This window comes from Franzmannia qiaohouensis (assembly GCF_031451695.1).
In the GTDB taxonomy this organism is placed as follows: domain Bacteria; phylum Pseudomonadota; class Gammaproteobacteria; order Pseudomonadales; family Halomonadaceae; genus Franzmannia; species Franzmannia qiaohouensis.
Window position 1 is genome coordinate 56,820 of the sequence record NZ_JARWAM010000006.1, and the last position, 55,433, is coordinate 112,252.

Here is a 55,433-nt window from a genome sequence, read left to right on the forward strand (position 1 = left end):
ACAGCACGATCTCCTGGCGCACGATAACCGCGACCACGCCCAGCGCCGCACCCAGCGCCAGCGCGCCGACATCGCCCATGAAGACCTGGGCCGGGTAGGTGTTGAACCACAGGAACCCCAGCCCGGCACCGGCAATGGTCGCGCAGAACACCGCCAGCTCGCCGGCGCCGGGAATCATCGGAATCTGCAGGTAGTTGGCAAATACCGCATTGCCGCTGGCATAGGCGAATACCGCCAGGCCCATGGCCACCAGCACGGTGGGCATGATGGCCAGGCCGTCGAGGCCGTCGGTGAGGTTGACCGCATTGGAACTGCCGACGATCACGAAGTAGGTCAGCACGATGAAGAACACCCCCATCGGCACCACGATGTCCTTGAATAGCGGCACGATCAGGCTGGTCTCCACCGGGCTCGCCGCGGTGGTATAGAGCAGCACCGCGGCGGCCAGGCCGATCACCGACTGCCAGAGGTACTTCCAGCGCGCCGGCAGGCCGCGCGGGTTCTTCTCCACCACCTTGCGGTAGTCGTCGACCCAGCCAATCGCACCGAAGCCCAGCGTGACGCCGAGTACGATCCACACGTAGTGGTTGGCAAGGTCTCCCCACAGCAGGGTGCTCACGGCGATCGCCATCAGGATCATCGCCCCGCCCATGGTCGGCGTACCCGCCTTGGAAAGGTGCGACTGGGGGCCGTCGTCACGCACCGCCTGGCCGATCTGCCGCTCGACCAGGCGGCGGATCATCAGCGGTCCCAGCCACAGGCAGAGCAGCAGTGCGGTGATGGTCCCCAGGATCATGCGCAGGGTGAGGTAGTTGAAGACATTGAAGGCGCTCTGGAATTGCGCCAGAAAATTGGCCAGATAAAGCAGCATGTGTCGCGTTCACCTTGATGCATCAGCGCGCAGGGCGGCAATCACTCGTTCCATGCCGGCACTGCGCGAGCCCTTGACCAGCACGCTGGCCCCTGGCGGCAGATGGTTGAGGGCATGGCGCACCAGCGCCTCCCAGTCGTCGAAATGGCAGCCGGCAGCCCCGCAGGCCAGAGCGGCCTGGCGCGCGGCATCACCGGTGGTGCCGAGAAAATCGATCCCTTTCTCCTGCGCATAGCGTCCGACCTCGGCATGCAGCCGCGGCGACGCCTCGCCCAACTCGCCCATGACGCCCAACAGGCACCAGCGCGGTCCCGGCATGTCGGCCAACGCATCCAGTGCCGCTTTCACCGCGCCGGGGTTGGCATTATAGGTATCATCTATCAGCCGCGTGTCGCGCAGGCCCGCGACCACGGCCATGCGCCCCGCCATCGGCGCCGCTGCCGCGAGCCCAGTGACCACGGCATCACCGTCGAGCCCCATGGCCAGGGCCGCTGCTGCTGCTGCCAGCGCGTTGGCCACGCTATGACGGCCCAGCAGCGCAAGCGTCACGCGGCCCAGTTGTCGACCATCGAACGACAGCGTGAAAGCATAGCGCCCCAGCTCGTCACAGGCCAGCGCTCCGGCCGTGACCCGCGCCGCGGCATCGCTGAGACTGAAGTCAATCACCTCATGCTCGCCGGCCAGGCGTCGCCACAGCGGGTAGAAGCGGTCGTCACGGTTGAGCACCGCCACCCCACGCGGCCCGAGGCCGGCGAGGATCTCAGCCTTGGCCTGGGCAATCTGGCCCATGCCACCGAACTCGCCGACGTGGGCGCCGGTGACATTGGTGATCAGCGCCACGTCGGGCACCGCCAGCGCAGTGGTCCAGGCGATCTCGCCCAGATGGTTGGCGCCCAGCTCGACCACCGCATGGCGATGCTCGCCGCGCAGCTCGAGCAGGGTCAACGGCGCACCGATATCGTTGTTGAGGTTACCGCGGGTGGCCAGCGTCGCCCCCTGCTGGGCGAGTAGCCCGGCGAGCAGTTCCTTGACCGAGGTCTTGCCGCTATTGCCGGTAATCGCCGCCAGCTGCCGCCCACCGGCCTGCCCCCAGGCCCGCCGCCGCGCCAGCCCCAACAACCCCAGGGCGAGGCGACTATCGGGCACCACCAGCTGCGGCAGCGGATCGTCGAGGCGCTGCTCGACCACCGCCGCCGCCGCGCCGGCGGCACGCGCCTGGGCAATGAAATCGTGGCCATCGAAGCGCTCGCCGCGCAGCGCCACGAACAGCGCCCCCGCTGCCAGCGCCCGGGTGTCGGTGGTGATGGCGCCGAGCGCCAGCCCCGCTGGGTCCGGCGCCGCCACGCCGAGCGCCGCAGCCACCTCGCCGAGGGTATTGAGTCCCGCATTCATGGGCGTTCTCCGCGCCGTGCCAGCGCCGCTTCGGCCTCGGCCAGGTCGCTGAAGGCGTGGCGCACGCCGGCGATCTCCTGATAGGCCTCATGGCCCTTGCCGGCGATCAGCACGATGTCCTCGGGCTCGGCCGCGGCCAGCGTACGAGCAATCGCCTCGCGGCGGCCATCGATCTCCCACACGCTGTCGGCCTGGGGTGCGCTCAAGCCGGCGCGAATCGCCCCGCGAATCGCTGCCGGGTCTTCACTGCGCGGATTGTCGTCACTGATCACTACCCGCCCGGCCTGAGCCTCGGCGACCTGCCCCATCAGCGGCCGCTTGCCGGGATCGCGATCACCGCCGCAGCCGAACAGGCACCACAGGGTCGCCGTCTCTCCGAGGTGGGCGCGCAGCGCGCGCAGGGCATTGTCGAGGGCATCCGGCGTGTGCGCATAGTCGACCACCACGCTCGGCCCGCCGGGCGCCGCCAGGCGCTGCATGCGTCCGGGCACCGGCGCAAGCGCGGCGGCCGCCTCCAGCAGCGCGTCGAGATCCTCCCCCAGGCCGTAGAGCGTGGCCATCGCCAGCAGTACGTTATCGAGATTGAAGCGTCCCATCAGCGCCAGCTCCAGCACCCGCTCGCCCAGCGGCGTGGCGATCAGCGCACGCTGGCCGGACGCGTGGGGCAGCCACTCGACGACCCTCAGCGTGGTCGCCTCATCCTCGCCGCAGGCCAGCACCCGCACCCGCTCCGAGATCCCGGCCAGCATCAGCCGCGCCAGCGGATCGTCGGCGTTGACCACCGCCAGTTCGAGCTCGTCGCGCTTGAACAGCTGCGCCTTGGCCGCGGCATAGGCCGCCATGCTGGGGTGGTAGTCGAGGTGGTCGCGACTCAGGTTGGTGAACACCCCCGCCGCCAGCCGACAGCCGGCCAGGCGCCCCTGGTCGAGGGCGTGGGATGAAACCTCCATGGCCACCCGCGTGACGCCCTGGTCGCCGAGCTCGCCGAGTGCGGCCTGCAGCGCCAGCGGCCCGGGAGTGGTATGGCCGCTATCGGCCAGGCTACCGACGCGACCGGCGCCAAGGGTGCCGACCACGCCGCAGGGTCGCCCCAGCGCTTCGCTCAGTGCGGCAATGTAGTGGGTCACCGAACTCTTGCCGTTGGTACCGGTGACGCCGATCAGCTCCAGGTTCTCCGCTACGTTGAACAGCTCGCGCCCCAGCGCACCCAGCTGCGCCTTGAGCCCGGGCAGTCCGAGCACGCGCGGATCCACCGGCGGCGACTCGCCGTCGTCGAGATGATAGAGCACCGCCGCGACCCCAGCGGCCAGCGCCTGGGCCACGTAATCGCGGCCATCGACGTTGACCCCCGGCAGCGCCACGAACAGATCGCCGGCCGCCAGCCGGCGACTGTCGAGCTCGAGGCGCAGGTACTCGGTGGCGGGAAGGCGCGAGACCGCGGCGTCGGGCCAGCGTTCGCTCAGCGCCTGGGTCAGTCGTTGGCGATCGACCTGCATCTGATGTCCTTTCAGGGGGGGATGGGCTCGAGGTTCTGCCGGTCGACCTCGACCGGCTCGCTGCGCTGGTCCGGCGGCACGTCGAGCAGGCGCAGCGCATTGCCGACGACTCGCGAGAACACCGGTGCCGCTACCGCCCCGCCATAGTACTCGCCGCCGCGGGGGTGATCGATCATCACCACCGTGACGATACGCGGGTCGGAGACCGGCGCAATGCCGGCGAATACGCTGCGATAGGCGTCCTCGGCGTAGCCGCCGGCGGCGGTCTTGCGCACCGTGCCGGTCTTGCCGGCGACCCGGTAGCCGGGTACCGCCGCGCGCCGGCCGCCGGTGGTGGGCTGCACCGACTCTTCCATGATCCGCAGCAGATCATAGGCCACCCGCGGGTCGATGGCCGGGGTGCTGGTCGGCGGCTCGTCGAGCTTGAGCAGCGACGGCGACAGCCGCTCGCCCTGGTTGGCGATGGCGGTGTAGGCACTGGCCAGCTGCAGGGTCGACACCGACATGCCGTAACCATACGAGAGCGCCGCGCGCTGGCTGCGCGACCAGCGCGTCGGCGCCGGCAGGGTGCCGGTGGATTCGCCGGGGTAGCCGGTCTCGGGGCTCTGGCCGAGCCCCAATTGACGATACTTGTCGGGCACCGCGGTTTCGTCGAGCTCGAGGACGATGCGCGACATGCCGATATTCGACGACTTCTCGAGGATCTCGGCGAGGTCGAGTTCGCCATAGTTGCGGAAATCGCGAATCGTGAAGCGGTCGATGCGCATCCAGCCCGGCGCGGTGTCGATCACCGTGTCGCGGCTGTACTCGCCGCTCTCCAGCGCCGCGGCCATGGCCAATGGCTTCATCACCGACCCCGGCTCGAAGACGTCGACGATGGCCTGGTTACGCAGGCCGCGCGGGTCGATACCGGCACGGTTGTTGGGGTTGTAGGAGGGCTGGTTGGCCATCGCCAGCACCTCGCCGGTGCGCGCATCCATCATCACCAGGCTGCCGCCATCGGCGCCGTGCTCGGTCACCGCCGCCTTGAGCTCACGATAGGCCATGTACTGCAGGCGCTGGTCGATGGCCAGCGTCAGGTCGCCGCCGGGGCGCGCCTCGCGCAGCAGCTGCAGGTCGCGTACCAGTCGCCCGCGCCGGTCCTTGAGTACGCGCCGCTGCCCCGGGGTGCCGGCCAGATAGGGCTGATAGGCCAGCTCGAGCCCCTCCTGCCCCTGGTCGTCGACATTGGTCACGCCAAGCAGCTGGGCGGCCACCTCCCCGGCCGGGTAGTAACGCCGGTACTCGTTCTGCCCGTAGACCCCGGGTAGGCGCAGGTCGAGGACCCGCTGGGCGTCGTCCGGGGTCTGCATGCGCCGCAGGTACATGAACTCACGCTCACTGAAGCGCGCCAGGCGCTCGTTGAGCTGATCGAGGTCGGTACCCAGCGCCTGGGCCAGCATTAGCCGCTGGATGGTGTCTTCCGGCAGCTCCTGGGGATTGACCCACAGGCTTACCACCGGCGTGGAGATGGCCAGCGGCTCGCCGTTGCGATCGGTGATCATGCCGCGGTGGGCGGGGATGGTATCGGTGCGCAGGGTGCGGGCGTCGCCCTGCCCCTGCAGGAAGGGGCGATCGATCACGTGAAGGTTGACGATGCGCACCGCCAGCAGGCCCAGGCCGATCAGCACCAGCGCCACCATCAGCACATAGCGCCCGCCGCCCAGCGGCTGGGTGGGCGGCGGCCGGCGCGGCGTCACTGCATCCCGGGGGTCGGCTCTCATGGGCGAATGACCTCGACCTCGTTGACATCGGGCAGGCGCATGTCCAGGCGCTCGATGGCCAGGCGCTCGATGCGCGCCGGCGACGACCAGGCGCTCTCCTCGAGCAGCAGTTGCCCCCACTCGGTCTGCAGCTGATTCTGCTCACGCTCGAGCTGCTGCAGGCGGGCATACTGCACGCGAGTCAGGTGGCTGGAGGCGATCACCGCCATGGCGCTGGCCAGCGTGGCCACCACCAGTGCCGTCACAACTACCAGGTTCAGCCGTTGACGCCATCCCGACAGCCCGGCAAACCGCTTGCGTCGCTGACTCATCGCCTGCCCCTAGCTCCGCTTGCGCGCGGCGCGCAGTACGGCACTGCGCGCCCGGGGGTTGTCGTCGACCTCGTCGGCACTGGCGCGGCGTGCCTTGCCCAGCGCTTCGAGACGACGCTCCAACTGATCATCGCGGATCGGCATGCCGCGGGGCAAATGGCTATCGCCACGTACGTGATCGCGAATGAAACGCTTGACCCGCCGGTCCTCCAGCGAGTGAAAGCTGATCACTACCAGGTGCCCCCCGGGCGCCAGCGCCTCCAGCGCTGCCTCGAGCGCCGCATCGAGCTGCTCCAGCTCGCCGTTGACCTGGATACGCAGCGCCTGGAAGACCCGCGTGGCAGGATGCTTGTGCTTCTCCCAGGCCGGGTGGGCAGTCTTGACCACCTCGGCAAGGTCCGCGGTGCGGGTGAAGGGACGTTCGCCACGGCGGGCGATGATCGCCCGCGCCAGCCGCTTGGCGTAGCGCTCCTCGCCGTAGGCCTTGAACACGCCGGTCATCTCCGACTCGCCGGCACGCGCCAGGAACTGCGCCGCGCTCTCGCCCTGGTCGGGGTCCATGCGCATGTCCAGCGGCCCATCGCGCAGGAAGCTGAAGCCACGCTCGGGGTCGTCGAGCTGCGGCGACGAGACGCCGATATCGAGCAATATGCCGGCCAGCTTGCCGTGCACGCCGTGGGACTCGGCGATCTCGCCGAGTCGCGCAAACTCGCCGCGCTCGATGCTGAAACGCGGGTCGTCGATGCTGCCGGCGGCGGCCAGCGCCTCGGGATCACGGTCGATGGCGAGGAGACGGCCGCCGTCGCCGAGCCGCTCGAGGATCGCCCGCGAGTGGCCGCCGCGTCCGAAGGTACCGTCCAGATAAACGCCGTCGGGGTCGTGCAGCAGCGCCTCAACCGCACCGTCGAGCAGTACGCTCGAGTGTCGATAGGAGGACGGGGCCGCGGCATTCTCGGGTGAGGACATGAATTTCTCGATGCGGGAACTGCGGGTGGCCGAAAAAATCGCGGTCAGCGATGGGAATGGGAGGGAGCCAGCCGATAAGCCGGGTTCTGTCGTGGACAGCCATTCCTCTAGGCGCTGCGTTGCCACAGCGCTCAAGCAACCTACCCGGACCCAGCGCGGGCCACGCCATTGGGTCCCTATTTGGTCTTGCTCCGAGTGGGGTTTACCGTGCCACGCACTGTTACCAGGCGCGCGGTGCGCTCTTACCGCACCCTTTCACCCTTACCGGCCTCCCGAAGGAGACGTAGGCGGTCTACTCTCTGCTGCACTAGCCGTCGGCTCGCGCCGCCCAGGCGTTACCTGGCACTCTGCCCTATGGAGCCCGGACTTTCCTCCCCCACCCGCACTGCAAGCAGCGCGGCTGGCGGCGACTGTCTGGCCGACTCCCAAGCCGGGAAGAATAACAGCGCGCCAGCCCCCTCTCAAGCGGCCAGGAGAGAAACTCAGAGTGATCACAGCTGCTCATTGAGCGAGGCGCACCGGGGGCAGGCCGAAGAGGAGGTTTGCGCCATGGATGGCGCAAGGTAGCGCCCAGGGATGGGTTTACAGCGCCTCCTCGAAGGCCAGCTCCCGGATCAGCCCCGAGCGATGCCGATGCTCTGAAAAAAACTCAGCCGGCATCCTTGAGCGCCTGGGCTCGTGCATACCAGGATTTCTTGGCGCCGCCCAACACCCGCGTCGCCACCGAGGCGGCCTGCTTGACGCCGACCCCTTCGGCCAGCAGTGCAGCGAGCAGCTGATCGGCCTCGAGCAACGCCTGGTCGGTTTCCTCCCGCGGCGGCGCGCCGCCGATCATCACCACGAACTCACCGCGAGCCTGGTCCGGGTCCTCCTGCATGCGCGCCAGCAACATCTCGGCACTGCCGTCGAGGAAGGTTTCGAAAGTCTTGGTCAACTCACGCGCCAGCACCACGCGGCGCTCCCCCAGCACCGCTGCGAGGTCGGCGAGGGTGTCACGGATACGGTGCGGCGATTCATAGCAGACCAGCGTCTCGTCACGCCCTGCCAGCCCCTCGAGACGCGCCCGCCGGGCCGCCGACTTGGCCGGCAGAAAGCCGATAAAGGTAAAGCGATCGGTGGGCAGCCCCGCCGCACTGAGCCCCGCCACCAGCGCACAAGGGCCCGGCACCGGCACGATGCGATGGCCGGCGTCGCGCAGTTCGCGCACCAGCACGAAGCCCGGATCACAGATCAGCGGCGTGCCGGCGTCGCTGATCAAGGCCACGTCGTCGCCGGCCATCAGGCGCTCGGCCAGCTGCGCTACCCGCGCCGCTTCATTGTGCTCGTGCAGCGACAGCATCGGCCGCTCGAGGCCCAGGTGACGCAGCAGTCGCGCGCTGTGACGGGTATCCTCGGCGGCGATCACTGCCACCTCGCCGAGCAACCGTGCCGCCCGTGGGGAGAGGTCGTCAAGATTCCCAATCGGCGTGGCGACCACGTACAATGCCCCATACGCTGAGTCAGACATAACGGTTCCTCCGATAGGACCCAGACAAGGGAATAGGATTTATGGACAAATCGCCTCGCGGCCTGCTGCTTGCCGCCCTGCTGGCGCTGATGGTGGCGGGCTGTGCCGCGCCCACCGGGATGGTCGACAGGCTCACCGATCCCGAGCCCGAGACCCTGCTCGAACGCGCCGCCGACCAGCCCCCCGGGGAGGCTGCCGCCACGCGCCTCGAGGCGGCCGACATCCTAGCACGGCGCGGTGACGAGGCGCAGGCCTTCGAGGTCGCCGAGAGCCTCGATGACAGCCTGCTCGAGGACCCCCAGCGCGTGCAGTGGGCACTGCTGCTGTCGGGCCTGGCCTATGACCTGGAAGACGACTCCATGGTGCTGCAGGCAACCCAGATCCTCGACGAGGATATCCGCATGGAGAGCGATGACCGCAATGCCCTGCGCTATCGCCAAGGGCTCTCGCTGGGCCGCATCGGCGAGCCGTTGGCAGCCTCGCGCGCCCTGCTGCGGGTCCAGGCCGACACCGATAACCCGGTGCTCAACGATGACATCTGGCGCCAGCTGACCCGCCTCAATCGCCAGGAACTGGCAACGCTCAGCGAAGACCCGGACGCCCTCACCGCCGGGTGGCTCGAGGTCATCGACCTGCAGCGCCAGAGCGGTGGCGACATCACCCGCTTTCTCGACCGCCTCGGCGCATGGCGCGAGCGCAATCCCAACCACCCCGCTGCGCGGCGGCCGCCCAGCGAACTGACGGAACTGCGCGAGCTGCGCGATCAGGACGTGCGCCGCATCGCCGTGCTACTGCCCGAGTCTGGCCCGCTCGCCGATGTCGCCGAGCAGATTCGCCGCGGCCTGCGGGCCCGCCACATGGAAGCCGGCAACAACGGCGAGTCGACGCCGCAAATGACCTTCATCGACGCCAGCAGCGGCGATCTCCAGGCGCTTTACGCCGAGGCCAACATGGTCGGCGCCCAGGTGGTGATCGGCCCCCTCGACAAGGACCAGGTCACCGAGCTCGAGAACCGCGACAGCGTGCCGCTGCCGACCCTGGCGTTGAACTACGGCCACGGTGAGCGCAATAACGCCGAAGGCCTCTTTCAGTACGGCCTGTCGGCGGAAGACGAGGCGCGCCAGGCGGCACGCCGCGCCTACCTCGACGGCCACCGCCGCAGCGCCGTACTGGTGCCAGATAACGACTGGGGTGAGCGCGTCGGCAACGCCTTCCGCCAGGAGTGGGAGCGCCAGGGCGGCAGCGTCACCTCAGCGGTGCGCTATGAACCCGGCGGCTCTGTGGCGGGCGCCGTGCGCCCGCTGCTCAGCGTCAGCGGCGAGCGCGCCCAACTGGGCAACGTCGACATGCTGTTCCTGCTCGCACTGCCCAGCTACGCCCGCCAGGTACCGCCGATGCTGGACTACTACTACGCCAGCAACCTGCCCATCTATGCCACCTCGCACCTCTACGAGGGGCGTCCGCAGCCGCGCATCGACCATGACCTGGACGACGTGCAGTTTCCCGACATTCCCTGGCTGATCCCCAATGCCGCGGTGGGCGGCGAGAACGCCGTGCCCTTCTTCGGCAGCTACATGGCGCTGCGCGAGGATAACGACCCGGCGCTGTTCAAACTCAACGCCATGGGGGTAGACGCCTACGAACTGGCGCGCCGCCTGCCTCAGCTGCAGGCCATTTCCGGCAGCGAGATACAGGGTGCCACCGGCATACTGCGTGCCGAGAGTGACGGCCGCATCTACCGCGAGCTGCCCTGGGCCACCTTTGCCAACGGTGTCCCCCAGCTGCCGCTGGGCCTGATCCATCGCGACGACCTGATGGGCAACGGTGTTCCGCAACTACGCGACCCCGCTAGCGACAACGACAACGACAACGACAACGACAGCGACAACGACAGCGTCTTCGACGATGGCCGGGCCCGCTGACGCGCGCCAGCGCGGTGCGCAGATCGAGCGCAGCGTGGCCGACTGGCTGATCCAGCGCGGCCTCGTGCTGGTGGCCAGCAACCAGCACGCCAAGGGTGGCGAGCTGGACCTGGTAATGCGCGACGGCGAGATTCTGGTGTTTATCGAGGTCAAGCACCGCGCCGACTGCCGCCACGGCCATCCGCTGGAGTTCGTCACCGCCACCAAGCAGCGCCGCCTGATCCGGGCGGCGCGTTTTTATCTACAGCGCAACGGGCTATCATGTGCCTGCCGCTTCGACGTGGTGGCCGTGACCGGCCATGCCCCGGACCTCGACATCCAGTGGGTGAGAGGCGCCTTCGAAGCGTTCTGACAGACAAGGACCAGGAAGCCACCATGGATTTCCAGACACGCATACTCGAGCACTTCAACGCCAGCATCGACACCAAGACCTATGCCAGTGAGGTGCTGCCACCCTTCATCGAGGTGGCAAGCCAGATGATGGTGCAGTGCCTGGTCAACGAGGGCAAGATTCTGGCCTGCGGCAACGGCGGCAGCGCCGGCGACAGCCAGCACTTCTCCTCGGAACTGCTCAACCGCTTCGAGCGCGAGCGCCCCAGCCTGCCGGCTCTGGCGCTGACCACCGACACCTCGACGCTGACCTCGATCGCCAACGACTACAGCTATAACGAGGTGTTCTCCAAACAGATCCGCGCCCTCGGCCAACCGGGCGATGTGCTGCTGGCGATCTCCACCAGCGGCAACTCGGCCAATGTCATCCAGGCCATTCAAGCCGCCCACGACCGCGACATGACGGTGGTCGCTCTCACCGGCCGCGACGGCGGCAACATGGCCTCCCTGCTTGGCCAGGATGATTGCGAGATTCGCGTGCCGGCCACCTCGACCGCACGCATCCAGGAAGTCCACCTGCTGGCCATCCACTGCCTGTGCGACCTGATCGACGAACAGCTGTTCGGTGGCAGCGAGTAATCTTGACCCCTAACGCGAGTGATAAGCATGAGAAAAGGATTTGTGATATCCACCCTGATGGCGCTGAGCCTGGTGCTCTCCGGCTGTGCGCAGATGTCCGCCGGCCCCGAGGACCACGGCTCCAGGACCTTCGGTAGCCAGGTCGAGGACCAAGGCATCGAGAGTCGCATCTCAGGTAACCTGTCCCGCGAGGATGCGCGCTTCAACGACGCCCGGGTCAACGTCGACAGCTACAACGGCATCGTGCTGCTGACCGGCCAGGTCCCCAGCGAAGAGCTCCGGGACAAGGCCCAGGAAGTCGCCACCGGCACCCGTAACGTGCGCCGCGTCCACAACGAGCTGGCGGTGGCTGCCAACGTGCCCCTCGCCCAGCGCACCACCGACACCTGGATCACCACTCGGGTGCGCTCGACGCTGATCGCCGATGAGCGCATCGATGCACGGCGGGTGCGCGCCATCACCGAGAACTCGAGCGTCTACCTGATGGGCATCGCCACCCGCGAAGAGGCAGAGCGCATCGTCAACGCGGTGTCCGGCATCAGCGGCGTGCAGCGCATCGTCAAGGCATTCGAATACCTCGACTGACCAGGTACGCCCCCATGCAAGAATGCAAAACGGCAGCCCACTGGGCTGCCGTTTTGCATCATGCCTCGGTGAGTGTCTCGACGCTACTTGATCACACGCAGCGACGGACGCCCCTTGGGCGGCGCATCGCCCTCTTGGCTGGCCTCGGCCTGATCGTCGGCGGAAGACTCGGTGTCGCTATCGACGCTCGACAGCGAGCGCCCGGCGTCTTCCGATGCCGCCGCGTCGTCGCCGGCCACCTCGGCCTCGAAACCGGGCATTACCGGCTCATGGCCAAACACCATCCCCACGCCGTTCTCACGCGCGTAGAGTGCGATCAGCGCCTGACTGGGCACAACCACCTGCATCGGCTGGCCACCAAAACGGGCGCTGAAGGTAATCGCCTCGTTCTCCATCATCAGATCGCGCACCGCGGTCGGCGCCACGTTGAGAACGATCTGACCGTTCTGGACGAACTGGCTCGGCACGGCAACGCCGGCGTGCTCGGCATCGACCACGATATAGGGCGTCTGATCGTTGTCCAGCAACCACTGATAGAGGGCTCTGGCCAGGTAGGGTCGGCTCGACAGCATGTCTGCCTCCTGCAATGGGTGCGCGCCGGTCACGACCGGCGACATGAGTATCAGGTGCGCATCTCGCGCTCGGCCTCGGACAGCGCGGCCTTGAAGGCGTCGCGCTCGAACAGGCGCTCCATGTAGCTGACCAGCGGCTTGACCTGCTTCTCCGGAAGCTCGATGCCCAGCGCCGGGAGGCGCCACAGCAGCGGTGCCAGGCAGCAGTCGACCAGCGAGAACTCTTCGCTCATGAAGAACGCCATGTCCTCGAAGATCGGCGAGATACCCACCAGGCTCTCGCGTAGTTCCTTGCGCGCCTTGTCGGCATCCTTCTTGCTGCCGCTGACGATCTGTTCGACCAGCGGGCACCACTCGCGTTCGATACGATGCATCCAGAGCCGACTCTGGGCACGCGCCACCGGATAGACCGGCAGCAGCGGCGGGTGCGGGAATCGCTCGTCGAGGTACTCCATCATCACCTTGGATTCATACAGCACCAGATCGCGATCCACCAGCGTAGGCACGCTGTTGTAAGGATTGAGATCGGCGAGTTCCTCGTGCTGACTGCCGTCGGCAACTTCCAGAATGTCCACGGCCACGCCCTTTTCGGCCAGCACGATACGCACCCTATGGCTGAGGTGGTCGTCACTGCCGGAATAGAACGTCATCGACGAACGCTTGGCCACTACACCCATGTAACAATCCTCGCATCAATTCGAAGTTGCATCATAACACGCCGTGCAACCCCTCGGTGGCAGCAGCGCTCCCGCCCTCGCCGATCAGGCAGAGGCCAGACATACAGGGGGCGCATGACCCGGTCGGCCATACGCCCCCACCAGCTAGCACGACTGACGATCAGTGAACGTCGCGCCAGTACTCACGCTTGAGCAGGTAGGCAATGACACCGAAGATGAAGATGAAGATCAACACCTTGGGACCGAGTGCCTGGGCCTGCAGCTTGGATGGCTCACCGACGTAGGCGAGGAAGTTGGTGAGGTCGTAGACCGCTTCCTCGAACTCGTCAGGCTCCATCTTGCCCGGCTGGGTGACCTGCAGCACTTCACAGGACTGATACTTGCCTGACAGCGGGTCGAGCTCGGCGCCCTCGATGGGCCGGTCGCTCTCGGCGCAAACCATCTCCTGCACGCCCTGCAGCGGTTCGAGCACGTTGGGCATGGCCGACGCCTCGAGCACAATGTTGTTGACACCGAGCGGCTGGCTGGGATCGCGATAGAACCCAAGCAGATAGGAGTAAATGTAGTCGGGCCCCCGTATGCGGTTGAACAGCGTCAGGTCTGGCGGTGCCACACCAAACCAGTTGGCGCCATCACTGCCCTCCATGGCGATATTCATCTGGTCATTGAAGGCCAGCTCAGGGCTGAATATCAGGTTCTCCTCGACCAGGTCCTGGGGCATGCCCAGATCAGTAGCTGCTCGGGAAAAACGTTGATGCTCCAGAGAGTGACAGCCCATGCAATAGTTGACGTAGAGCTGCATGCCCCGCTGCAGGGAGGCCTCGTCATTGATGTCCGGAGTCATCGAAAACGGCTGCTCGGGGAGCGGTGCCGCCATGGTAGTGAGCGGCACCAGCGCGAAGAGCAGTGCAAACAGTTGCTTTTTCATTAGCCAGTCACCCTCTCCGGAACGGGTTTAGTTTTCTCCAGCTTGGTGTAGAACGGCATCAGCAGGAAGAAGGCGAAATACAGAACGGTGCAGAGCTGAGCCACGGCAGTACGCACCGGCGTACCAGGAATCGCCCCCAGAACACCCAAGATCACGAAGCTCAAAGCGAAGATGATCAGCATCGACCGAGACATCCAGCCTTTGTAGCGCATCGAGCGAACCGGGCTGCGGTCGAGCCACGGCAGCACGAAAAGGATCGCGATGGCACCGCCCATGAAGAGCACGCCGAGGAACTCTGCCTGGAGGGGACCAAGATCGAAGGTAATCGCCCTCAGGATCGCGTAGAAGGGCGTGAAGTACCACACCGGTGCAATATGGTCAGGCGTCACCATGGGGTTGGCCGGTTCGAAGTTTGGCCGCTCCAGAAAATAGCCCCCCCCCTCAGGGAAGTAGAAGACGACCACCGCGAAGACAAACAGGAAGATAGCGATACCGACCAGATCTTTGACCGTGTAGTACGGATGGAACGGAATGCCGTCCAGCGGCTTGCCGGATTCGTCTTTCTTTTCCTTGATATCGACACCGTCCGGGTTGTTGGAGCCGACCTCATGCAGGGCAATGATGTGCAGTACCACAAGTGCCAGTATGACGATGGGCAGCGCCACCACGTGCAGGGCAAAGAAGCGGTTCAGGGTAATACCCGAGATCAGGAAGTCACCGCGGATCCACTGAGCCAGGTCGGGCCCTACGAAGGGAATCGTGGCAAACAGCGAGATAATAACCTGCGCGCCCCAGTAGGACATCTGCCCCCACGGCAGCAGGTAGCCCATGAAGGCCTCGGCCATCAGCAGCAGGTAGATGGTCATGCCAAAGATCCACACCAGCTCACGGGGCGCCTTGTAGGAGCCGTAGAGCAAGGCACGAAACATGTGCAGGTAGATCACCACGAAGAACGCCGATGCGCCGGTCGAGTGCAGGTAGCGAATCAGCCAGCCCCACTCCACGTCGCGCATGATGTACTCGACGGATGCAAAGGCCCCTTCGCCGGAGGGGTTGTAGCTCATGGTCAGCCACACCCCGGTGAGGATCTGGTTGACGAGAACCAGCAGAGCCAGCACGCCGAAGATATAGAAGAAGTTGAAGTTCTTCGGTGCGTAGTACTTGGTCAGATGGTCCTGCACCATCTGGGTCGCGGGAAAACGGTCATCGACCCAACGCATGAGCCCCTTTTCCGCCTTCGCCTTGTTCGGGTTAGCCATCAGGCATTCTCCTCATCTTCACCGACGATGATGTCGTCGCCTTCAAAGCGATAGGGCGGCACCTCGAGGTTGGTCGGAGCCGGCACGTTGCGGAATACACGGCCCGCCAGGTCGAAATAGGAGCCGTGGCAGGGGCAGAAGAAACCGCCCGGCCAGTCATCCATATCGACGGCGTCTGGCTCGGGCCGGTAAAGCGGCGAACAGCCCAGATGGGTGCAGATGCCGATCAGCACACCGATTTCCGGGCGCGACGAGCGCAGCGGGCCGGTGATATAGGCTGGCTGCTGCGGTCGCTCGGAGTCAGGATCCGAGAAACGACCAGGGTCGCTGTTCTCGGTGCGCTCGATCATCTCCTCGGTGCGGCTGATAACCCATACCGGGCGCCCGCGCCACTCCACGGTAATCCGCTGACCGGGCTCCAACTGAGATATATCGGCCCGCACCGGAGCACCCGCCGCTCTTGCCCTTGCACTAGGCTGCCAAGAAGCCACAAAGGGGACCGCAACCCCGACAGCGCCCACCGCACCCACGACGGTAGTGGCACCCACGAGGAAACGGCGCCGCCCTCTGTTTACGCCGTTATCTGCCATTTTCTATTTTCTCCCATCAACTTACCCGTTGCCGTATCACAGGAAGGGTATCCCGCGACCCACGGATACAAATGAAGGCTATGGTAAAAAAACGCGCGCGCAAACACAAGGCAATACGGCCCTTGACCTAAGTGGTAGACACGCAACAACTGCCTGAAATACATATAAAAAAACGCCCAGACCCCGAAGAGTCTGAGCGCCTTTTTCGATCGTCTCGCCGCGTTTAACGCTTGGAGAACTGCGGACGACGACGTGCCTTGCGCAGACCAACCTTCTTACGCTCGACTTCGCGAGCATCGCGAGTCACGTAACCGGCAGCGCGCAGCGGCTGACGAAGCTCTTCGTTATACACCATCAGGGCACGAGTGATGCCGTGACGAATGGCGCCGGCCTGAGACGAACCGCCGCCGCCCTTGACGGTGACATAGGCGTCAAACTGGCCCAGCGTGTCGGTCAGCTCGAGGGGCTGACGCACGACCATGCGGCCGGTAACGCGACCGAAATAGAGGTCGAGTTCCTTGTCATTGACGGTGATCTTGCCGGTGCCCGGCTTGAGGAATACACGAGCGGTGGAAGTTTTGCGGCGCCCGGTACCGTAATACTGCTGTGTCATGGCGAAGTATCCCTTAGAGGTTCAGTTCTTGCGGCTGCTGAGCAACGTGCGGATGCTCGGCACCGGCGTAGACCTTGAGCTTGGTGTACATGGCGCGGCCCAGCGGCCCCTTCGGCAGCATGCCCTTGACGGCAGACTCGATGACGCGCTCGGGAGCGTAGCCGATCATCTTCTCGAAGTTCATGGAACGCAGGCCACCCGGGTAACCGGTGTGACGATAATAGGTCTTGGCCTGGGCCTTGTTGCCGGTCACCTTGACCTTCTCGGCGTTGATCACGACGATGTAATCGCCGGTATCGACGTGCGGGGTATACTCCGCCTTATGCTTGCCGCGCAGGCGGCGTGCAATTTCGGTCGCCAGACGACCGAGCGTCTTGTCCGTAGCGTCGACGACAAACCAGTCGCGCTGGACGGACTGCGGCTTAGCACTGAACGTCTTCATGGATGAATCACCAAATCGATGTATTGGGTCTCGATACCGCGAACGGCACCTGACCATCCCTATTTTTCTTGGTTGCCACGCAAAAATGCGCAACAACGGTCGAGCGAGGCGGCATTCTACACGAGCCTGACACGCCTAGGCAATCCTCCTGCTCCGCGAATCTCAGCTGTCACGGCTGATATTAGCGAGTAGCGAGGGACGCTGACGGCAGGTCGAAGAGGAGGCCTGCCGCCAGAATCAGTCCCGAGCGGCACAGCCACGAATCACGGCTTATGGGGCAGCGCCAGATACTCGTGGGACTGCATCTCCTGAAGCCGCGACAGAGTGCGCTGGAACTCGAACTCAAGCCGCCCGTCGGCGTAGAGCTGCTCGGCGTCGACCTCCGCCGACATCAACAGCTTGACGCCGCGGTCGTAGAACTCGTCGACCATGTTGATGAAGCGTCGCGCCTGGTCGTCGCTCGCCCCGCTCATGCGGGTGACGTTGGATACCAGCACGCTGTGAAACTCACGCGCCAGCTCGATATAGTCGTTCTGGCTGCGCGGCCCGTCGCACAGCTCGAGAAACTCGAACCACACCACATCATCGTGGAGACGCCGCGCCTTGAGCACCCGATGATTGACCTCGATTGGCGCATCCGCCTCACCCTCGGCACCGGCGATCTCGCGGAAGCTGCGCGCCAACTCCGACTCGGCAGCGGCATCCAGCGGCGAGTGAAAGATCTCGGCGCGCTCCAGGGCGCGCAGCCGATAGTCGATGCCCGAGTCGACGTTGACCACCTCACAGTGACGCTTGACCAGCTCGATGGCAGGCAGGAAACGCGCCCGCTGCAGGCCGTCCTTGTAGAGCTCGTCGGGCACGATGTTGGAGGTCGCCACCAGCACCACGCCGTGCTCGAACAGCGCCTCGAGCAGGTTGGCCAGGATCATCGCATCGGTGATGTCCTTGACGAAGAATTCGTCGAAGCAGATCACCCGCGCCTCGCCGGCAAACTTGGCGGCAATCAGCTTGAGCGGGTTCTTTTCGCCCTTGTAGTGGTCGAGCTCGTTGTGTACCCGCTGCATGAAACGGTGAAAGTGGGTACGCATCTTGTCGGGGAACGGCAGCGACTCGAAGAAGGTGTCGACCAGGTAGGTCTTGCCGCGCCCGACGCCGCCCCAGAAGTAGAGGCCCATGATCGCCGGCGGCTCTTCGAACGGCGAGGCCACCTTCTTGCTGCCGAACAGGCCCGCCATCTTCGACTTCAGCCCCTTGCCCGATGCCACCGGCTTGGGCGCACTGCGCGGCGTGGCCACCAGCGCATCATAGAGACGCTGCAGATGCTCGACCGCCGCCTGCTGGGCCGCATCGTACTGGAAGTCGTCGCGCTCGAGATCGGCACGATAGCGGGCCAGCGGCCCTTGGCCGGGCATCGCCGGGGTATTCGTCGCGGTGGTTGTCGCACTCATAGGAAGCTTGCGTACCTCGCCCTCAGCTCGTCGAGCGATGCATTATACCCGCGAGCAACCCATTTCGCATGTGCGAAACGCGCAGCACGGCGCCACTTTCCACGTCTGGCGCATTGACCTCGGTCTCGGCGTGCCCTCTATAATGGCGGCGTCGGCTTCGCTACCCGAAGGGTAGCCCCGACCCGGCCAGCACTGCGCGGGGCTTACCCCCGTATCACTGGCGGAAAAGACCAAAGGGGAACGACGTGTACGACAGCAATATCGACTGGATACTGGCAATCGTCAGCGCCCTGGCCGGCATCGGCATCGGCGCGCTGGGCTATCACCTGCTCAACGCCAACGTGGCACGCAACCAGAAGGTCCGCCAGCGCCTGGCCGAGGCCGAGCTGGAGCTCAGCCAGGTCAAGGATGCCCTCAACGACCACTTCGCCCGCGCCGCCGACCTGGTGACCAGCATTCAACGTCAGAGCCAGGAGCTCGAGCAGCAGCTGTCACTGGGCGCCGATCGCCTCTGCGACGACCTGCAGATCAAGCGTCGCCTGACCCCCACCGACGACGCCCTGGGCGCAGACGACGACTCGCCGTCGGTACCGCGCGACTATGCCGACGGCGACCACGGCACCCTGGCCGAGGACTTCGGCCTGCGCCGCGACGACGACGCAACCGGCGCGACCCAGCCGCAGCCGCCCCGCTACTGATCTGCGCACGATGCCTGCGCCACCGGCGCAGGTCGTCAGACGGGGTTGTCGATATCCACGAAACGGTGCTCCACGCCTAGCTCTGCGGCCAGCCAGTCGCCTAGCGCCCTGACGCCGTCCCGCTCGGTGGCATGATGCCCCGCCGCCACATAGCTGATACCCATCTCGCGGGCGATATGCGTGGTGCGCTCGGAGATTTCCCCGGAGATGAAAAGCTGTGCACCGGCCTCGGCGGCAGCCATGAGCATGTCCTGGGCACCACCGGTGCACCAGGCAACCCGTTCCAGCGCACCACGATGCCCCTCGATCAGCAGTGGCTCTCGCCCCAGGCACTCGCCGACGTGGGCGGCCAGCGCTCGGCTATCGAGGCCCGCCGGCGGTGCCCCCAGCCACAGCAGCCCCTCGCCGATCTCGCCGTCGGCACAGCCGCTGGCGGTAAACCCGAGTCGCTCGCCGAGCAGCGCATTGTTGCCCAGGGTCGCGTGGGCATCCAGCGGCAGGTGATAGGCGAGCAGATTGATGTCGTGGCTGAGCAGGGTCTTGAGGCGCCGCTGCTTCATGCCGGTCACCGCCAGCGGCTCGTTCTTCCAGAAATAGCCGTGGTGCACCAGCAGCAGGTCGGCATCCCAGGCCAGCGCCTCGTCGAGCAGCGCCTGGCAGGCCGTAACCCCGCTCATCACCCGCTGCACCTGGGGACGACCGGCGACCTGCAGGCCATTCACGGTATAGTCCTTGAAGCGCGCCGGCTGCAGCAGCGTATCGCACGCTGTCACCAGCGCCTGACGATCGATCATGGTCACCTCCAGACAGGCCAAAACAGGCAGTGGTACAATAACTCGCCATTGTAACGACTGTGGCCACCCCCAGCGACCGCCCCGTCGACAAGGAACCTTGCATGCGTCGTACCCTGCTGCCCTATGTGTGGCCCGTGCTCATCGGTGTACTGCTGGCCATCGTGCTGCTCAACGCCTTTCCCCAACTGCTCGGCCGCGACCAGGCGGCAGCACCTGCCCAGCGGGTCGAACCGCAGCCCCAGACGCTACCGGCGACCCAGCCAGACGGCGAACCGCGCCCGGCACCGGAGCTGCAGACCGCCAACCCGCTGTCCCGCGAGCAGGGGCCATTCAGCTACTCGGCGGCCGTCGACCGTGCCGCGCCGGCGGTGGTCAACATCTACTCCTCGCGCATGGTCGAGCGTGACGAACACCCGCTGATGTCGGACCCCTTCTTCCGCCAGTTCTCCGGCGATGACGCCACCTCGCGCCAGCGCATGCTCTCCAGCCTCGGCTCCGGGGTGATCGTCAGCGACGACGGCTACGTGCTCACCAACCACCATGTCATCAGCGGCGCCGACCAGATCCAGGTGGCCCTGCGCGACGGCCGCAACACCCTCGCCGAGGTCATCGGCACCGATCCGGAAAGCGACCTTGCGGTGCTGCGCATCGACCTCGACGAGCTGCCGGTGATCGCCATCACCGACTCGACCCAGGCCGCGGTGGGCGACGTGGCGCTGGCCATCGGCAATCCCTTCGGCGTCGGCCAGACGGTGACCATGGGTATCATCAGCGCCACCGGTCGCAGCCACCTGGGGCTGAATGCCTACGAGGACTTCATCCAGACCGACGCAGCGATCAACCCCGGCAACTCCGGCGGTGCGCTGATCAATCCTGAAGGCGCCCTGGTGGGTATCAATACCGCGATCTTCTCGCGTTCGGGCGGCTCCCAGGGCATCGGCTTCGCGATCCCCGCCAACCTGGCGCGCAACATCCTCGATGAACTGGTCACCCAGGGCCGTGTGATCCGCGGCTGGCTAGGCATCGAGGCCCAGGAAATGACCCAGGAACTGGCCGCGTCGTTCGGCCTGCAGACCCCGGGCGGCGTGGTCATCGCCGGTATCGTGCCCGACGGCCCTGCTGCCCAGGCCGGGCTGCGGCCTGGCGATGTGCTGCTCGAGGTAGATGGTCGGCCAATTCTCGACGCACGCGTGGCGATGGCCGATATCGCGGCCATCGAGCCCGGCGCCGAACTGCCCATCGCCGTGATCAGAAGCGGCGAGCGCATCGACCTGGTACTCGACGTCGGCGAACGCCCGCCGCCGGAGGGACGACGCCCGGAACGCTGAGCGGGCCCCCTCACGACGCAAGACGCCCCTGCCAGTGGCAGGGGCGTCTTGCGTTGCGGCAACCGCTGGATGCTTCAGAGGGTGTTTATATCAGGGCTTGATGCGGTACTCCGCAGAGCGTGCATGGGCCGTCAGCGACTCGCCCCGCGCCAGCACCGAGGCGGTACGCCCCAGCGTCGAGGCACCATCCGCCGAGCAGTTGATGATCGACGAGCGCTTCTGGAAGTCGTAGACCCCCAGCGGCGACGAGAAACGTGCGGTGCCCGAGGTCGGCAGCACATGGTTGGGGCCGGCGCAGTAGTCACCCAGCGCCTCGGCGGTATAGCGCCCCATGAAGATCGCCCCGGCGTGGCGTATCTCGCCGAGCCAGCTGCCTGGGTCGGCCAGCGACAGCTCGAGGTGCTCCGGGGCGATGCGGTTGATCAGCGCCGCGGCCTCGCCGCGGTCGCGGCACACGATAAGTGCGCCGCGGGCAGCTAGCGACTCGGCGATGATCGCCTGGCGCTCCATGGTCGGCAGCAGCGACTCGATCGACGCCGCCACGGCATCGGCATGGGCACCGTCCCAGGTGACCAGGATCGCCTGGGCATCCTCGTCGTGCTCGGCCTGGGAGAACAGGTCCATGGCCAGCCAGTCGGGATCGGTGCCGCCATCGGAAACCACCAGGATCTCCGAGGGGCCGGCGATCATGTCGATGCCGACCTGGCCGAACACCGCGCGCTTGGCGGTGGCCACGTAGATATTGCCGGGCCCGACGATCTTGTCGACCCGCGGCACTGTCTCGGTGCCGTAGGCCAGCGCCGCCACCGCCTGAGCCCCGCCCAGGGTAAATACATGGTCGACGCCGGCCAGGTGCGCCGCCGCCAGCACCAGCTCATTGAGCACGCCGTCCGGGGTCGGCACCACCATGACGATTTCACGCACGCCGGCGACATGCGCCGGAATCGCGTTCATCAGCACCGAAGAGGGATAGGCGGCCTTGCCCCCAGGCACGTAGATACCGGCGCGGTCCAGCGCCGTGACCTGCTGGCCGAGCACCGTGCCATCGGCCTCGGTGTACTGCCAGGAGCCGGGCTTCTGATGCTCATGATAGACACGAATGCGCTCGGCGGCGGCGGCCAGCGCCTCACGCTGTTCGGCGGGCAGGCCGTCGTAGGCCTGGCGCAGGCGGGCCGGGCCCAGGGTAAGCTCGGCCATCGACCCCACCGCCAGGCGATCGAAGCGGTTGGACAGTTCGACCAGGGCGGCGTCACCGCGGTGACGTACCGCGGCGATGATCTCGTCGACGCGCTGCTGGACCTCGGTGCTTGACACACCTTCCCAGGCCAGCAGCGTGTCGAGGCGGGCATCGAAGTCGGCATCGGCGGTCGACAGCCGATTGATGACAGGACGCACACGGGCATTGTCGGTCATGGGGCTCTCTCCAGGTAACCTTGCTCATCCTTGAGCAGCGGGACAATAGGAAGACTCGGAACTAACGGGCCGCTGTTGCGGAGTGGTCGCGGCGCTTGGCCACGGCGGCACGCAGGCGCTCGATCAGCGGCTTGAGATGCTCGTGCTTCATGGTCATGGCGGCCTTGTTGACCACCAGCCGCGTACTGATGCTGGCGATCAGCTCACGCGGCTCCATGCCGTTGGCGCGCAGGGTATTGCCGGTGTCGACGATATCGACGATCTCATCGGCGAGATTCATCAGTGGCGCCAGCTCCATGGCGCCGTAGAGCTTGATCACCTCGGCCTGGATGCCCTGCTCGGCGTAGTAGCGGCGCGCCACGTTGACGAACTTGGTCGCCACCCGGCGACGCGCCCGGGCCGGCTCAGCACCCTTGACCCCGGCGGTCATCAGCTTGCAGCCGGCGATCTCCAGGTCGAGCGGCTCGTAGAGCCCCTCGGCACCGTGCTCGAGCAGCACGTCCTTGCCGGCCACGCCGAGGTCGGCGGCGCCGAGCTGCACGTAGGTCGGCACGTCGGTGGCGCGAATCACCACCAGCTTGACGTCGGGCAGATTGGTATCGAACAGCAGCTTGCGGCTCTTGCCGAGATCCTCGGCGGGCTCGATCCCGGCGTCAGCGAGTAGCGGCAGGGTCTCATCGAGAATACGGCCCTTCGACAGGGCCACGATCAGTTGCTTGTTCATCAGCTTACTCAGGTCGGTCAGTTAGCCGGGCACGCGGCGGATCTTGGCGCCCAGCAGCTGCAGCTTCTCTTCGATGCACTCGTAGCCGCGATCGATGTGGTAGATGCGATCGACGCAGGTTTCGCCGTCGGCCATCATCGCCGCAATCACCAGCGATGCCGAGGCGCGCAGGTCGGTGGCCATCACCGGCGCACCGGATAGCCGCTCGACGCCGGTGATCACCGCGGTGTTGCCCTCCAGGGCAATCTGCGCCCCCATGCGATTGAGCTCCTGAACGTGCATGAAGCGGTTCTCGAAGATCGTCTCGACCACCCGCGAGGTACCGTCAGCCACCGCGTTCAAAGCCACGAACTGGGCCTGCATGTCGGTAGGAAAAGCCGGATAGGGTGCGGTGCGAATATTCACCGGCCGCGGCCGCTTGCCGTGCATGTCGAGCTCGATCCAGTCGGCGCCAGTGGTGATGGTCGCCCCGGCCTCCTCGAGCTTGGCCAGCACCGCCTCGAGGATATCGGCACGGGTGCGGCGCACCCGCACCTTGCCACCGCTGAGCGCGGCGGCGACAAGGAAGGTGCCGGTCTCGATGCGGTCGGGCATCACCTCATGGTGGCAGCCGTGCAGCCGCTCGACGCCCTCGACGGTGATGGTATCGCTGCCGTGGCCACGAATATTGGCGCCCATGGCGATCAGGCACTCGGCGAGATCGACGATCTCCGGCTCGCGGGCGGCGTTTTCCAGAATCGTGGTGCCCTCCGCCAGCGTCGCCGCCATCAGCAGATTCTCGGTGCCAGTCACGGTGACGGTGTCGAAGAAGATCGTCGCGCCCTTCAGGCGGCCGTTACTGCGCGCGCGGATATAGCCCGCCTCGACGCGGATCTCGGCGCCCATCGCCTCGAGGCCGCGAATGTGCAGGTCCACCGGCCGCGAGCCAATGGCACAGCCGCCGGGCAGCGATACGTCGGCATGCCCGAAGTGCGCCAGCAGCGGCCCCAGCACCAGGATCGAGGCGCGCATCTTCTTGACCAGGTCATAGGGCGCGTGGCAATCCTTGACCTGGGCGCCGTCGAGCTGAATGGTCATGCGCTCGCCCATCACCGGCTCGACGCCCATGCGCCCGAGCAGCTCCAGGGTGGTAGTAATATCCTGCAGGTGCGGCAGGTTGCCGATGGTCACCGGCCCCTCGGAGAGCAGCGTGGCGCAGAGGATCGGCAGCGCCGAGTTCTTGGCGCCACTGGCCCATACTTCACCATTGGCGGGTCCGTTGCCGCTTATAATCAGTTTATCCATGAATATCCGCTTCTCAGGCGCCGCCAGCGGCGGCGTTGTTCGCGGCGTTCTGCCACTGGCTGGGGGTATAGGTCTTGATGCTCACCGCGTGCAGCGCACCGCTGGCGATCTCCTCGGACAGCGCCGAGTAGATCAGCTGCTGGCGCTTGACCGGCGACAGCTCGCCGAACACCTCGCCCACCGCCGTTACCTGAAAATTGCAGCCTTCGCCCTGGATATGAAAATCGCAGCCATCGATACGGGCCTCGAGTAGCGCCTTGACGTCACTGGGTTGCATGCGCGCAGCTCTCCTCTGAAATAAGCATGTCAGCGCTAGACCGGCGTACGCGGTACGCGGAGCGCAAATGGGTTCCAATGGTAATCAAAAGCGCCCCGCTTGGCGATGCCAAGGGGGCGATTAACGGGGCAAGTGAAGATATCGGTCACTGGAACGGGAGGCAGCGCTGCGCGCTGCAATCGCGACTGAAGTCGCTCCCACAAAAGCGCATGGCGCCAAAGCAAAAGTAGGAGCGATTTCAATCGCGATGGGGTGAGTTGCGCATGCCGGAATATCAACGTCGGCGAGCACATACCATCAGGCCACGGCGGCCTCGGGGAGCAAGCTGTCGAGGCCGGCAATACGCGTCAGGCGCACCAGCGGTGCCGACAGCGTCACGTTCTCGATGACCAGACCCGCGGCCTCGGCGCGACGGGTCCACTCGAGCAGTACGCTCAGTGCCGCGCTGCTGACTCGCTCGACGCCACTCAAGTCGAGCACCAGGCGGGTAGCAGAGGGCTGCCGGGCCAGCCAGTCGCTGCCGCTGGCAGCCAGGGCCGCGGCGACCTCGAAATCGACGTCGCCGCTGACCGCCAGGCGCGCGCCCTCGGCATCGAGTCGCACACCCCCCTCCTCGAGCAGGCAGCTCATGCCGAGCCGCCCTCCTCCAGCTCCTCGACGCCCACTTCCGGCGCCCAGCCGTCGATGACCGCATCATAGTCGCGGCCGTGATCGCGCATCGCCTGATCGAACTGATTGCGGAAGGTCAGCCCCAGGTTGATGCCGTTGACAATCACGTTGACCACCTTCCACTCGCCGTCGCTGAGGCGCAGCGAGTAGCTGACCGGGTAGACCTGACCGTTGGTGGCCACCACTTCCATGGCCACGCTGGCCTGATCGTTGTGGCGCGACTCGCGCTGGCTGTCGAGGACCCGCAGCTCGCGATAGTCGAAGGTCACCAGGCCCCTGGTGTAGGTATCGATCAGGGTCTGGCGGAAGGTGTTCACGAACCGGCTGCGCTGTTCGGGCGTAGCGTTCTGGAAATAGCGCCCCATCACGCTGGCGCCGATATAGCGGAAGTCGGCGATATCATCCAGATTGTCATCGACCAGCGCCTCGAGCTCGTCGATATTGTTGGCGAAGTAGTCCCTACGCCCCTCGATCTCACCCATCAGCTCGTCGATGCTGGTACGAATCAGCTGTTCCGGGGTCTGGCTGGGCTGCTGCGCCTGAGCCGGCCCGACCATCAACATTGCCAAGGCAGCCAACAGGGCCACCGCAGCAGACAAGTAACGCCTATACGCTACGCGCATAACACCTCCATGAACTAACGTCATCAGTCACTGACCATGTTGGACACGAATTGCTGGATGAGTTCTTCCAGCACCAGTGCCGACTGGGTATCGCGGATGCTGTCACCGTCCGCCAGGGTCTCGGGGTCGCCGCCTACCGACAGGCCCACGTACTGCTCACCGAGCAGCCCCGAGGTAAGGATCGCCGCCGTGGTATCCCGCGACAGGCGGCCCTCGAGGGTACCGTCCAGCTCCATCACCACCCGCGCGTCGTACCAGTCGGTATCCAGCTCGATGGCCGATACTCGGCCGACGTTGACACCGGCCATGGTCACCTTGGCACGCGGCTTGAGGCCGCCGATATTGGAGAAATTTGCCTCCAGGGTGAAGGTGTCGCCGGACGGTCCCATGGTCAGCCCGCTGACCCGCAGGCCGAGGAATACCAGCCCCAGGATCCCGGCGAGCATGAACAGCCCGACGCCCAGTTCCATCATCTTGCTGCGCTTCATGCCTTGTCTCCGCTGATCATGACAGCCCGCCGAACATTACCGCGGTCAATACGAAATCCAGCCCCAGTACGGCCAGCGAGGAGTAGACCACGGTGCGCGTAGTGGCACGTGAGATACCCTCGGAGGTGGGGATCAGGTCATAGCCCTGGAACACCGCGATCCAGGTCACCACCAGAGCGAATACCAGGCTCTTGACCATGCCATTGCCGACGTCGCCGATGAAATCGACGCTCGACTGCATGTTGCCCCAGTAGGAACCGTCGAACACGCCGAGCCACTCGACGCCGACCAGATAGCCGCCATAGATGCCGACCACGCTGAAGCCCACGGTGAGCAGCGGCAGCGCCACGAAGCCCGCCCACAGACGCGGCGCCACCACCCGGCGCAGCGGATCGACGCCGATCATCTCCATGCTCGACAGCTGCTCGGTGGCCTTCATCAGGCCGATCTCGGCGGTCAGCGCCGAGCCGGCACGCCCGGCAAACAGCAGTGCCGCCACCACCGGCGACAGCTCGCGCAGCAGCGACAGCGCCACCATCTGCCCCAGCGCCTGCTCGGCGCCGAAATCGACCAGGATGGTATAGCCCTGCAGTGCCAGCACCATGCCGATGAACAGCCCCGACACCATGACGATGGCCAGCGACAACACGCCGACGAAATGCATCTGTCGCAGCCACAGATAGAGCCCTTCACGGGACGGCACCCCGACCGCCGACTGCGCCAGGAATACTCCCGCCCGGCCCATGGCTTCGAGCAGCTCGCAGCCACGTCGCCCCAGCCCAGCGATATGGCGGATCATCGCCAGCCTCCCGCGCCCAGCATGTCGTGTCGAAAGTCAGGCGCCGGATAGTGAAAGGGCACCGGGCCGTCGGCTTCGCCGTGCACGAACTGGCTGACCCGTGGGTCCTGGTCGACGTCGAGGGTCGCCGGGGTACCATGGGCCATGACCTGGCCATCGGCGATGACATAGACGTAGTCGGCGATCGACAGCGTCTCCTTGATATCGTGGGAGACCACCACCGCGGTCAGGCCCAGCGCCTCGTTGACCCGCTTGATCAGCTGCACCAGCACCCCCATCGAGATCGGATCCTGACCGACGAACGGCTCATCGTAGAGGATCAGCTCGGGATCCAGGGCCAGTGCCCGGGCCAGCGCCACACGCCGCGTCATGCCACCCGACAGCTCGGACGGCATCAGCTCGCGTGCGCCGCGCAGGCCGACCGCCTCGAGCTTCATCAGCACAAGGTCGCGAACCATGGCCTCGGGCAGGTCGGTATGCACGCGTAGCGGGAAGGCGACGTTCTCGAACACGCTCAGATCGGAGAACAGCGCGCCGCTCTGAAACAGCATCCCCATCCGCCTGCGCAGCCGAAACAGCGCCTTGCGTGACAGCGCGTGCACGCGCTGACCGTCGATCTCCACCCGCCCGGCATCCGGAGTCAACTGGCCGCCGATCAGCTTGAGCAGGGTGGTCTTGCCGGTGCCGCTGGGCCCCATGATCGCAGTGATCTTGCCGCGCGGAATGCTTAGTGACACGCCGCGGAAGATTTCCTTGTCACCGCGAGAGAAGTGCAGGCCGTCGATCACCACGAAGGGCGAATCACTCATCGCGTGCCATCTCGTCGAGAAAAATTATCGAACATCGTATCCTAACTGCGACAGCGCTAGCCAGCGAGAGTTGCGGCAATGCATCATCGGCTTCTCGCCGTGCCTTGCACCCCTGGTCCAAGCCGCGTTTAATTGGCGCCTTCTCATCAGTCGTGCATCGGACCGCCACCTCTCATCATGCTGCTACCCCTGATCACCATTCTGGTCGGCCTGATCGGCCTGCTGTGGAGCGCCGACCGCTTCGTCGGCGCTGCCGCCGCCACTGCATACCGCGCCGGGATGAGCACCCTGCTGATCGGCATGACCATCGTTGCACTGGGCACCTCGGCACCCGAAATCCTGGTCTCGATCATGGCTGCCCTGGACGGCGTGCCCAATCTCGCCACGGGCAATGCCCTGGGCTCCAATATCGCCAATATCGGCCTGGTGCTCGGCATCACTGCACTGGTGGCGCCGATCCCGGTGCGCTTCTCGATCGTGCGCCGCGAGCTGCCGCTGCTGCTGGGCGCCACCGGGCTGGCCGGCTATGCGCTGGCCAACGGCATCCTGGGGCGCTTCGATGCACTGTTTCTACTCGCTCTGCTGGGTTTCAGCCTCTGGTGGCTGTTTCGTGCCGACACCCCCGACGAAGAGGCACCCGGCCAGGTGCCGGACATGACGCTCCCCAAGGCGCTGGCCTGGCTGGCGCTGACCCTGCTGCTGCTGGTAGCCAGCTCGCGCCTGCTGGTGTGGGGCGCCAGCGAACTGGCTCGCGGCTTCGGCATCAGCGAACTGGTCATCGGCCTAAGCATCGTTGCCATCGGCACCAGCCTGCCGGAGCTGGCCGCCTGCGTTTCGAGCGCGCTCAAGCGCCATCACGACATCGCCATCGGCAACGTGATCGGCTCCAACCTGTTCAACATGCTGGCGGTACTGCCGATTCCCGGCATGCTGGCCCCCGGCCCCATCGACCCCGCCGCCGCCAGCCGCGACTTCCCGACCATGCTGGCCCTGACCCTGCTGCTCGGTGCACTGCTGCTGTGGCAGCGCCATGGCGCCATCGGACGCCTGCCCGGCGGCGTTCTGGCAGTGCTGTATGGTGGCTATCTCGGCTGGCTGGCGCTGAGTCTGTAAGCACTGAATACTGATCTCGCGCGAAGCGCCACACTTGAGCCACGCGCCACAACCGGCAACAATCATCGCCATGACCGATACCCCTGACTCCATGTTTCGTGCCAGCGCCTGGCGCACCCTCGACCTCGAACAGCAGGCCATCGCCGCGCTCGGCGCTCAGCTCGACGCCGATTTCGATCGCGCCTGCCAGCTGATGCTCGACTGCAACGGCCGCGTGGTGGTCACCGGCATGGGCAAATCGGGGCATATCGCCGGCAAGATTGCCGCCACCCTGGCCAGCACCGGCACGCCGGCCTTCTTCGTTCACCCCGGCGAAGCCAGCCACGGCGACCTGGGCATGATCACCCGCGGCGACGTGGTCCTGGCACTCTCGAACTCCGGCGAGACCAGCGAGGTCACCGCCCTGCTGCCGCTGCTCAAGCGCATGGGCACGCCGTTGATCAGCATGACCGGCCGCCCCGGCTCGACGCTGGCGCGCCACGCCGAAGCACACCTCAATGCCGCCGTGGCCCGCGAGGCCTGCCCCCTCGATCTGGCGCCCACTTCCTCGACCACCGCTGCACTGGCGCTGGGCGATGCGCTGGCGGTGGCGCTGCTCGAGGCACGCGGCTTCACCGCCGAGGAGTTCGCCCTGTCGCACCCCGGCGGCAGCCTCGGCCGACGCCTGCTGCTCAAGGTCGGCGACCTGATGCACCAGGGCAGCCGCCTGCCCCAGGTGCCGCTCGGCAGCCCACTGCGTGATGCGCTGCTCGAGATTACCCGTCAAGGCCTCGGCTTCACCTGCGTGGTCGATGAACAGGGCCTGCTGGCCGGGGTCTATACCGACGGTGACCTGCGGCGTACGCTCGATCAGTATGCCGACCTGCGACCGCTCAAGGTCGACGACGTCATGACCCGCCCCGGCAAGCGCATCGGCGCCGAGATACTGGCCGCCGAAGCGGTGCGCGTGATGGAGGACAACCGCATCACCGCCCTGGCGGTGGTCGACGACCAGGGCCGCCCGGTGGGCGCCCTGCACATGCACGACCTGCTCACCAGCGGCGTCATCTAGGAGGTTTTTTAATGAGCCCCGACACCCCCGCCTTACCCCCGGCACTGATCGACCAGGCCCGCCATGTGCGCCTGTTGGCGCTGGACGTCGACGGCGTGTTCACCGACGGCCGCCTCTATTTCCAGGCCGACGGCATAGAGATCAAGGCGTTTCATACCCAGGACGGCCACGGCGTCAAGCTGCTTCGCCAGGCCGGCCTGGAGGTTGCCTTGATCACCGGACGCGACTCGCCGATGGTCAGCCAGCGTGCCGCGGCGCTGGGCATCGACCATGTGCTGCAGGGCCGCGAGGACAAACTCGCCGCGCTGCGCGAGCTGTGCCAGCGGCTTGGCCTGGGACTCGAACAGGTCGCCTACGGCGGCGACGACCTGCCCGACCTGGCGGCGATCAAGCGTGCCGGGCTCGGCATCAGCGTACCCAACGCGCCGGATTACATTCGCGCCCACGCCGACTGGGTTACCCAGCGCCCCGGCGGCCACGGTGCCGTGCGTGAGATCTGCGATGCGCTGCTTCAGGCCCAGGGCCACTGGGGCGCGGTTGTCGACACCTACCTGCACGGGAAGCGCTGAGCCATGGCCATCCGCCTGCCGCGCCCCTCCTACAAGCTCTGGCTGCTGCTGCTCCTGCTGATGCTTGGCGGGGTGCTGGCACTGTTCGAGCAGCGCGACAGCTTCGGCCCCGGCCCGGTGCCGCGCGACGCCGCCGGCGAGCCCGACTACTACCTCGAAGACGCCACCATGACCCGCTTCGACGCCCAAGGCCGGCCCCACCAGCGGCTCGTGACGCCACGCCTGGTGCACACCCCCCACGACGACATTACCCGCACCCAGACGCCAGTCAGCCGGCTGCTCGACAGCGAGGGCCGCACCTGGTTCGGCTTCGGTGACGTCGGCACCCTCGGCCCTGGCAATGAGCGGCTGACGCTGGCCGGCAACGCCCGCCTGGAGGCCCCCGACGAGGGCTGGCGGCTGGAGACCAACGTGCTACACGTCGACCTCGATATTGGCCACGCCTTCAGCGAGACCACTGCTACCCTATATCAGCCGCCGCAGTGGACCCGCGGCGAACGTTTCGACGCCTGGATCGACGAAGACCGCATGCGCCTGACCGATAACGTACGCGGCCACCACCCACCCGAAGGCTCCGAGGAACCCGCATCATGAGGCGATCATCCCTGACCCTGGCAGTGGCCGCCTGGCTGTTGCTGGGAAGCGCCGCTGCCCTGGCCCAGACCCAGGACGCCAGCCAGCCCATCGACGTCACCGCCGACCAGCTCGACCTCGACGACCGCGCCGGCACCGCGGTCTACACCGGCGATGTGGATATCCGCCAGGGCTCGCTGCAGGTCACCGGCGACCGCGTCGAGATCCGTCGCAACGATGCCGGCGAGGTCTCGCGCATCACCGCCACCGGCGAACGCGCCTACGTCGAGCAGCGCCCACAGCCCGACGAAGAGTTGATGCGCGGCTGGGGCCGCACCATCATCTACCACGTCGCCGCGCGCCGCGTGGAGCTGATCGACCAGGCCGAGCTGCACCAGGCCCGCGACACCTTCGACGGCGGCTACGTCGAGTACTTCCTCGACCGCCGCGTGGTCCAGGCACGCTCCGAGGTCGAAGGCAGCGAGCGCCAGCGCGTACGCATGACCCTCAACCCCGAACAGAACTGACTCGAGCCACTTCGCTCCCCTACTTAAGGCAAGCGCATGACGACCCTTCGCGCCAAACACCTGGCCAAGAGCTACAAGCGCCGCCGGGTGGTGCACGACATCAGCCTGACCATCGACCAGGGCAGCATCGTCGGCCTGCTCGGCCCCAACGGGGCCGGCAAGACCACCTCGTTCTACATGATCGTCGGGCTGGTCAAGGCCGACGCCGGCGAGGTCCATATCGACGACCGCGACCTGTCCCGGGCGGCCATGCACGAGCGCGCCCAGGCCGGGCTCGGCTACCTGCCCCAGGAAGCCTCGGTGTTTCGCAAGCTGTCGGTGGCCGACAACATCATGGCAATCCTCGAGACCCGCAAGGACCTCGACCGCGCCGGGCGCCAGGCGCGCCTCGAACAGCTGCTCGGCGAGTTTCATGTCACCCATATCCGCGACAATCTGGGCATGAGCCTGTCCGGCGGTGAGCGACGCCGGGTCGAGATCGCCCGCGCGCTGGCTACCGAGCCGACCTTCATCCTGCTCGACGAACCCTTCGCCGGGGTCGACCCGATCTCAGTGGGCGAGATCAAGGGCATCATCCGCCAGCTCAAGGCGCGCGGCATAGGCGTACTGATCACCGATCACAACGTCCGCGAGACCCTGGATATCTGCGACCGCGCCTATATCGTCGGCGACGGCCAGATCATCGCCGAGGGCAGCGCCACCGAGGTGCTCGATAACCAGCGAGTCCGCGACGTCTACCTCGGCGAGGACTTCCGGCTCTAAGAATACCGTCCTCAAGCCCATGAAAACACGCTGGGCTATTGACAACTGGCACACGAATTGCGCATGGCATGCTTATTGCAGAGATTTCATACCATAGTGCTTGCATGGGGTCGCGACGCGGGCTAACGTAATCGCTCACTTGTCAGCGAAGCCGTCTCCCCCATGGCCATGAAACCCTCGTTGCAACTGCGCGTCGGTACCCACCTGACGATGACCCCCCAGCTGCAGCAGGCGATCGCCCTGCTGCAGCTGTCGACCCTCGATCTTCGCCAGGAAATCCAGCAGGCGCTGGAGTCCAACCCCATGCTCGAGCTCGACGACGCTTTCGGCGAGCAGGAGGTCGCCGAGGCCAAGGAGGACGACTGGTCGAGCGAGATCCCCGACGAGCTGTCGGTCGACAGCGACTGGTCGGACACCTACCAGGACATGGCCCCCAGCGGCAGCGGCGAAGCGCCGGACTTCGAGCGCAACGCCAGCGGTGAAAGCCTCCATGACCACCTGGCCTGGCAGCTGGCGATGACCGACCTGGTCGACCGTGAGCGGATCATCGCCGAGAGCCTGATCGATGCCGTCGATGACAACGGCTACCTGGCGGCGAGCCTCGACGAACTCAGCGGCGGGCTGCGCGACCAGGGGCTTGCCGGCCTCAAGGTCAGCGAGGTCGAGCAGGTGCTGCTGCGCCTGCAGCAGTTCGAGCCTACCGGGGTATGTGCCCGCGACCTGCGCGAATGCCTGATGCTGCAGCTCGGCGTGCTGCCCGATGACACCCCGCTGCTGCCACAGGCCAAGCGCCTGGTACGCCAGTTCCTGGAAGCCCTGGCCGGCGACGATCGCAAGCTGCTCAAGCGTCGCCTGCGCCTCGATGACGACCAGCTCGACCACGTCATTGCCCTGGTCCGCACCCTCGACCCGCGCCCCGGCCAGGCCTTCAGCGACAGCGGCAATGACTACGTCATCCCCGACCTGATCGCCCGCCATACTCAGGCCGGGTGGCGCATCGAGCTGAATCCCGAGGCGCTGCCACGGATGCGTATCCAGCCCGACTACGCAGCACTGATCAAGCGCGCCGACAAGAGCGACGACAACGCCTTCATGAAGCAGCACCTGCAGGAGGCACGCTGGCTGATCAAGAGCCTGTCGAGCCGCAACGACACCCTGCTGCGGGTCGGTCGCGAGATCATGGCGCGCCAGTTCGACTTCCTCGAGCAGGGCGAAGAAGCCATGAAGCCGCTGATCCTGGCCGACATCGCCCAGGCAGTGGAGATGCACGAGTCGACCATTTCGCGTGTCACCACCCAGAAATTCATCCACACCCCGCGCGGGGTGTTCGAGCTCAAGTACTTCTTCTCCAGCCACGTCGGCGGCGCCGGCGAGGGCGACGCCCACTCCAGCACCGCGATCCGCGCGCGCCTCAAGAAGCTGATCGGTGAGGAGCCGGCGCGCAAGCCGCTGTCCGACAGCAAGCTGGTCGACCTGCTCGCCGATAGCGGCATCAAGGTCGCCCGGCGTACCGTGGCGAAGTATCGCGAAGCCATGGGCATCCCGCCCTCAAGCGAGCGCAAGCGTCTGTCCTGACAGTAAAAAAACCTGCAACATCGGTGCTGATCAAATCCACCGGCACAGGGGCTATGCAGCGCCACAAAAAGGGTTACAATCGAAGCGACACCCGCAGGAAAGGAGCGTGCCATGCAAGTCAACATCACCGGACACCATGTTGAACTGACCGAATCGCTGCGTGATTACGTCGACGAGAAACTTGCCCGCCTCGAACGACACTACGACAACATCACCACCGTGCAGGTCACGCTTTCCATCGAAAAGGAGCGCCAGCACGCCGCCTGCACCCTGCACGCCGCAGGGGCCGATATTCACGCCGATGCCCAGGACGTGGACATGTACGCCGCCATCGACGCCCTGGCCGACAAGCTCGACCGCCAACTGGTCAAACACAAGGAAAAAGCTCAGGCCCGCGCCCAAGGCGCCGGTGTCCGCTGATTTCTCCATGACTCTGCAAACCATCCTGCCCCCCGAGCGCGCCCTGTTCGGCGTCCCCGGGGGGAGCAAGAAACGGGTGCTGGAATTCTTCAGCACCTTCATTGCCCAGAACACCCCGAGCCTCGACAGCCAGGAAGTCTTCAGCCGGTTGATCGGACGCGAACGGCTGGGCAGTACCGGCATCGGCAACGGGGTCGCCATCCCCCATGCCCGCAGTCCCCACTGCAAGACGCCGCTGGCCGGCTTTCTCAAGCTCAGCGAAGCGGTCGACTTCGATGCCATCGACGGTGACCCGGTAGATCTGGTGTTCGTGCTGCTGGTTCCCGAACAGGCCGACGACACCCACCTGGCACTGCTCGCCGAAGTCGCCGGCGTGATGAACGACGCCGAGACCCGCGCCAAACTGCGCCACTGCGAGAGTCAGCGTGAACTTCATGATACCCTGATGGATGCCATCGACCGTCAGGCCCAGCATCCCGATACTCCCGCTCCCTGAGCCTTTGCCAGGGCCGCCTGGAAGCCCCGCGACTCATGTCGGCGGCACGTTTTAGCGCAGGTTCGCGCAGGAGAGCAGCATGCAGCTCGTGATCATCAGCGGCCGATCCGGCTCGGGTAAATCGATTGCCTTGCAGGCCCTCGAAGACCTGGGCTTCTACGCCATCGACAACCTCCCGGCGATGCTGCTCGGTTCGCTGGTCGACGAACTGCATGCCGGCGAGCCGCGGCGCTCCTCGATCGCCGTCAGCATCGACGCACGCAACCTGCCGGATGCCCTCGAGCGCTTCCCGAGCCTGCTCGACGAGGTGCGCCAGCGCGGCGTCGACTGCCAGGTCGTGTACCTCACCGCCGATGCCAAGATCCTCCTCGAACGCTACTCGGCCACTCGCCGTCGCCACCCGCTGACCCGCGACAGCGACCGCACCCTGGCCGAGGCGATCGACTCCGAAGAGAGCGCACTGGCCGAGATCCGCGACCTGGCCGACCTGACCATCGACACCACCCGGCTGTCGGTCCACGACCTGCGCGGACGCATTACCGAGCAGGTCGCCCAGCATGTCGGCAAGCAGCTGACCCTGACCTTCGAGTCGTTCGGCTTCAAGCGCGGCGTGCCGCTGGACGCCGACACCGTGTTCGACGCCCGCTGCCTGCCCAACCCCTACTGGGATCCACGGCTGCGCCCCTTCAACGGCCGTGACGCCGAGATCGTCGAGTTCCTCGAGGGCTATCGCGACGTCGCCGACATGGCCAGTGACATCCACGGCTGGCTGAGCCGCTGGCTGCCGGCCTATCAAGCCAGCCATCGCAGCTATGTCACCGTGGCGATCGGCTGCACCGGCGGCCAGCATCGCTCGGTGTACCTGGTCGAACGCCTGGCCACCGAGTTTGCCGCCCGCTACCCCGATGTGCGCCTACGCCACCGCGAACTGGGCATTCACACCGCCATCACCCGCCCCGCTGCCAAGGACAGCGAGCACGCCACGCCACTACAAGGAAGTTGAACCGATGCCGAGCCGTGAGCTGACCCTGACCAACAAGCGCGGCCTGCACGCCCGCGCGGCCACCAAGCTGGTGCAGTGCTGCCAGCCGTATCGTGCCAAGGTCAAGGTCCAGCACGCCGGGCGCGACGCCGACGCGGCCAACATCATGTCGCTGCTGATGCTCGCCGCACCCTGCGGCAGCGCGCTCACCGTTCACGCCGAAGGCGACGACGCCGAGGCCGTGCTCGACGCCTTGAGCGCACTGTTCGAATCACGCTTCGAAGAGGGCGAGTAGGCGCTCCGCTGCCTCAACTGCCCGCCACCGTCATCTCGTCGATCAGCCAGCTGCCACTGTGAATGCTGCCGCGGGTGTCGACGTCATCGCCCACCGCCATCAGGCCGCGGAACATCTGCTCGAGATTGCCGGCAATGGTGAACTCCTCCACCGGGTGCTGGATCACGCCGTTCTCGACCCAGAACCCCGCCGCACCGCGGGAGTAGTCGCCGGTCACCCCGTTGACGCCCTGCCCCATCAGCTCGGTGACCAGCACCCCGGTGCCGAGCTGCTCGAGCAGTGCGGCATGCGGCGTCAGCGGCGCCTCGAGACGCAGGTTGCGGGCGCCACCGGCGTTACCGGTGCTGTGCATGCCGAGCCGCCGCGCGCTGTAAGCCGAGAGCATGTAGCTGGCCAGCCGCCCCTGGTCGATGAACACGTTGTCGCGGGTATAGACGCCGTCGTTGTCGAAGGGCGCACTGGCCGAGGCACCGATCTCCAGCGGCCGCTCGCCCAGCGTGAACCAGCTCGGGAACAGCGTCTCGCCGAGGCGTCCGCACAGGAAAGAGGCGTCGCGATACAGCGCCCCACCGGCGATGGCGCTCATCAGGTGGCCGATCAGACCGGCCGCCAGCTGCGGGTCGAAGAGCACCGGGAAGCGTCCCGTACTGGGACGCTTGGCCCCCAGCCGACGCAGCGTCTTGTCGGCCGCCTGGCGGCCAATCGTCTCGGCGGCCACCAGCCGTGCCGGGTCGCGCTCGCTGGTGTATTCGTAGTCGCGCTGCATGCCACTGTCATCCTCGGCGATCAGCATGCACGACAGCGAGTGGCGGCTGCCGCACAGGCTGCCGAGAAAACCGTGACTATTGCCGTAGACGCGCACGCCCTCACCGCTCGACAGGCTGGCGCCATCGGAGTTGCTGATACCCGCCACGCTGCGACCGGCGGACTCGCAGCTCAACGCCAGCTCGATGGCCTCGTCGGTGCTAAGCCGCCACGGATGGTGCACCTCGAGGTCGGGAAGCTCGGTGGCCATCAGCTCCGCCGGCGCCAGGCCAGCGTGGGGATCTTCGCCGGTATAGCGGGCAATGCCGATGGCCTTCTCCACCGCGGCCCTGATCGACGCCTCGCCGGCATCCGACGACGAGGCGCTGCCCTTGCGGCTGCCGACGAACACCGTCACCGCGATACCCTGATCGCGGGACAGCTCGACGCTCTCCACCTCGCCGAGGCGCACGCTGACGCCGATCCCCTGATCGACGCTGGCGCCAACTTCGCAGGCATCGGCACCCAGCCGACGTGCCAGGTCCAGCGCCGACGCGACCCGCGCCTCGAGTAGCGTCTGCTGCTCGGCGGCATCAAAAGCCTGTGTCATCTCGTGTCTCCTTGACTGGGGTGGGCTGGTATACTCGCCGCACACCCCGATGCTGATGGTAATGGCATGTCATTCGATTCCCCCGCCGACCACGATGGTTGGCAGAGCAAGACCCAGCGCAAGCAGGAGATGCAGGCCCTGCAGGCGCTGGGTGAAAAAATCATCGCCCTGTCCGACGCCGAGCGTGCCCGGCTGCCGCTCTCCGACGAGATGCTCGCCGCGGTCGAAGAGACCGGACGCATCCGCTCCCACGAAGGGCGCCGCCGCCACATGCAGTACGTCGGCAAGGTCATGCGCCGCGAGGATACCGCGGCGATCCAGGCCGCCTTCGACGAATTCGAGCAGGAGAAGCTGCAGCGCGACCACGCCTTCCATCGCCTGGAGAAGTGGCGCGAGCGGCTGATCGAGCAGGGCGACGAGGCCGTCGAGGCCTTTATCGTCGAGTTCCCCGATGTCGATCGCCAGGCGCTGCGCCAGCTGATCCGCAACGCCCAGCGCGAACGCGCCCAGGACAAGCCGCCGACCAGTTCGCGCAAGCTGTTCAAGCTGATTCGCGATACGGCCGCGCTCTAGCACAGACCAGCCAGCTCGCTCGCGGCTTAGTCGGCGACAGGCCTTCAGGGAGACGCTATGAATCCCTCCCTGGACGCTACCTGGGCCATCCCTGGCCCAGAACCTCCCTTACGACCTATCCCCGACGCCGCTCACGACGCCGTGCCGCCTACCGTGAGCTCGTCGAGCTTGAGCGTCGGCTGACCGACGCCCACCGGCACGCCCTGCCCCTCCTTGCCGCACACGCCGATCCCGGTGTCGAGTTCCATGTCGTGGCCGATCATCGACACCTGGGCCATCGCCTCGGGGCCGTTGCCGATCAGCGTCGCGCCCTTGACCGGCGCGGTGATCTTGCCGTCCTCGATCAGGTAGGCTTCGCTGGCCGAGAACACGAACTTGCCCGAGGTGATATCCACCTGGCCGCCGCCGAAGCTCACCGCGTAGAGGCCACGCTTGACGCTCTTGATGATGTCGGCAGGAGCGTCGTGGCCGGCCAGCATGTAGGTGTTGGTCATGCGCGGCATCGGCATGTGCGCATAGGACTCGCGGCGCGCGTTGCCGGTGGGCGCCATGCCCATCAGCCGCGCATTCAGCTTGTCCTGCATGTAGCCGGTGAGGATGCCGTCCTCGATCAGCGGCGTGTAGGCGCCCGGGGTGCCTTCGTCATCGATCGACAGCGAGCCGCGGCGATCCCCCAGGGTCGCGTCATCGACCACCGTCACCCCCTTGGCGGCCACCCGCTGGCCCATGCGACCGGCGAAGGCCGAGCTACCCTTGCGGTTGAAGTCGCCCTCCAGGCCGTGGCCGACGGCCTCATGGAGCAGGATGCCGGGCCAACCGGCACCCAGCACCACTGGCATCTGCCCGGCAGGCGCGTCCACCGCTTCGAGGTTGACCATCGCCTGGCGCACCGCTTCGCGGGCGAAGCGACTCGGCGCCTGGTCGTCGCGCAGGCGCGCCATGGCGTAGCGACCGCCGCCGCCGGCGCTACCGCGCTCGCGGCGACCGTTGTTGGTCACGATCACGCTGACGTTGAAGCGCACCAGCGGGCGCACGTCGGCGGCCAGGGTGCCGTCGCTGGCACGCACCAGCACGACTTCGTAGAGGCCGGTCAGCGAGGCGCTGACCTGGCTCACCGCGGGGTTCTCGGCGCGGGCGATGCGATCGGCCTCCTTGAGCATGGCGATCTTGTCGCCGGCACTGAGCCCGGCCAGCGGATCGACCCCGACATAGCGTTCGTCGGCCTTGCCGAGACGCCCCGGGGCGAGCGCCAGGCGCGATCCGCTGCGCGCAATGCCCGAGGCAGTACGCCCGGTATCGGCCAGCGCCTCGGCGGTGATCTGGTTGGAGTAGGCGAAACCGGTCTTCTCTCCGGCCATGGCGCGCACGCCGACGCCGCCGTCGATGCTGTAGCTGCCCTCCTTGACCTCACCGTCCTCGAGCACCCAGCTCTCGTGCCAGCTGCGCTGAAAGTAGAGGTCGGCGTAGTCGATGCCGGCACCCAGCGCATGGCCGAGCCCGGCATCGAGACCGTCGAGGTCGAGCCCACCCGGGGTCAGCAGGGTAGCGATGGCGCCATCGAGCTTGTCCTGAGCCGTCAGGTCACGGGAGTGTAGGTTCATTCGGCACCTTCCAGGGAAATCTGCGGCGAGGTCCAGGGACCCCGCACGCGGTAATGAATCTGCGTCGCCCGATCGATGGCTCCACCGAACAGGCGATGCGCGATGAACAGTGCCCCGCCCACTACCGGGGCGCCGGCGGCTACCGCCGCCAGCGGGAGATTCTGGCTTACTGGTACCGTGACCCCGAGACGCTGGTCGAGTTCACGGCGCGCCAGGTCAACCTGGCCGTCAAGGGTGAAGCGCGTTGCCGGCGCCTCGACCACCACCGGGCCACGGGTTTCCAGAATGCCACCATACAAGGTCGCGTTGCCGATGACACTGTCAAAAGCCGTACCCTGGCCGGTCACATCGGAGAAATCGAGGCGCAGGCGACGCAACAGGTTGTCGAAGTTGAGCAGTCCGACCAGGCGCGCCGAGGGCGAGTCGAGGTAGCGGAAGCGGCCGTCGCGCAGGTCGATGTCCAGGCTGCCCCGCGAGCGGTCGAGACCGAACTGCCAGGGCGCCCCGGGCCAGGCCAGCTGCGAGCGCACCCGCGTGGTGGTATTGCTGATCGCGATGGGCTGGTCGAGCCGCTCCAGGGCAGTGCCCAGGTCGCCGCCGTCCAGCGCCAGTCGTGCGCGGGTCAGGCTGGCGTCACCGGTGGCTTCCCAGTCGATCTCGCCGCGCGCCGAGACACGCCCCAGGGTCAAGCCCAGCGGTGCCACCTGCAGCGAGCCGGGGCTGGCCCGCCAGCGCGCGGTGAGCGGGCCGAAGCTCTTGCCTTCGTGGAGCAGGCTGGCGACCCGCAGGCGCCCGTCGGGCAGTTCACCGACCCACTCCGGAAAAGCCGCCGGACTGGGCGCCAGCGCGATCTCGTCGAGCAGCCCCTCGGCGTCGGCCTCCTCAGGCATCAGCGCATCCAGGTTGAGCCGCACCAGGGCGACATCCAGCTCGCCACCCGCGGCCGGGCGGAAGTCGACGCGCCCTTCGAGCAGGCTGCCGTCGACATCCAGGCGCCAGTCGTCACCGCTCCACGGATAAGCGCTGACATACAGCGAGCCCAGGCAGCGCTGCATCACGTCGAGACAGGGCGTGGCGAAACGCGCCACGCGCAGCGCATCGGGGCCTGAATCGCCAAGCTCGAGGTCCTCGGCGCCGACCCCGCCGAGGGCCTCGGCCCAGGCGTCGGTGTCCAGCCGCGGCGTGCGCCACTCGACTTCCCAGCCGCTGCCGTCGGGCCAGGCCGGGGCCGCCGGCCACTGCTCCAGCCACGCCTGCCCCTGGCTACCGGTGCCCCACTCGCGCCAGCGCAGGCGCAGGCGCTCGGCCAGCTCGCCCTCGATCACGCCATTTTCCAGGTCGGCCTCGACGAACAGCGGCGCGCTGCTGCCCGCCGGCTTGCCGAACGGCGCCGGCAGGCGAATCGCCAGACCGCTGAGGTCGCTGTCGAAGCGCAAGCTCAGCGCACCCTCGGCGTGGTCGAGACGCGCCGTATAGGGAAATACACCATCGAGGATCGGTGCCGCGGCATCCAGCCCGGCCCAGCTCAGCAGTCCGCTGGCCAGCGCCCGGCCGCTGAAATCGACGCCCTGCTCGCGGGTATCGAATTCGGCGCGTAGCGGGCCGCCGAACACCCGCGCGCCAAGCACGCCGTCGACGCCGCCCTGATCGTCACGCTGGCGGTAGGCCAGCGCGCCGTTGACGCTGTGCATGCGGATATCCAGCGGCAGATAGACCAGCGCCGGCACGTCGACGTCGGCCTCGATGTCCAGGCGCAGTGCCTCGAGGTCATCGAGGGGCAGCGTCAGCGACAGCTCGCCGGCCAGGGCGCCGCTGCCGCTGAAGTCACTGCTGTCGAGATCGAAGAACGGCAGCGCGGCGAGATAGTCGAGCACCGCCTCGCTGCTACCGGCCAGCTCGCCGACCACGTCCAGCGTCTGGTCGGCGAGGCTGACGCGCCCCTCCTGGGCCACCAGGCCGAGGCTCTCGGCATGCTCGACCCAGGCCTCCAGGCGCATGCCATCCATTGCCAGGCGCCCCCTGACATCCTCCAGCGCCGGCCAGCCCTCGGCGAAGGGGAGGTATCCATCGACCAGCTCGAGGGCCAGTTCGAGTTCGATATCGTCGGGCTCGATGCCCTCGCGCAGCGGCTGGCGCAGGCTCAGGGTGCCGGCGGTAACCCGCCCCGCGGCGCCCAGCTCGAGCCACTCGTTGAGCCCGTCACCGAACACCCCCACCGGCAGCCAGTCGCTTAGCGGCGTGGTCACCGCGTCTATCTCGCGGAAGGCCAGATCGAGCCCCAGTTCGCCGGGCTCATCGCCGCCCAGCGCCAGGTCGAACCCGCCCTGCACCTGAGCGCCGCGCCACAGCGCCTCGAGGTCCTGGCCATCGACATGCACCCGTTCGCCGCGATAGTCCCAGTTGACCACGCCGCGTGCGGCAGTCAGCTGCATCGGCTCGCGGAACAGCCGCGGAAAATCGAGCCGGGTATCGAGATCGCCGACGAAGGTGACCTTGCCATGCAGATCCTCGGCTTCGACCCAGGCGTCGATGGGCCCGCCGCCGGGAGCGTTCTGCCACGCCGAGACCGCCACCTCGTGCAGCGCGCCGCGGGCCTGCCAGCTGCCGTTGCGGCGGCCAACACCGAAGCCGCTGATACGCCCCTGGGGGTCGAGGCTGTCGAGCACCCGCACCAGCCCCTCGGGGAGCGGCACGCGGTTGCGCCAGGCGGCCAGCGCGTCGAGCTCGAAGCCGCTGGTATTGAGCCACCAGTCGCGGCCCTCGCCCATCAGATGCCAGTGTTCGGGTATCGCCGGTCCGTGGGTCGCGTCGTCATCGGCCAGCGGCTCGCGGCTCAGCCACGCCTGCCAGCCATCAGGCCCATCGCGTAGCCACTGGCCGCGGGCGCGAATATCGTCCAGCGCCAGCGTCGCGCTGGCATTGCTGACGACGAACTGCGGCACGTCCAGGTCGAGCCGGGCGTCCTGCAGCGCGCCCTCGTGCCAGCGCCCCCACAGCTCGGCCTTGCCCTCGGCGGCATCGAGACGCACCGGGTCATTGCGGCTCAGCACCTCGGCCAGCTCGACCAGGCTGGCAACGTCCATGCGCGCCTGCAGCGCGGCGCTGAAGTCGGCCAGCCCGCGGCGTCCCGGCTGTATCTCCAGCGCCGCCTCGAGCGCGATATTCTCCTGCCCCTCGACGTGCAGCCAACCCTCGACATGGGTGCGGCGTCGGTCGCCGGTCATCAGCAGACTGGGGGCTTCGAGCACCACCTGACGATCGAGGCCGTGCAGCACCAGGCGCACCTGTTCGGCTTCGACACGCTGGCGCAGCAGCGCACCGACCCAGAAATCGAGACGCTCGAGGTCGAACTCGGCGGTGGGCTGAAATTCCGGGGGCAGTTCGGCCGGCTCCGGCCAGTGCCAGGTCCGCTCCGGGGTTTGGTAGAGATGCACGGTGACCTGGCGGATGCGCGCATCTTCCACCACCGGCACCCAGTCGCGCAGCGACGCGGCGCTGGCCAGCCGCAGCTCGGCGTGCTCGACCTCCAGCAGCGGCAGGTCGCGGCCGTCGCGGGAGGCGATGCGCAGGTGGTGAAGCTCGGCGCTGGGGTCGAGGCGATTCACCTCGGCGCGCAGTTCGGCCACGCTGACCTCGGCGTTGAAGCGCGCCGAGAGCAGCGTTTCGAGGTTGTCGCGCAGCGAGTCGACCTGGCCCAGCGCCAGGCGCAGCGCCACCGCCAGTATCGCCAGCAGCGCCAGGCCGATCGCGGCCAGGGTCAGCGCCCAGCGCAGCGTCACGCGGAGTGGGCTCATCGCTTACATCAGCACGATATCGTACTGCTCCTGAGAATAGTGTGCCTCGACCTGGAAGCGAATCGTCTTGTTGATGAAGGACTCGAGATCCGCTACCGCCGTGGACTCCTCGTCGAGCAGCCGATCGACCACCGCCTGGGAGGCCAGCACCATGTAGGTTTCCGGGCTATAGGCGCGCTCCTCGCGGAGGATCTCGCGAAAGATCTCGTAGCACACCGTCTCCGGTGTCTTCAGCGTGCCGCGCCCACTACACGTAGGACAGGGCTCACACAGCGTCTGTTCAAGACTTTCGCGGGTGCGCTTGCGCGTCAGCTGCACCAACCCCAGCTCGGTGACCCCGGTGCACTTGGTCTTGGCATGGTCGCGCTCCAGCGACTTCTCCAGTACCCGCAGCACCTGGCGCTGGTGCTCGAGCTCTTCCATGTCGATGAAATCGATGATGATGATACCGCCCAGGTTGCGCAGCCTGAGCTGGCGGGCGATCGCCGTGGCCGCCTCGAGGTTGGTCTTGAAGATGGTTTCCTCGAGGTTGCGGTGGCCCACGTAACCGCCGGTATTGACGTCGATGGTGGTCATCGCCTCGGTGGGGTCGATGACCAGGTAGCCGCCGGACTTGAGCTGCACCTTGCGCCCCAGCGCCTTCTGGATCTCGTCCTCGACGCTGTAGAGATCGAAGATCGGCCGCTCGCCCGGGTAGTACTCGATGCGGTTCTCGGTGCCGGGCATGAACTCGCTGGCGAACTCATACAGCTTGAGGAAGTTCTCGCGCGAGTCGATGCGCACCTTCTCGATCTCGTCGCGCATCACATCGCGCAGGGTGCGGATGAACAGCGGCAGGTCGTCGTAGATCACGCTGGGTGCCGGCGCGGTGATCTTGCGCTCGCTGACCTTGCGCCACAGCCGCAGCAGGAAATACATGTCGGCATGCAGCTCCTCGTGCCCCACGCCCTCGGCGGCGGTGCGGATGATGAAACCGCCGCTGATCTCGAGCTCCTGCTCACTCTGGCACTGCTCGGTGAGCTGGCGCAGCCGCTCGCGCTCGGCGTCGTCCTCGATACGCTGGGAAACGCCGTTGTGAGGCGAATCGGGCATATAGACCAGAAACCGCGACGGCACCGACAGATGCGTGGTGAGGCGCGCCCCCTTGGAGCCGATGGGGTCCTTGGTGACCTGCACCACCAGTGCCTGTCCCTCGTGCAGCAGATGGCCAATCGACACCTGCTCGTCGCTGGGGGTATTGGGCGGCATCACCTCGTGGGCATGAATGAACGCCGCACGATCCAGGCCAATGTCGACGAACGCGGCCTGCATGCCGGGCAGTACCCGCACCACCTTGCCCTTGTAGATATTGCCGACGATGCCGCGGCGTCGGCTACGCTCGATAAAGGCTTCCTGCAGGACGCCGTTCTCGACCACTGCCACGCGAGTTTCCATCGGCGTCAGGTTGATGAGTACTTCACCACTCATGCAGGCTTCCTTATCCAGTGATCATATCGGCATTATGGCACAGCCACCCCGGCCCCCGACCACAGCGGTACGCCTTGGCGGGTCAGCAGTGTGGCGGTCTCGTAGAGCGGCAGACCCACCACCGCCGAGTGGCTGCCCTGCATCTCGGCGACGAACACCGCCGCCAGCCCCTGGATGGCATAGCCGCCCGCCTTGTCGGCGGGCTCGCCGGTGGCCCAGTAGGCGGCGATCTCGTGCGCGTCGATGTCGCGCAGGGTCACCTGGCTGGTCACACAGCACTCGAGCAGCCCGGCCGGCCCGCTGACCGCCACCGCGGTCAACACCTGATGGGTGGTACCGGCCAGCGCGCTGAGCATTTCGGCGGCGTGGGCCTGGTCGCGGGGCTTGCCGAAGATCTGGCCGTTCAGTACCACCGCGGTGTCGGAGCCGAGGGTCGGCAGCTGGCTGCCCGCCGCCCCGGCCAGCGCCTTGCTCCGCGCCAGCCGCTGTACGTAGTCGCGCGGCGCCTCATCGGGCCACGGCGTCTCGTCGATGTCTACCGGATGCACCTCCACCGCCACGCCGATCGAGGCCAACAGGTCACGGCGGCGCGGCGAGGCAGAGGCCAGTCGCAGTGTCGCGGTCATCGCAGCTCCCGTGGAGAATTCAGAAGATGCCCAGCCGGCGGCGCAGCATCTGGAACAGGGTGAACAACCAAGGCCACAGCAGGCCACCGATCAGTGACGGCAGCAAAAACGCCAGGTGTATGGAGAACGGCCCGATGATGGTGCGCAACCACTGCTCGATCAGTTGCACGATGCCCAGCAGCATGAACACCAGGATCGCCTGCTGCAGCAGCGAGTAGGCGCGCAACCGCTGGTAGACCAGCGCACACAGGAAGGCCAGTAGCGACAGGGTCAGGGCATTCTGGCCCAGCGGGGTGCCCTCGATCAGGTCGAGCAGCAGGCCCAGCACGAAGCCGTGCAGCACGCCGACCCGCTGCGGCATCACCACGCACCAGTAGATCAGCATCAGCCCCAGCCAGTCGGGCCGCCAGATCAGCCACACGTCGGCCAGGGGCATCACCTGCAGGCACAGCGCCAGCAGCAGGCTCAGCCAGATCAACAGGGTACCGCGCAGGCCTATGGCAACCATTACTGCATCAACTCCAGCGGCGGTTCGATGATCGAGAAGGTCTCGTCCCACAGCCGGTCACCCGGCTCCGGCTCGATGGTCGGCGGCGGGAACAGCAACAGGAAGTGCCGCGAGCGCTGCAGCTGCGCCACCGGTGCCGCGGTGACCCGGGCAAAGGGCTGCCCGGGGTCATGGGCCACCTCGCTGACCCGCGCCACCGGATAGCCGGCGGGGAAGCGCCCGGCCAACCCCGAGGTGATCAGCAGATCGCCCTCGCGGATATCGGCAGTGTCGGGGACATGCATCACATTGAGGGTATCGTAGCGGCCCGAGCCCTGAACGATGAAGCGCAGGCCGTTGCGATTGACCTGCACCGGCATGGCGTGATTGGCATCGGCCAGCATCAGCACCCGGCTCGAGTAGGCCGACACCGCGGTAATCTGACCCACCAGCCCCGAGGCATCCATCACCGGTTGACCGACGTAGGCGCCGTCGCGGCGACCGCGGTCGATAACCATCTGATGGGTGAAAGGATCGGAGTCCAGCGACAGCAACTCAGCGGTGATGTAGGGCATCTCGGTCTGCCCTGCTGCATTGAGCAGCTCGCGCAGGCGCACGTTTTCGGCGGTCAGACTGGCCATGCGCTGCACCCGATGCGACAGGGTCAGCAGCTGCTCGCGCAGGCGGCGATTCTCGTCGACCAGCGCGCGCTGATCCGAGAGCGCCAGCGAGCCCCAGGTCAGCACGTCGCTGGGCACGCTCACCGCCCACTGGATCGGTGCGACCACGGTGGTCATCTGGGCACGCAGGTCTTCCATGCGCGAAAATCGGTGTTCTGCAAACATCAGCGCGAACGCCACTATCGCACACAGCAGCATGCGATAGCCCGGCACCGGCCCGTGCGAGAACAGCGGTTTGATAAGCAATCCCCCCGAAGGCAGCCCAGCGATAACCGGGTGTTAGTCGCTCGAGAGCAGCTCGAAGGTATGCTGGTCGATCATCTCCAGGGCCTTGCCACCGCCGCGCGCCACGCAGGTCAGCGGATCCTCGGCGACGATCACCGGCAGGCCGGTCTCCTCGGCAATCAACTTGTCGAGATCGCGCAGCAGGGCACCGCCGCCGGTCAGCACCAGGCCGCGCTCGGCGATATCCGAGGCCAGCTCGGGCGGCGACTGCTCGAGAGCACTCTTCACCGCGGTGACGATCGAGGCCAGCGTCTCCTGCAGCGCATCGAGGATCTCGTGGGAGTTGAGCGTGAAGCTGCGCGGTATGCCCTCGGCCAGGTTGCGGCCGCGCACGTCGATCTCGCGCAGCTCGCCGCCCGGGTAGGCGCAGCCGATCTCTTCCTTGATGCGCTCGGCGGTGGCTTCACCGATCAAGCTGCCGTAGTGGCGGCGCACGTAGGCAGTGATGGCTTCGTCGAAACGGTCGCCGCCGACGCGGATCGACTCCGAGTAGACCACCCCGTTGAGCGAGATAATGGCGATCTCGCTGGTGCCGCCACCGATGTCGACGACCATCGAGCCCTGCGCCTCTTCCACCGGCAGGCCGGCACCGATCGCCGCCGCCATGGGCTCCTCGATCAGGAATACCTCGCGGGCCCCGGCGCCTTCGGCCGACTCCTTGATGGCGCGACGCTCGACCTGGGTCGACATGCACGGCACGCACACCAGTACCCGGGGGCTCGGCGTCAGGAAGGTGCTTTGATGCACCTTGCGGATGAAGTGCTGCAACATCTGCTCGGTGACGGTGAAGTCGGCGATCACGCCATCCTTCATCGGACGGATGGCAGTGATGTTGCCCGGCGTGCGGCCCAGCATGCGTTTGGCGTCGACGCCAACGGCGGCAACGCTGCGCATGCTGCCTGACTGGCGAATCGCCACGACGGATGGTTCGTCGAGCACGATGCCCCGACCGCGAACGTAGATCAGTGTGTTGGCGGTCCCGAGGTCGATCGACAGATCGCTCGAGAACAGCCCCCTTAAACGTTTAAACATGAAAGTCTTTCACCTAGTGCAGACCGGAACCCTGTGCGGATGCAAACGGTATCACCGCGGCCGATGTCCAGCAAGCTGAAGTGCCTGCCAGACGCGCGAAGATGTGGTACGGTTTGCGGCTATTTCAGCGCGGATGTCGGCCGCCGACGCCCGACGCTGCCATCGATATCATGCTCAGGGGACGTTTATACCATGGCGCTTGAACCCTCCGACGTAATGCGCGCAGCCCACCTGGCGCGACTGGCCATGAACGACGTCGATGCCGCCGGCTACGTGGACGACCTCGGCCGTATCCTGGCCATGGTCGACCAGCTGCAGGAGGTCGACACTCACGGCGTGGCGCCGCTCGCCCACCCGCTCGACAGCACCCAGCGCCTGCGCGCCGACGAAGTCACCGAACGCGACCAGCGCGACCACTTCCAGCGCGTCGCCCCGGCCGTCGAGAACGGCCTCTACCTGGTGCCCCGCGTCGTCGAATGAACCCGTTTCAGGATCCTGCCATGCATGACCAGACATTGACCCAGCTCGCCCGCGCCCTGGCCGACGGCGAGGTTTCCAGCCGCGAGCTGACGCAAACGCTGCTGGGGCGCATAGAGCGCCTCGACGGCCGCCTCAACAGCTTTATCAGCATCACCCAAGAGCAGGCGCTGGCCGCCGCCGATGCCGCCGATGCGCTGCGCGCCAAGGGCCAGGCCGGCCCGCTCACCGGCCTGCCGCTGGCGCTCAAGGACATCTTCTGTACCAACGGCGTCAAGACCAGCTGCGGCTCGAAGATGCTCGACAACTTCATCGCCCCCTACGATGCCTGCGTGGTCGAGAAGCTCAAGGCCGCCGGCACGGTGAGCCTGGGCAAGACCAACATGGACGAGTTCGCCATGGGCTCGTCGAACGAGAACAGCCACTACGGCCCGGTGAAGAACCCCTGGGATCTCGACGCCGTGCCCGGCGGCTCCTCCGGCGGCAGCGCCGCGGCGGTCGCCGCGGGCCTGGTACCGGCGGCGATGGGCACCGATACCGGCGGCTCGATTCGCCAGCCGGCGGCCTTCTGCGGCATCACCGGGCTCAAGCCCACCTACGGCCGGGTGTCGCGCTACGGTATCATCGCCTACGCCTCGAGCCTCGACCAGGCCGGCCCCATGGCGCGCACCGCCGAGGACTGCGCGCTGCTGCTCGGCGCCATCGCCGGCCACGACCTGCGCGACTCGACCAGCGTGGCACGCGGCGTACCCGACTACCGCGCCGAACTCGGCGAGTCGCTGTCGGGACTCAAGATCGGCCTGCCACGCGAGTACTTCGGCGACGGCCTGGCGCCCGAGGTCGAGCAGGCAGTGCGCGAGGCGATCAAGGTCTACGAGTCGCTGGGTGCCAGCATCCACGAGGTCAGCCTGCCGCATACCCACTATGCGATCCCTGCCTACTACGTGATCGCCCCGGCCGAGGCCTCCTCGAACCTGTCGCGCTTTGACGGCGTGCGCTTCGGCCACCGCTGCGACGCGCCCAGCGACCTGATCGACCTCTACAAGCGCTCGCGGGACGAGGGCTTCGGCAGCGAGGTCAAGCGGCGCATCCTGATTGGCACCCACACCCTCTCGGAAGGCTTCTTCGACGCCTACTACACCCAGGCGCAGAAAGTCCGCCGGCTGATCCGCCAGGACTTCCTCGACGCTTTCGAGGAGGTCGACGTGCTGATGGGCCCGGCCTCGCCGACCCCGGCCTTCGATCTTGGCGCCAACAAGGATCCGGTGTCGATGTACCTGCAGGACATCTACACCATCGCGGTCAACCTGGCCGGCATCCCCGGCATCAGCGTGCCCGCCGGCTTCGTCGGCAGCCGCCCCGTGGGCCTGCAGATTCTCGGCCCGCATTTTGCCGAGTCGCAGCTGCTCAACGTCGCCCACCAGTTCCAGCAGGCCACCGACTGGCACCAGCGCCGTCCCGCCCTTGCCGAGGAGAGTGCATGATGCAATGGGAAACCGTGATCGGGCTGGAGGTCCACGTCCAGCTCGCCACCAAGTCGAAGATCTTTTCCGGCGCCTCCACCGCCTTCGGCGCCGAGCCCAACAGCCAGGCGTGTGCCGTCGACCTCGGCCTGCCCGGCGTGCTGCCGGTGCTCAACGAGCAGGCGGTGGCCATGGCGGTCAAGTTCGGCCTCGGCATCAACGCCGAGATCCCCGAAGTGTCGGTGTTCGACCGCAAGAACTACTTCTACCCCGACCTGCCCAAGGGCTACCAGACCAGCCAGATGTACCACCCCATCGTCGGCGCCGGGGACGTTGAGATCAGCCTCGATGACGGGGCCACCAAACGCATCCGCGTGCACCACGCCCACCTCGAGGAGGACGCCGGCAAGTCGCTCCACGAGGACTTCCACGGCATGACCGGCATCGATCTCAACCGTGCTGGCACGCCGCTGCTGGAGATCGTCTCCGAGCCCGATATGCGCTCGGCCAAGGAGGCCGCCGCCTATCTCAAGGCGATCCACGCCATCGTCACCTACCTGGGCATCTCCGACGGCAACATGGCCGAGGGCTCGATGCGCTGCGACGTCAACGTCTCGGTGCGGCCCAAGGGTCAGGAAGCGTTCGGCACCCGCGCCGAGGTCAAGAACGTCAACTCCTTCCGCTTCGTCGAGCGCGCCATCGCCTTCGAGGTGGAGCGCCAGATCGAACTGCTCGAGGACGGCGGCACGGTGGTTCAGGAAACCCGCCTCTACGACCCCGAGGCCGACGAGACCCGCAGCATGCGCACCAAGGAGGAGGCCAACGACTACCGCTACTTCCCCTGCCCCGACCTGCTGCCGGTGGTGCTCGACCGCGCCTACGTCGACCACCTGCGCAGCACCCTGCCCGAGCTGCCTGCCGAAAAGCGCGCACGCTTCGAAGGCGAACTGGGGCTCTCCGCCTACGACGCCAGCGTGCTGGCCTCGAGCCGCGCCACGGCCGAGTACTTCGAGGTGGTCAAGGATGCCTGCGGCGATGCCAAGCACGCTGCCAACTGGGTGATGGGCGAGCTCTCCGGTGCCCTGAACCGCGAGAACCTGGCCATCGAGCAGAGCCCGGTCGCCGCCGAACAGCTCGGCGGGCTGGTCGCGCGGGTGCTCGACGACACCATCAACGGCAAGGCCGCCAAGCAGGTGTTCCAGGCGCTGTGGAACGGCGAGGGCGACAGCGCCGACGCCATCATCGATGCCAAGGGCCTCAAGCAGGTCACCGACAGCGGCGCCATCGAGGCGATGATCGACCAGGTGATCGCCGACAGCCCGGTGCAGGTCGCCCAGTATCGTGACGCCGAGCCGGACAAGCGCGGCAAGATGATCGGCTACTTCGTCGGCCAGGTGATGAAAGCCTCGCGGGGCACCGCCAACCCCCAGCAGGTCAACGCCCTACTAAAAGAAAAACTGGATCAGGCGTGATCCATGCGCGGCCGGCGCCTCGCCGGCCGCCTTATCAGGAGACGGCCATGTCGGACGATGTCGGAGGACGCCTGCGCGCACTGCGCACCCTGCGCGGCATATCGCAGCGTGAGCTTGCCAAGCGCTGCGGCGTGACCCACTCGAGCCTGTCGCTGATCGAACAGGGCAAGGTAAGCCCCTCGGTGAGCTCGCTGAAGAAGATCCTCGACGCCATTCCGATCAGCGTTGGCGACTTCTTCACCATGGACCTCGAGAGCCGCGACCAAGTGTTCTACTCGGCCGACGAACTGACCGACATGGGCAGCGGCGAGGTGATCTTCAAACTGGTCGGCGCCAACCGCGCCAGCCGTGCGCTGTCGTTCATGATCGAGACCTACCCCGGCGGTAGCGACACTGGCCGCGAGATGATCGCCCACCAGGGCGAGGAAGCGGGCGTGGTACTGGAGGGCGAGATCGAGATCACCGTGGGCGGCGAGAGCCGTGTACTCGGCGCCGGCGAGGCCTACTACTTCGACACCAACGTGCCCCACCGCTTCCGCAACCCCGGCGATGTGGCCTGCAGGCTGGTCAGCTGCTGCACGCCAGCCAAGACCTTCTAGTCGCCTTTTAGCGCTTCGATCTCTGCGCGCAGCGCCTCGGCCTCCTCGGTGAGGCTGGCGTTGGCGCGCATGTCGCCGTTGCGCGCCGCCAGCATCGCCTGCTCCAGCTTGCGCTCGTACTCTTTCTGCAGCTTCTTGCTCGGATCGCGGCTGAATAAGCCCATGGCATCTCTCCGGTGCTGGATGAGCGACCAGACTACGTCAATAGCTATACAAAAGCGATACCAAAACTGTACACCAGCGTTGCTCGGAACCGATCTACCTCCTCTTCGACCTCCGCCAGCGCCCCTCGCTCAGTGCAGCTGCTGTAGCTCTACCTACAGGGCGCGCTCAAGCGCTGCCTGTATCGTCGCGCCGCGGCCCTGGCTCGAGCTCAAGCCGCGCCCGCTCGACCAGCGCCTCGGGCAGCTCGCGCTTGACCGCCACGCCCAGCTCACGAAACTCGTCGGCCTGCTTGATCAGGTTGCCGCGGCCATTGACCAGCTGGCCGATGGCGTTGTCGTAGCTCTCCCGGGCGCCGTCGAGCTTGCCGCCCACCTCCTCCATGCTGCTGAGAAAGGTGCGCAGCTTGGCGTGAAATTTCTCGGCGCGGCTGGCCAGTTCGGCGCTATGCCGGCTCTGGTCCTCGAAGCGCCACAGCTGGCGCACGATATTGAGACTGGTCAGCAGCGTGGTCGGCGTTGCCACCAGCACATTGCGCTCCAGGGCGCGCTGGAACAGCGACTCATCGTGACGGAGCGCCTCGACGTAGGCCGACTCCACGGGAATGAACATCACCACCACGTCCGGCGAGTTGAGGCCCGGCAGGTCGTAGTAGTGCTTGTCGGCAAGCTCGTTGATGCGCTCGCCCACCGCCCGGGCGTGGGCCGCCAGCGCCTCGCCGCGAGTCGCCTCGTCGTCGGCGTTGACATAGCGCACATAGGCCGCAAGCGAGGTCTTGGCGTCGATCACCAGGTGCTTGCCCTGGGGCAGGTAGACCAGCGCGTCCGGCCGCCGCCGCCCCGCCTCGGTGGTGAAGCTGACTTCGCGCTGATAGTCCTTGCCGGCGCGCAGGCCGGCGCCCTCGAGCACGTTCTCGAGCATCAGCTCGCCCCAGTTGCCCTGCAGCTTCTTCTGGCCCTGCAGCGCCTCGGTGAGGCGGCTGGCCTGGTCGGTGATCTCGCGGTTGAGGGCCTGCAGGTGCTGCAGCTCCGTGCGCAGGCTGGCGCGCTGCTCGGTGTCGAAGCGGTGGATCGCCTCGACCTTGTCGCGAAAGCCCTTCATCTCCGCCTGCAGCGGCTGCAGCAGGCCGTGGATATTGCGCTGGGAAAGCTCCGAGAAGCTGCGCCCCTTGCGCTCGAGAATCTCGTTGGCGAGGTTCTCGAACTCCTGCTTGAGCTGCTCACGGCTGTCACGCAACAGCGCCAGCTGCTGCTCGAAGTGGCTGCGCTGCTGGTCGAGGGTGGTGGCCAGGCGGGTGCGCTCCAGCTCGACGGCCTTGAGCGCCGCCTCGCGCTCGGCAAGCGTTGCGCTCAGCGCCTCGCGCGCTGCCTCGGCGGCGCGGCGCTCGCGAGCCTGGCGCCGCGCGGCGAGCGCGCTGGCCAGTAGGTAGGCGAGGACAAACGCCACGCCGGCGGCCAGCGCCGCCATCTGTTCGGGGGTAAGGGTCACGACACGACTCCGCCAGCAGGAAACCTAACGCTCTCGGCCCCGCCGGCACATTCGCCTACGAGGCCGAGCTCATGGTAGCACGCCGCGGCGCCAAAACACTGGTCAAATCATCAGCTATCCAGCGAGATCCATACGCTCTTCAGCGAGGAGTATTCGGCCAGCGAGTGATGCGACTTGTCGCGCCCGTTGCCGGACTGCTTGACTCCGCCGAAGGGCATGCTCTGGTCGCCTCCGGCCCAGTTGTTGACGAACACCTGGCCGGACTGCAGGCGCCGGGTGACGCGCATGATGCGGTCGATGTCCTGGCTCCACAGCCCCGCGGCCAGGCCGTAGTCACTGTCATTGGCCATGGCCACGGCCTGCTCCTCGGTGTCGAAGCCGAACACCGCCAGCACCGGCCCGAAGATCTCCTCGCGGCCGATGGCCATCTCAGGCGTCACCCCTTCGAATACCGTCGGCGCGATGAAGTAGCCGGGACGCTCCAGGGCCGCACCGCCGCCGCGCAGCTGGGCGCCCTCCTCGACGCCCTGACGGATGTAGTCGAGAATGCGCCGATGCTGGGTCTCGTCGACGATGGCGCCCATGAAGCTGTCGGGGTCCAGCGGGTCGCCAGGCTGCATGCGCTCGGCGGCGGCCAGCACCTTGTCGACGAACGCCTCGCGTATCGAGTTCTCCACCAGCAGCCGCGAACCGGCGATGCACACCTCGCCCTGGTTGTGGAAGATCGCCGCCGCCGCGTGCTCGGCCACCGCCTCGAGGTGCTTGCAGTCGGCGAACACCAGGTTGGGGCTCTTGCCGCCGCACTCCAGGTAGACGCGCTTGAGGTTCGACTCGCCGGCATACTGCATCAGCTGCTTGCCGACCTGGGTCGAGCCGGTGAAGGCCAGGCAGTCGACGCCCATGGACAGCGCCAGCGCACGGCCCACGGTGTGGCCGAAGCCCGGCAGCACCTGGAACACGCCGCGCGGCAGACCCGCCTCCCGGGCCAGCTGGGCAAGGCGCAGCGCCGACAGCGGCGACTTCTCGGAGGGCTTGAGGATCACGCTGTTGCCGGCGGCCAGCGCCGGGGCGATCTTCCAGGCGGTCATCATCAGCGGGAAGTTCCACGGCACGATCGACGCCACCACCCCGAGCGGCTCGCGCAGCACCAGGCCCAGGCTCTCCTCGCCGGTGGGCGCCACCTCGCCATAGAGCTTGTCGATGGACTCGGCCTGGTGGCGCAGGCAGCCGATGGCGCCGGCCATATCGCCCAGCGCACTCGATACCGGCTTGCCCATGTCGAGGGTATCCAGC

Annotated in this window: 58 protein-coding genes and 1 other RNA gene (2 of these 59 cut by a window edge); 22 read left to right on the forward strand and 37 right to left on the reverse strand. The window is 66.7% G+C overall.

Annotation, left to right across the window (positions count from 1 at the left end):
• The 8 genes from mraY to rsmI all read right to left on the reverse strand — a co-directional run.
• Positions 1–871: the 5' portion of a phospho-N-acetylmuramoyl-pentapeptide-transferase gene (mraY, locus tag QC821_RS09310; RefSeq protein ID WP_309720093.1), read on the reverse strand. The gene continues 212 nt to the left of window position 1, outside the view; 871 of the gene's 1,083 nt are visible here — the first part of the coding sequence; it begins with the start codon at positions 869–871; its stop codon lies beyond the left edge, outside the window.
• Between the two features lie 9 nt (positions 872–880).
• On the reverse strand, positions 881–2,263 hold the full coding sequence (locus tag QC821_RS09315; RefSeq protein WP_309720096.1) for a UDP-N-acetylmuramoyl-tripeptide--D-alanyl-D-alanine ligase: 1,383 nt from the start codon (positions 2,261–2,263) through the stop codon (positions 881–883).
• Positions 2,260–3,759 (reverse strand): UDP-N-acetylmuramoyl-L-alanyl-D-glutamate--2,6-diaminopimelate ligase, encoded by a 1,500-nt coding sequence (locus QC821_RS09320; protein WP_309720099.1) that lies wholly within the window; start codon positions 3,757–3,759, stop codon positions 2,260–2,262. The genes QC821_RS09315 and QC821_RS09320 overlap by 4 nt, the downstream gene beginning before the upstream one ends.
• An 11-nt stretch (positions 3,760–3,770) precedes the next feature.
• A complete protein-coding gene (locus tag QC821_RS09325; RefSeq protein WP_309720102.1) occupies positions 3,771–5,522 on the reverse strand; it encodes a peptidoglycan D,D-transpeptidase FtsI family protein in 1,752 nt (583 codons plus the stop codon).
• On the reverse strand, positions 5,519–5,833 hold the full coding sequence (gene ftsL / locus QC821_RS09330; RefSeq protein ID WP_309720105.1) for a cell division protein FtsL: 315 nt from the start codon (positions 5,831–5,833) through the stop codon (positions 5,519–5,521). Before ftsL ends, QC821_RS09325 begins: the two co-directional genes overlap by 4 nt.
• 9 nt (positions 5,834–5,842) lie before the next feature.
• Entirely contained in the window at positions 5,843–6,799 is a 957-nt protein-coding gene (gene rsmH / locus QC821_RS09335) for a 16S rRNA (cytosine(1402)-N(4))-methyltransferase RsmH (RefSeq protein ID WP_309720108.1), read from the reverse strand.
• 59 nt (positions 6,800–6,858) lie between these two features.
• Positions 6,859–7,225: RNase P RNA component class A (rnpB, locus tag QC821_RS09340), an RNA gene on the reverse strand.
• Between the two features lie 223 nt (positions 7,226–7,448).
• Complete coding sequence (rsmI, locus tag QC821_RS09345) at positions 7,449–8,306, reverse strand: 16S rRNA (cytidine(1402)-2'-O)-methyltransferase (protein ID WP_309720110.1); 858 nt, start codon at positions 8,304–8,306, stop codon at positions 7,449–7,451.
• A gap of 41 nt (positions 8,307–8,347) precedes the next feature.
• Here rsmI and QC821_RS09350 point away from each other — a divergent pair, with 41 nt between their 5' ends.
• From QC821_RS09350 to QC821_RS09365, 4 genes are read left to right on the forward strand one after another with little or no spacing between them, the layout of a single operon-like run.
• On the forward strand, positions 8,348–10,228 hold the full coding sequence (locus tag QC821_RS09350) for a penicillin-binding protein activator (protein WP_309720113.1): 1,881 nt from the start codon (positions 8,348–8,350) through the stop codon (positions 10,226–10,228).
• Positions 10,212–10,580, forward strand: a complete 369-nt coding sequence (locus QC821_RS09355; protein WP_309720116.1) for a YraN family protein — start codon at positions 10,212–10,214, stop codon at positions 10,578–10,580. Before QC821_RS09350 ends, QC821_RS09355 begins: the two co-directional genes overlap by 17 nt.
• A 23-nt stretch (positions 10,581–10,603) precedes the next feature.
• On the forward strand, positions 10,604–11,197 hold the full coding sequence (locus QC821_RS09360; RefSeq protein WP_095622085.1) for a phosphoheptose isomerase: 594 nt from the start codon (positions 10,604–10,606) through the stop codon (positions 11,195–11,197).
• A gap of 27 nt (positions 11,198–11,224) precedes the next feature.
• Positions 11,225–11,782: a BON domain-containing protein gene (locus QC821_RS09365; protein ID WP_309720121.1), complete on the forward strand. Its 558-nt coding sequence runs from the start codon at positions 11,225–11,227 to the stop codon at positions 11,780–11,782.
• 83 nt (positions 11,783–11,865) lie between these two features.
• On the opposite strand, the gene QC821_RS09370 is transcribed toward QC821_RS09365, so the two are convergent.
• From QC821_RS09370 to zapE, 8 genes are all read right to left on the reverse strand, one after another.
• Positions 11,866–12,354 (reverse strand): ClpXP protease specificity-enhancing factor, encoded by a 489-nt coding sequence (locus QC821_RS09370; protein ID WP_309720124.1) that lies wholly within the window; start codon positions 12,352–12,354, stop codon positions 11,866–11,868.
• 50 nt (positions 12,355–12,404) lie between these two features.
• The gene (gene sspA, locus QC821_RS09375) at positions 12,405–13,031 is read right to left on the reverse strand and encodes a stringent starvation protein SspA (protein WP_309720127.1); all 627 of its coding nucleotides are present in this window, start codon (positions 13,029–13,031) and stop codon (positions 12,405–12,407) included.
• 160 nt (positions 13,032–13,191) lie between these two features.
• Entirely contained in the window at positions 13,192–13,959 is a 768-nt protein-coding gene (locus QC821_RS09380) for a cytochrome c1 (protein ID WP_309720130.1), read from the reverse strand.
• Complete coding sequence (locus tag QC821_RS09385) at positions 13,959–15,218, reverse strand: cytochrome b (protein ID WP_309720133.1); 1,260 nt, start codon at positions 15,216–15,218, stop codon at positions 13,959–13,961. Before QC821_RS09385 ends, QC821_RS09380 begins: the two co-directional genes overlap by 1 nt.
• A complete protein-coding gene (petA, locus tag QC821_RS09390) occupies positions 15,218–15,808 on the reverse strand; it encodes a ubiquinol-cytochrome c reductase iron-sulfur subunit (protein WP_309720136.1) in 591 nt (196 codons plus the stop codon). Before petA ends, QC821_RS09385 begins: the two co-directional genes overlap by 1 nt.
• 223 nt (positions 15,809–16,031) lie before the next feature.
• Positions 16,032–16,421 (reverse strand): 30S ribosomal protein S9, encoded by a 390-nt coding sequence (rpsI, locus tag QC821_RS09395; RefSeq protein ID WP_076748509.1) that lies wholly within the window; start codon positions 16,419–16,421, stop codon positions 16,032–16,034.
• 13 nt (positions 16,422–16,434) lie between these two features.
• Positions 16,435–16,863, reverse strand: coding sequence for a 50S ribosomal protein L13 (gene rplM / locus QC821_RS09400; RefSeq protein ID WP_076748510.1), 429 nt, complete (start codon positions 16,861–16,863; stop codon positions 16,435–16,437).
• Between the two features lie 263 nt (positions 16,864–17,126).
• A complete protein-coding gene (zapE, locus tag QC821_RS09405; RefSeq protein WP_309720142.1) occupies positions 17,127–18,311 on the reverse strand; it encodes a cell division protein ZapE in 1,185 nt (394 codons plus the stop codon).
• Positions 18,312–18,556: 245 nt separating this feature from the next.
• Between zapE and QC821_RS09410 the strand changes: the two genes are divergently transcribed.
• Positions 18,557–19,009, forward strand: coding sequence for a Z-ring associated ZapG family protein (locus QC821_RS09410; protein WP_309720145.1), 453 nt, complete (start codon positions 18,557–18,559; stop codon positions 19,007–19,009).
• Between the two features lie 35 nt (positions 19,010–19,044).
• Here the strand turns inward: QC821_RS09410 and QC821_RS09415 are convergent, their stop codons facing one another.
• Complete coding sequence (locus QC821_RS09415; RefSeq protein WP_309720148.1) at positions 19,045–19,803, reverse strand: Nif3-like dinuclear metal center hexameric protein; 759 nt, start codon at positions 19,801–19,803, stop codon at positions 19,045–19,047.
• Positions 19,804–19,904: 101 nt separating this feature from the next.
• Here QC821_RS09415 and QC821_RS09420 point away from each other — a divergent pair, with 101 nt between their 5' ends.
• Positions 19,905–21,131 (forward strand): trypsin-like peptidase domain-containing protein, encoded by a 1,227-nt coding sequence (locus QC821_RS09420; protein WP_309720150.1) that lies wholly within the window; start codon positions 19,905–19,907, stop codon positions 21,129–21,131.
• Between the two features lie 90 nt (positions 21,132–21,221).
• On the opposite strand, the gene hisD is transcribed toward QC821_RS09420, so the two are convergent.
• From hisD to QC821_RS09465, 9 genes are all read right to left on the reverse strand, one after another.
• A complete protein-coding gene (hisD, locus tag QC821_RS09425) occupies positions 21,222–22,544 on the reverse strand; it encodes a histidinol dehydrogenase (protein WP_309720153.1) in 1,323 nt (440 codons plus the stop codon).
• 61 nt (positions 22,545–22,605) lie between these two features.
• Positions 22,606–23,268 carry an ATP phosphoribosyltransferase gene (hisG, locus tag QC821_RS09430; protein ID WP_309720156.1) on the reverse strand — a complete coding sequence of 221 codons (663 nt, stop codon included), beginning with the start codon at positions 23,266–23,268 and terminating at the stop codon, positions 22,606–22,608.
• 21 nt (positions 23,269–23,289) lie between these two features.
• Positions 23,290–24,552: a UDP-N-acetylglucosamine 1-carboxyvinyltransferase gene (murA, locus tag QC821_RS09435; RefSeq protein WP_309720159.1), complete on the reverse strand. Its 1,263-nt coding sequence runs from the start codon at positions 24,550–24,552 to the stop codon at positions 23,290–23,292.
• Between the two features lie 13 nt (positions 24,553–24,565).
• Entirely contained in the window at positions 24,566–24,829 is a 264-nt protein-coding gene (locus QC821_RS09440) for a BolA family protein (RefSeq protein WP_309720161.1), read from the reverse strand.
• A 297-nt stretch (positions 24,830–25,126) separates the two neighbouring features.
• Positions 25,127–25,459: an STAS domain-containing protein gene (locus QC821_RS09445; RefSeq protein WP_309720164.1), complete on the reverse strand. Its 333-nt coding sequence runs from the start codon at positions 25,457–25,459 to the stop codon at positions 25,127–25,129.
• Positions 25,456–26,121 (reverse strand): MlaC/ttg2D family ABC transporter substrate-binding protein, encoded by a 666-nt coding sequence (locus tag QC821_RS09450; protein ID WP_309720167.1) that lies wholly within the window; start codon positions 26,119–26,121, stop codon positions 25,456–25,458. The genes QC821_RS09445 and QC821_RS09450 overlap by 4 nt, the downstream gene beginning before the upstream one ends.
• Before the next feature lie 23 nt (positions 26,122–26,144).
• Entirely contained in the window at positions 26,145–26,609 is a 465-nt protein-coding gene (gene mlaD / locus QC821_RS09455) for an outer membrane lipid asymmetry maintenance protein MlaD (RefSeq protein ID WP_095622068.1), read from the reverse strand.
• A 16-nt stretch (positions 26,610–26,625) separates the two neighbouring features.
• On the reverse strand, positions 26,626–27,408 hold the full coding sequence (mlaE, locus tag QC821_RS09460; RefSeq protein ID WP_095622067.1) for a lipid asymmetry maintenance ABC transporter permease subunit MlaE: 783 nt from the start codon (positions 27,406–27,408) through the stop codon (positions 26,626–26,628).
• Positions 27,405–28,217 carry an ABC transporter ATP-binding protein gene (locus QC821_RS09465; protein ID WP_309720174.1) on the reverse strand — a complete coding sequence of 271 codons (813 nt, stop codon included), beginning with the start codon at positions 28,215–28,217 and terminating at the stop codon, positions 27,405–27,407. Before QC821_RS09465 ends, mlaE begins: the two co-directional genes overlap by 4 nt.
• A gap of 177 nt (positions 28,218–28,394) precedes the next feature.
• Between QC821_RS09465 and QC821_RS09470 the strand changes: the two genes are divergently transcribed.
• The 11 genes from QC821_RS09470 (at position 28,395) to QC821_RS09520 (ending at position 36,580) form a co-directional block, all read left to right on the forward strand.
• The gene (locus tag QC821_RS09470) at positions 28,395–29,330 is read left to right on the forward strand and encodes a calcium/sodium antiporter (protein WP_309720177.1); all 936 of its coding nucleotides are present in this window, start codon (positions 28,395–28,397) and stop codon (positions 29,328–29,330) included.
• 70 nt (positions 29,331–29,400) lie between these two features.
• The gene (locus tag QC821_RS09475; protein WP_309720181.1) at positions 29,401–30,381 is read left to right on the forward strand and encodes a KpsF/GutQ family sugar-phosphate isomerase; all 981 of its coding nucleotides are present in this window, start codon (positions 29,401–29,403) and stop codon (positions 30,379–30,381) included.
• Positions 30,382–30,392: 11 nt separating this feature from the next.
• Entirely contained in the window at positions 30,393–30,950 is a 558-nt protein-coding gene (locus QC821_RS09480) for a KdsC family phosphatase (protein ID WP_309720183.1), read from the forward strand.
• A gap of 3 nt (positions 30,951–30,953) precedes the next feature.
• On the forward strand, positions 30,954–31,544 hold the full coding sequence (gene lptC, locus QC821_RS09485) for an LPS export ABC transporter periplasmic protein LptC (RefSeq protein ID WP_309720188.1): 591 nt from the start codon (positions 30,954–30,956) through the stop codon (positions 31,542–31,544).
• Positions 31,541–32,050, forward strand: a complete 510-nt coding sequence (gene lptA / locus QC821_RS09490; protein ID WP_309720191.1) for a lipopolysaccharide transport periplasmic protein LptA — start codon at positions 31,541–31,543, stop codon at positions 32,048–32,050. The genes lptC and lptA overlap by 4 nt, the downstream gene beginning before the upstream one ends.
• Positions 32,051–32,086: 36 nt before the next feature.
• A complete protein-coding gene (gene lptB / locus QC821_RS09495; protein WP_309720194.1) occupies positions 32,087–32,812 on the forward strand; it encodes an LPS export ABC transporter ATP-binding protein in 726 nt (241 codons plus the stop codon).
• Between the two features lie 162 nt (positions 32,813–32,974).
• Positions 32,975–34,387, forward strand: a complete 1,413-nt coding sequence (locus tag QC821_RS09500) for an RNA polymerase factor sigma-54 (protein WP_309720197.1) — start codon at positions 32,975–32,977, stop codon at positions 34,385–34,387.
• A 111-nt stretch (positions 34,388–34,498) separates the two neighbouring features.
• On the forward strand, positions 34,499–34,807 hold the full coding sequence (gene hpf / locus QC821_RS09505) for a ribosome hibernation-promoting factor, HPF/YfiA family (RefSeq protein WP_095622058.1): 309 nt from the start codon (positions 34,499–34,501) through the stop codon (positions 34,805–34,807).
• Positions 34,808–34,814: 7 nt separating this feature from the next.
• Entirely contained in the window at positions 34,815–35,303 is a 489-nt protein-coding gene (locus QC821_RS09510; RefSeq protein WP_309720201.1) for a PTS sugar transporter subunit IIA, read from the forward strand.
• Positions 35,304–35,382: 79 nt separating this feature from the next.
• Complete coding sequence (gene rapZ, locus QC821_RS09515) at positions 35,383–36,306, forward strand: RNase adapter RapZ (protein WP_309720203.1); 924 nt, start codon at positions 35,383–35,385, stop codon at positions 36,304–36,306.
• 4 nt (positions 36,307–36,310) lie between these two features.
• Positions 36,311–36,580 (forward strand): HPr family phosphocarrier protein, encoded by a 270-nt coding sequence (locus QC821_RS09520; RefSeq protein ID WP_309720206.1) that lies wholly within the window; start codon positions 36,311–36,313, stop codon positions 36,578–36,580.
• Between the two features lie 13 nt (positions 36,581–36,593).
• Here the strand turns inward: QC821_RS09520 and pmbA are convergent, their stop codons facing one another.
• Entirely contained in the window at positions 36,594–37,934 is a 1,341-nt protein-coding gene (gene pmbA / locus QC821_RS09525) for a metalloprotease PmbA (protein ID WP_309720209.1), read from the reverse strand.
• A gap of 66 nt (positions 37,935–38,000) precedes the next feature.
• Here pmbA and yjgA point away from each other — a divergent pair, with 66 nt between their 5' ends.
• Positions 38,001–38,507: a ribosome biogenesis factor YjgA gene (yjgA, locus tag QC821_RS09530; RefSeq protein ID WP_309720211.1), complete on the forward strand. Its 507-nt coding sequence runs from the start codon at positions 38,001–38,003 to the stop codon at positions 38,505–38,507.
• Positions 38,508–38,638: 131 nt separating this feature from the next.
• Here the strand turns inward: yjgA and tldD are convergent, their stop codons facing one another.
• The 7 genes from tldD to QC821_RS09565 are packed head-to-tail and all read right to left on the reverse strand — an operon-like array spanning position 38,639 to position 48,479.
• On the reverse strand, positions 38,639–40,108 hold the full coding sequence (tldD, locus tag QC821_RS09535) for a metalloprotease TldD (RefSeq protein ID WP_309720213.1): 1,470 nt from the start codon (positions 40,106–40,108) through the stop codon (positions 38,639–38,641).
• Entirely contained in the window at positions 40,105–43,902 is a 3,798-nt protein-coding gene (locus tag QC821_RS09540) for a YhdP family phospholipid transporter (RefSeq protein WP_309720216.1), read from the reverse strand. The genes tldD and QC821_RS09540 overlap by 4 nt, the downstream gene beginning before the upstream one ends.
• 3 nt (positions 43,903–43,905) lie before the next feature.
• The gene (gene rng, locus QC821_RS09545) at positions 43,906–45,369 is read right to left on the reverse strand and encodes a ribonuclease G (RefSeq protein WP_309720219.1); all 1,464 of its coding nucleotides are present in this window, start codon (positions 45,367–45,369) and stop codon (positions 43,906–43,908) included.
• A gap of 32 nt (positions 45,370–45,401) precedes the next feature.
• The gene (locus tag QC821_RS09550) at positions 45,402–45,995 is read right to left on the reverse strand and encodes a Maf family protein (protein WP_309720222.1); all 594 of its coding nucleotides are present in this window, start codon (positions 45,993–45,995) and stop codon (positions 45,402–45,404) included.
• Positions 45,996–46,014: 19 nt separating this feature from the next.
• Positions 46,015–46,503 carry a rod shape-determining protein MreD gene (gene mreD, locus QC821_RS09555; protein WP_309720224.1) on the reverse strand — a complete coding sequence of 163 codons (489 nt, stop codon included), beginning with the start codon at positions 46,501–46,503 and terminating at the stop codon, positions 46,015–46,017.
• The gene (gene mreC / locus QC821_RS09560; protein ID WP_309720226.1) at positions 46,503–47,408 is read right to left on the reverse strand and encodes a rod shape-determining protein MreC; all 906 of its coding nucleotides are present in this window, start codon (positions 47,406–47,408) and stop codon (positions 46,503–46,505) included. The genes mreD and mreC overlap by 1 nt, the downstream gene beginning before the upstream one ends.
• Positions 47,409–47,441: 33 nt before the next feature.
• A complete protein-coding gene (locus QC821_RS09565; protein WP_095622048.1) occupies positions 47,442–48,479 on the reverse strand; it encodes a rod shape-determining protein in 1,038 nt (345 codons plus the stop codon).
• A 192-nt stretch (positions 48,480–48,671) separates the two neighbouring features.
• Between QC821_RS09565 and gatC the strand changes: the two genes are divergently transcribed.
• Genes gatC through QC821_RS09585 form a run of 4 tightly spaced genes read left to right on the forward strand, consistent with a single transcriptional unit; the run spans position 48,672 to position 52,490 of the window.
• Positions 48,672–48,959 (forward strand): Asp-tRNA(Asn)/Glu-tRNA(Gln) amidotransferase subunit GatC, encoded by a 288-nt coding sequence (gene gatC, locus QC821_RS09570; RefSeq protein WP_095622047.1) that lies wholly within the window; start codon positions 48,672–48,674, stop codon positions 48,957–48,959.
• A 20-nt stretch (positions 48,960–48,979) separates the two neighbouring features.
• Positions 48,980–50,440 carry an Asp-tRNA(Asn)/Glu-tRNA(Gln) amidotransferase subunit GatA gene (gatA, locus tag QC821_RS09575; RefSeq protein ID WP_309720238.1) on the forward strand — a complete coding sequence of 487 codons (1,461 nt, stop codon included), beginning with the start codon at positions 48,980–48,982 and terminating at the stop codon, positions 50,438–50,440.
• Positions 50,440–51,891: an Asp-tRNA(Asn)/Glu-tRNA(Gln) amidotransferase subunit GatB gene (gene gatB, locus QC821_RS09580; protein WP_309720772.1), complete on the forward strand. Its 1,452-nt coding sequence runs from the start codon at positions 50,440–50,442 to the stop codon at positions 51,889–51,891. The genes gatA and gatB overlap by 1 nt, the downstream gene beginning before the upstream one ends.
• Before the next feature lie 47 nt (positions 51,892–51,938).
• Positions 51,939–52,490 carry a cupin domain-containing protein gene (locus QC821_RS09585; RefSeq protein ID WP_095622045.1) on the forward strand — a complete coding sequence of 184 codons (552 nt, stop codon included), beginning with the start codon at positions 51,939–51,941 and terminating at the stop codon, positions 52,488–52,490.
• Here the strand turns inward: QC821_RS09585 and QC821_RS09590 are convergent.
• The 3 genes from QC821_RS09590 to QC821_RS09600 form a co-directional block, all read right to left on the reverse strand.
• Positions 52,487–52,654 (reverse strand): DUF6435 family protein, encoded by a 168-nt coding sequence (locus QC821_RS09590; RefSeq protein WP_309720244.1) that lies wholly within the window; start codon positions 52,652–52,654, stop codon positions 52,487–52,489. The genes QC821_RS09585 and QC821_RS09590 overlap by 4 nt on opposite strands.
• A 166-nt stretch (positions 52,655–52,820) precedes the next feature.
• Positions 52,821–54,140: a DNA recombination protein RmuC gene (locus QC821_RS09595; protein WP_309720246.1), complete on the reverse strand. Its 1,320-nt coding sequence runs from the start codon at positions 54,138–54,140 to the stop codon at positions 52,821–52,823.
• A gap of 110 nt (positions 54,141–54,250) precedes the next feature.
• Positions 54,251–55,433, reverse strand: partial view of an aldehyde dehydrogenase gene (locus tag QC821_RS09600; RefSeq protein ID WP_309720249.1) — the 3' portion only. It continues 314 nt past the right edge of the window; the window shows 1,183 of its 1,497 coding nt (coding positions 315–1,497); the start codon falls outside the window, past its right edge — the gene reads right to left on this strand; the stop codon is at positions 54,251–54,253.

Coding starts and splice junctions, on each gene's coding strand:
- QC821_RS09520 (WP_309720206.1), top strand. CDS start 36,311: ATGCCGAGCCGTGAGCTGACCCTGACCAACAAGCGCGGCCTGCACGCC.
- QC821_RS09445 (WP_309720164.1), bottom strand. CDS start 25,459: ATGAGCTGCCTGCTCGAGGAGGGGGGTGTGCGACTCGATGCCGAGGGC.
- rsmH (WP_309720108.1), bottom strand. CDS start 6,799: ATGTCCTCACCCGAGAATGCCGCGGCCCCGTCCTCCTATCGACACTCG.
- QC821_RS09440 (WP_309720161.1), bottom strand. CDS start 24,829: ATGCAACCCAGTGACGTCAAGGCGCTACTCGAGGCCCGTATCGATGGC.
- QC821_RS09470 (WP_309720177.1), top strand. CDS start 28,395: ATGCTGCTACCCCTGATCACCATTCTGGTCGGCCTGATCGGCCTGCTG.
- QC821_RS09350 (WP_309720113.1), top strand. CDS start 8,348: ATGGACAAATCGCCTCGCGGCCTGCTGCTTGCCGCCCTGCTGGCGCTG.
- lptA (WP_309720191.1), top strand. CDS start 31,541: ATGAGGCGATCATCCCTGACCCTGGCAGTGGCCGCCTGGCTGTTGCTG.
- lptB (WP_309720194.1), top strand. CDS start 32,087: ATGACGACCCTTCGCGCCAAACACCTGGCCAAGAGCTACAAGCGCCGC.
- QC821_RS09315 (WP_309720096.1), bottom strand. CDS start 2,263: ATGAATGCGGGACTCAATACCCTCGGCGAGGTGGCTGCGGCGCTCGGC.
- zapE (WP_309720142.1), bottom strand. CDS start 18,311: ATGAGTGCGACAACCACCGCGACGAATACCCCGGCGATGCCCGGCCAA.
- QC821_RS09500 (WP_309720197.1), top strand. CDS start 32,975: ATGGCCATGAAACCCTCGTTGCAACTGCGCGTCGGTACCCACCTGACG.
- hpf (WP_095622058.1), top strand. CDS start 34,499: ATGCAAGTCAACATCACCGGACACCATGTTGAACTGACCGAATCGCTG.
- yjgA (WP_309720211.1), top strand. CDS start 38,001: ATGTCATTCGATTCCCCCGCCGACCACGATGGTTGGCAGAGCAAGACC.
- sspA (WP_309720127.1), bottom strand. CDS start 13,031: ATGGGTGTAGTGGCCAAGCGTTCGTCGATGACGTTCTATTCCGGCAGT.
- QC821_RS09380 (WP_309720130.1), bottom strand. CDS start 13,959: ATGAAAAAGCAACTGTTTGCACTGCTCTTCGCGCTGGTGCCGCTCACT.
- QC821_RS09475 (WP_309720181.1), top strand. CDS start 29,401: ATGACCGATACCCCTGACTCCATGTTTCGTGCCAGCGCCTGGCGCACC.
- gatB (WP_309720772.1), top strand. CDS start 50,440: ATGCAATGGGAAACCGTGATCGGGCTGGAGGTCCACGTCCAGCTCGCC.
- pmbA (WP_309720209.1), bottom strand. CDS start 37,934: ATGACACAGGCTTTTGATGCCGCCGAGCAGCAGACGCTACTCGAGGCG.
- QC821_RS09370 (WP_309720124.1), bottom strand. CDS start 12,354: ATGCTGTCGAGCCGACCCTACCTGGCCAGAGCCCTCTATCAGTGGTTG.
- QC821_RS09565 (WP_095622048.1), bottom strand. CDS start 48,479: ATGTTTAAACGTTTAAGGGGGCTGTTCTCGAGCGATCTGTCGATCGAC.
- rapZ (WP_309720203.1), top strand. CDS start 35,383: ATGCAGCTCGTGATCATCAGCGGCCGATCCGGCTCGGGTAAATCGATT.
- ftsL (WP_309720105.1), bottom strand. CDS start 5,833: ATGAGTCAGCGACGCAAGCGGTTTGCCGGGCTGTCGGGATGGCGTCAA.
- mlaD (WP_095622068.1), bottom strand. CDS start 26,609: ATGAAGCGCAGCAAGATGATGGAACTGGGCGTCGGGCTGTTCATGCTC.
- tldD (WP_309720213.1), bottom strand. CDS start 40,108: ATGAACCTACACTCCCGTGACCTGACGGCTCAGGACAAGCTCGATGGC.
- rpsI (WP_076748509.1), bottom strand. CDS start 16,421: ATGACACAGCAGTATTACGGTACCGGGCGCCGCAAAACTTCCACCGCT.
- QC821_RS09590 (WP_309720244.1), bottom strand. CDS start 52,654: ATGGGCTTATTCAGCCGCGATCCGAGCAAGAAGCTGCAGAAAGAGTAC.
- mlaE (WP_095622067.1), bottom strand. CDS start 27,408: ATGATCCGCCATATCGCTGGGCTGGGGCGACGTGGCTGCGAGCTGCTC.
- gatA (WP_309720238.1), top strand. CDS start 48,980: ATGCATGACCAGACATTGACCCAGCTCGCCCGCGCCCTGGCCGACGGC.
- QC821_RS09355 (WP_309720116.1), top strand. CDS start 10,212: ATGGCCGGGCCCGCTGACGCGCGCCAGCGCGGTGCGCAGATCGAGCGC.
- rplM (WP_076748510.1), bottom strand. CDS start 16,863: ATGAAGACGTTCAGTGCTAAGCCGCAGTCCGTCCAGCGCGACTGGTTT.
- QC821_RS09420 (WP_309720150.1), top strand. CDS start 19,905: ATGCGTCGTACCCTGCTGCCCTATGTGTGGCCCGTGCTCATCGGTGTA.
- QC821_RS09415 (WP_309720148.1), bottom strand. CDS start 19,803: ATGATCGATCGTCAGGCGCTGGTGACAGCGTGCGATACGCTGCTGCAG.
- petA (WP_309720136.1), bottom strand. CDS start 15,808: ATGGCAGATAACGGCGTAAACAGAGGGCGGCGCCGTTTCCTCGTGGGT.
- QC821_RS09550 (WP_309720222.1), bottom strand. CDS start 45,995: ATGACCGCGACACTGCGACTGGCCTCTGCCTCGCCGCGCCGCCGTGAC.
- hisG (WP_309720156.1), bottom strand. CDS start 23,268: ATGAACAAGCAACTGATCGTGGCCCTGTCGAAGGGCCGTATTCTCGAT.
- lptC (WP_309720188.1), top strand. CDS start 30,954: ATGGCCATCCGCCTGCCGCGCCCCTCCTACAAGCTCTGGCTGCTGCTG.
- mreD (WP_309720224.1), bottom strand. CDS start 46,503: ATGGTTGCCATAGGCCTGCGCGGTACCCTGTTGATCTGGCTGAGCCTG.
- QC821_RS09325 (WP_309720102.1), bottom strand. CDS start 5,522: ATGAGAGCCGACCCCCGGGATGCAGTGACGCCGCGCCGGCCGCCGCCC.
- murA (WP_309720159.1), bottom strand. CDS start 24,552: ATGGATAAACTGATTATAAGCGGCAACGGACCCGCCAATGGTGAAGTA.
- rng (WP_309720219.1), bottom strand. CDS start 45,369: ATGAGTGGTGAAGTACTCATCAACCTGACGCCGATGGAAACTCGCGTG.
- QC821_RS09385 (WP_309720133.1), bottom strand. CDS start 15,218: ATGGCTAACCCGAACAAGGCGAAGGCGGAAAAGGGGCTCATGCGTTGG.
- QC821_RS09510 (WP_309720201.1), top strand. CDS start 34,815: ATGACTCTGCAAACCATCCTGCCCCCCGAGCGCGCCCTGTTCGGCGTC.
- QC821_RS09480 (WP_309720183.1), top strand. CDS start 30,393: ATGAGCCCCGACACCCCCGCCTTACCCCCGGCACTGATCGACCAGGCC.
- QC821_RS09360 (WP_095622085.1), top strand. CDS start 10,604: ATGGATTTCCAGACACGCATACTCGAGCACTTCAACGCCAGCATCGAC.
- QC821_RS09585 (WP_095622045.1), top strand. CDS start 51,939: ATGTCGGACGATGTCGGAGGACGCCTGCGCGCACTGCGCACCCTGCGC.
- QC821_RS09540 (WP_309720216.1), bottom strand. CDS start 43,902: ATGAGCCCACTCCGCGTGACGCTGCGCTGGGCGCTGACCCTGGCCGCG.
- hisD (WP_309720153.1), bottom strand. CDS start 22,544: ATGACCGACAATGCCCGTGTGCGTCCTGTCATCAATCGGCTGTCGACC.
- QC821_RS09365 (WP_309720121.1), top strand. CDS start 11,225: ATGAGAAAAGGATTTGTGATATCCACCCTGATGGCGCTGAGCCTGGTG.
- QC821_RS09450 (WP_309720167.1), bottom strand. CDS start 26,121: ATGCGCGTAGCGTATAGGCGTTACTTGTCTGCTGCGGTGGCCCTGTTG.
- rsmI (WP_309720110.1), bottom strand. CDS start 8,306: ATGTCTGACTCAGCGTATGGGGCATTGTACGTGGTCGCCACGCCGATT.
- QC821_RS09320 (WP_309720099.1), bottom strand. CDS start 3,759: ATGCAGGTCGATCGCCAACGACTGACCCAGGCGCTGAGCGAACGCTGG.
- QC821_RS09465 (WP_309720174.1), bottom strand. CDS start 28,217: ATGAGTGATTCGCCCTTCGTGGTGATCGACGGCCTGCACTTCTCTCGC.
- gatC (WP_095622047.1), top strand. CDS start 48,672: ATGGCGCTTGAACCCTCCGACGTAATGCGCGCAGCCCACCTGGCGCGA.